The organism is Tessaracoccus palaemonis (assembly GCF_019316905.1).
Lineage (GTDB): Bacteria > Actinomycetota > Actinomycetes > Propionibacteriales > Propionibacteriaceae > Arachnia > Arachnia palaemonis.
Genome location: NZ_CP079216.1, coordinates 1430924 through 1488594, shown reverse-complemented (window position 1 = coordinate 1488594; position 57671 = coordinate 1430924). Strand labels below are relative to the sequence as shown.

The window sequence follows — 57671 nt, the reverse complement described above, 5'->3', positions numbered from 1 at the left end:
GTGTAGACGTTCTGGACATCGTCGGAGTCCTCGAGCGCGTCGATGATGCGGAAGATCTTCGACGCCACGTCCACGGAGTCGACACTCTGGTCGAAGGACGCGACGAACTGCACCTCCGAGGCGTCGTAGTCCAGACCCGCGGCCTCGATGGCCTTGCGCACCTCCACGACGTCGTTGGGGTCGCTGAGCGCCTCCCATTCGTCGCCCGAGTCGCTGACCTCCTCGAGGCCGACCTCCAGCGCCGCCTCGAGGACCTCGTCCTCGGAGATCTCCTTGCCGCCCGAGACCTTCGGCACGGTGACGACGCCCTTCCTCGAGAAGAGCCGCTGGACGGAGCCCACGTCGGCCATGGTGCCACCGTTGCGGGTGACGGCCACGCGGACGTCGGATGCCGAGCGGTTGCGGTTGTCGGTGAGGCACTCGATCAGGATCGCGACACCGGCCGGGCCGTATGCCTCGTACATGATCGTCTCGTAGTCGGCGCCTCCGGACTCCGCACCGGAGCCGCGCTTGACCGCGCGGTCGATGTTGTCGTTCGGGACCGAGGACTTCTTGGCCTTCTGAATCGCGTCGTACAGGGTGGGATTGCCGGAGATGTCACCGCCGCCGAGCCGCGCGGCGACCTCGACGTTCTTGATCAGCTTGGCGAAGAGCTTGCCGCGCTTCGCGTCGATCACGGCCTTCTTGTGCTTGGTCGTGGCCCACTTGGAATGCCCGCTCATACGGACCCCACCTTCTCGTCTTATGGGAACTTGGCTAACTGCTACCGGTCGATCCTACCGAAGCGTCAGGGAAGTGACCTGCTCAGGAGCTGCACGGCGTCGCGCGTCGTGTAGCCCAGGTCGGCAACGAGGCGGGACAGGGCCAGCCCGTCGGGCGTGTCGATGCCGATGCCCGCCTCACGGCAGCCGTCTGCGCGCATCGCACGCAGCGCTTCGCTGAGCAGCTTCAGCGCGACGCCACGTCCCCGGTCCCGGGGCCGCACTCCGAATCTCTCGGTCCAGCCGGCCGGGGCGCCGGTCTCCTCGTTGACGTCTGCAGAGCTCATCTCGTAGCCGATGAGTGCGTCGTGCTCGTCGAAGGCGAGAAAGCTCCACTCGGCACGAAAGTCGTCGTCGGCGATGCGCGCGGCCCAGTCGGCGGCGGCGACCTCCCCGCCACCGATGGAGGAGAAGGCCTCGTTGTGCAGCACGCGGACCTCCTCGCTGTGCTGGGGGGAGAACGGTTCGATACGCACCCCGGCCGGCGTCACGCGCTCCCGGGGCAGCGTGTCGAGGTCGCGCACGAGGTCGTAGTAGTAGCGCTCCGGGGCGAAGCCGAGTCGACCGGCGATCCTGTCCAGCCCGGGTCGGCCCAGCTCGAAGTAGCAGCCCAGCCACAGAGGCTCCCCCGGGTGGTTGGCGTCGCGCCACGTGGCCGCCTGGCTGACCTGCCACTGCAGGATCTTCCCGCCGATGCCGAGATGCCGGTACACCGGGTGCACCCCGCCGAGCAGGAACAGTCGCAGCCCCCGCCCTCCGGAGGGGTCGCGGTAGGCGGCGCCGTAGGCCGACAGGGAGCGGTACGCGTCCCACCCGCCGATGGTCAGCTCGGGGACCATCGTGTCCGTGGAGGTCGGGATCTCCTTGCCCATGGCCGAGAGCACCGAGTTGTCCAGAGCGTCGAGCTGGCCACCGAAGGCCTCCAACTCGCCGAGGTCGGAGGGTTCGAGGAGTCGCCACGTGAGATGCGGCTCGACATAGGGCTCCATGGCCACCACACTACCGGCCCCGGCCGAGGCTCGCCCCGGAGCGGTCACGACCAGATCCGCCGGGCGTCCTGCTCGGCGGGGGCCGCCTGATCCCAGAGCCTGCGCCAGCGCGGAATCGGCTCGGGCGTCGGGGCTCCGCTGGAGCCGACGCGCCGCTTCTCCACGTCCCACCAGCTGAGGTCACCCTCGTGCACGAGCTGCTCGACGGTGCCCTGAAGTTCCGCGGTCGCCTGCGAGATGCGCCGCCCCCGCACATAGATGGGAGCACCGATGCGGATGGAGACCTTCGGCCTCGTGGACACCGGCAGCTTGATCAGATCGTTGAGTTTGAACGTGCCGACCAGGCCGATCGGCACGATCGCGACGTTGTGCTGGTTCGCGAGTCCGGCCGCCACCGGCGAGAACTCCCCCACCAGGCGGCCCGCCTGCGGGTCGTCGGTGAAAACCACGACGTTGCGCCCCCGGGCGAGGGCCCGCGAGGGGGCGATCATCGTGGGGCGGAGACGCTTGGGCAGCGAGAGCCTGAACAGGTGGTAGTCCATCGCCCCCTGCTCGTTGGCGCCGAACACGAAGGGCTGACGCAGCCCGTCCAGGTTCCCCGACCCGACGAACTCGATGTCGAAACGCAGGCTCAGGACCCGCAGCAGGAGATGCCGCCCGATCAACTCGGCGCGCGGCGACATCTCCCGCGAGAGGCGGGTCCGCGCGGGAGCGCCCGCGGGCCGCTGCCGGAGGATCAACTGGCGGGCCGCGGCCAGCAGGTCGGCCGGGAGGGTGAGCCGGGGGCGCGGCCGGGTACTGCGCCGCTGGGCCCAGCTGGGCAGATCCCTGCTCACTTCACGTCCCCGACGACCAGCCCGACGCCGCGGAGCATGGCGATGGACGGGCTGAATCCCACGGACCCGGACGCGATCTCCAGCGCGTCGGCCGCGGTGCTCGCGGCCCGGTGCCCGAGCACGGCGGCGCTGCGCCGGTCGGCCCCGACCCAGATCACGTCGGCAAGAGGGGCGGTGGCGCGCGCGATGGCGTACCAGTCCTGGAACACCCGCAGCGGGTGCGGAGCGAAGCGCTTGCGGTACAGATCGAGATACCACTCGTCGTCGATGGCGGCGGGCTCGAAGCGCGCGGCGATCTCGTCCGGGTCGGTCGTCTGGGGCAGCACGGTCGCAAAGAAGTCGGCCGCGGCGCTGTGCCGCCGGTTCGAGAACCGGTGCCGCAGCGGATGCTGGGCGATGAGCACGCCGCCCTCGCGCACGAACGGGGTGCCGAGGTTCGATCCGGCCTGGGTGACAAGCGCATGTCGGGCGGCGGCCAGCGGGTTGCCGATGGGATCGGACTCGTCGATCGCGGCGCCCCACACGGGGGTGACCAGCACGTCGGCAGGGCCGGGGACCTCCACGCCGTTGGCGGCCCGCCACACCTGGCGGGCGTTCTCCATCACCGCGGTGTGCGCGCCGCCGATGACGTCGATGACGGCGTAGTCCGCGCGCGGGGTGCCGTGCAGGAGCTGGGCCCCCTGGCGGGGCAGCGCCGCGACCGTCTGGCGGGCGCCGGCGAAGGCGAGCCGGTCGGCGAGCCCCCACTCCCACTCGCGCCGCGACGCGAACCGCAGCGAGTGGCTGAGCAGCGGCTGGCCGAGGACGGCGACCAGGGAGAAGACCGGGATCTGGCCGGCGATGAGCTCGCAGACCTGGCGGCCGAACTCGGGCTCCCCCTCGGCGGAGCCGAGCCGCTTGACGGTCGCGAGATCCGTGATGCCCTCGGCGAGCGGGCAGCTGTGTGTGTGGTCGGCGCGCAGGCCGATGACGACCAGCAGGTCGGAGTCCGCGACGCGCGCGTTGACGCTGACCGGGTGCCCGTCGATGTCGCCGATGGTGACAAGCGTCTCCGCCGTCACGTCGTGGCTGCTGATCAGGTCGTCGGGGAGGAAGGAGGTGGCGACGCGGTCGCCGAGCACCCGGGTGACCTGGGCGCCGGACCAGCGCTGCCTCAGCCCGCTGGCGACCACGATCTCGACGTCATCAACCCCGGCGCGCGCGGCCTGTTCCAGCACCCGCTCGGCGAGGGTCCGCCTCGGGTCGAAGTACGGCCGCGGCAGCGGGGCGTCCGAGTCGAGCAGCACGAGTGTGAGCCTGGTCGCGGGACTCAGTTGCGCGGCCAGCGGATCGGCCCCCAGCGGGGCCTGGAGCGCGGCGTCGATCAGGCCGACCGGGTCGGTTGAGCGGTCGGCGTCGGGCCCGTAGACCACCCGCGTCCCGACGCCGAGCCGTTCGAGGCGCAGCTGCGCCCCCGACATCGTCATGAGCGGCGGGGTCTTGGCGTCGACCTCCAGCACGAATCCTGGGCGTGACATCAGTCGTCCTTTCCGTTCACGACATCTTCAGCCGCGGCAGCGGCGACATCTCTGGCCATTCGACGATCGACCAGCCCTTGCGTTTGGCCTCCCGCATGAGCGGGATGTCGGGACTGACCGCGACCGGGTTGCCCACCGCATGGAGCATCGGGTAGTCCACGTGGCTGTCGGCGTAGGCGTAGCTCTTCGCCAGGTCGATGCCGTGCAGCTGCGCGTAATGGGCCAGCCACGCCGAACGCGACTCCCCGACCATCGGGGGGCCGCTGAGGAACCCGGTGCACTTCCCGTCGGCGTCCGTCGCGAGTTCCGCGGCGACGATCGTGTCGAAGAGCCCCTCGAAGGGCCGCGTCAGGGGGCGGATCACGCCGGTGAGCAGGATGGTGGTGTGACCGGCGTCGCGGTGCTCGCGGATCCGTCGGATGGCCTCGGGCGACATCCGGTCGAGGATCAGCGGCGACAGCCTGTCGTCGACGAAGCCCTCCAACCGGGCCAGGTCGGCGCCCGCGTAGCGGCGGTACATGGAGCGGAGGAACACGCCGCGGTCGCGCCGCTCGGCGCCCAGGTAGAGCGGCAGCTGCGCCGCGACCCGGGCGAGCTCCGCGGCCCGGCGGAGCGGGGAGAGTTCGGGCAGCCGAGCCCACAGGTACGTCTCGACGACGTTGGTGGCCATCACGGTGCCGTCGAGGTCGAAGGCCGCGAGCACCGTGCCGGGCTCGGTGGGCTTCAGGTCCCGGTACGTCGTGGACCTGGCGTTGCGCCGCTTACGGGCCGCCTCGAGCCGCTTGACGGGGTCGGTGATCGCCGGGATGTGCACGTCCTGCAGGTAGTGGTCCCAGCTGAAGTCCGCGGAGTCGAAACCGAAGCGGTCGGCGTCGTCGGCGTGCAGCGAGCGGTGCAGGGCCAGCGTGCAGTCGTCGACGAAGTGCAGCTCGGACTGGAGGTACTCGCCGTAGAGGCTGAGGTACTTGCCGAGGAAGTCGAGCTGCTTGCGCGAGGAGTCCAGGGCGGTCGCCCACGTGCGGGTCCGCCGGCCGCGCGGGGCGAAGCTCAGCAGCCTGTTCCCGACCTTCACGCCCTTGTCGGCGACCCACATCAGCTTCTCGACGGGCTCGGCCCCCGGGAACGTCCAGGTCGCCAGCGGGGTCGACCCCTGGCCGCTGGTGTAGGGGTGCTCCGAGAAGTAGCGCCGCACCTGCTCGTAGACGCCGCGGAACGTGAGCGGGTTCCTGGCTCCGGAGGACAGGTGGTAGTACTCGGGCTCGCCGACCGCGGGCTGCGTGGCGCAGACTGCGACGATCGCGTTGACGACGTAGTCGCAGGGGATGATGTCGATGACGGCGTCGGGCGAGGCGGGGAACTCGGGCAGCTGGCCGCGGCCGTAGGCGAGGATGATCGGGTCGGCCATCTTGAAGCCCTCGATCCACCCGGCGTAGGGGAACCGCAGGGAGGACTCGACGATCGCGGGGCGCACCACGGAGACGCGGAACTCGGATCCGAGGTCGGCGACGACGCGCTCCCCCAGCGCCTTGGCGAACGTGTAGACGTCCGTCCAGCCCAGCGAGCGGGCGCGCTCGGTGCCGGCCTTGACCAGCTCGGCCTTGACCCACTCCTTGCGGCGGCGCTCGGTGTCCTCGCTGGTGGTGAGGTAGCCGGCCTGGCGGTGTTCGGCCTCGGCCTCCTTGCGCAGCACGGCGAGCTGTTCGGCGGAGCGCGACCTGGCCTCGACGTGCTCGGCCATCGCGAGCGCGGCCCGCGTCTCGGCCTCGTAGTCGATCGTGTGGATGTGCGCGGCCTCCGGGATGGCGCCGCGGCGCCGGCCGGCCGTGTAGGCGGTGGAGATGTGCACGTAGTGCGGGATGCGCGTGAGGTCGCCGTTCTCGTCGGAGCACGCCTCCCTCAGGCGCGTCAGCAGCGAGCGCGCCCCCAGGACGTTGGTCCGGAAAGCCTGGTCGATGGGCGGGTCGAAGGACACGTCGCCCGCGCAGTGGACGAGCACGTCGGTGTCTCGCGGCAGCTCCGGCACGTCGGGCAGGTCACCCGGGATGACCTGGACACGGTCGGCCATCAGCTGCTCGACCGAGCCTGCCTCGGCCACGAGGTCGGCGAAGATCTTCTTCTTCAGCAGCGAGGCGACGCGCTGCTGGGCCGTCACGGAACCCTTGGGCCGCACGATGACGCCGGTGGTCGTGTCGGGACATTCGCTCAGCACGGTCCAGAGCATCTGCTCGCCGATGAAACCGGTGACGCCGGTCATGACGATCTTGCTTCCGGCCAGCAGGTCGCGGATGCGGCCCTCGAGCAGCGGCGGCGTGTGGAGCGCTACGCCGTCGACGGTCCCGAAGGTGCTCGCCGGAGGGGTCGACATCACGCGTCGCCCTCCGCGACGGCCAGCGCGTCGGCGAGGGTGAACCGCCCGACGTAGAGCGCGGTCCCGATGATCGCCCCTTCGATGCCGTCGTCGACCAGCGCGCGCAGGTCGCGGAGGTTGTCGAGGGTGGCGATGCCGCCGGACGCGATGACCTTGCGGCCGCTGCGCCGCGCGACTGCGGTGAGCAGCTCGGTGTTGGGGCCGGTCAGCATGCCATCGGAGTTGACATCGGTCACGACGAAGCGCTCACAGCCGGCCGCAACCAGGCGGTCGAGGGTCTCCATCCAGGGGCCGCCCTCGGTGGTCCAGCCGCGCGCCGCGAGATTCTCGCCGCGCACGTCGAGGCCGATGGCGACGCGGTCGCCGTAGGTGCCGACCACCCGGTCGCACCACTGCGGGTTCTCCAGCGCGGCGGTGCCGATGTTGACGCGACGGGCGCCGGTCGACAGCGCCCGCTCGAGGGTCTCGTCGTCGCGGATGCCTCCGCTCAGTTCGACGTTGAGGTCGAGGTGGCCGACGATGTCGCGGAGCAGGTCGGCGTTGGAGCCGCGACCGAAGGCGGCGTCGAGGTCGACCAGGTGGAGCCAGGATGCGCCGCCCTCCTGCCAGCGAAGCGCCGCGGCCAGCGGGTCACCGAACTCCTTCTGCGTGCCTGCGACTCCCTGGACCAGCTGGACGGCCTGGCCGCCCTGCACGTCGACGGCGGGCAACAACTGCAACTTCTCCACGACACGTCACCCTAGCGGACGCCGCCCCTGATTCCGCCCGCTCGCGGGCGGGGCGGGATGCCTCAGAGCTGGCCGAGCCAGTTGGAGATCAGCCTCGCCCCGGCGGCCCCGGACTTCTCCGGGTGGAACTGCGTCGACGACACGGGTCCGCTCTCCAGAGCGGCCACGAAGACGGCGTCCTCGTGCCTGGCGGTCGTCACGAGCCCAGCGCCTGCGACGGGAGCTGCCGCATAGCTGTGCACGAAGTAGAAACGGCTGCGTTCGACGCCGGCGAACAGGCGCGAGCCGTCGGGGACCTCCACGGTGTTCCAGCCCATGTGCGGAAGCCGCCTGGCCGCCAGATGCGACACGGTGCCCGGGTGTATCCCGAGGCCGGCGACGCTCGTGCCGTGCTCGGTTCCCTGTTCGAACAACACCTGGTGTCCGACGCAGATGCCGAGCAGCGGCCGCCCGGACGCGACCCAGTCGCGGATCAGCTCGACTCCGGCTGCCTGGCTGAGCCCCGTCATGCAGGTCGCGAAGGCCCCGACGCCCGGTACGACGAGTCCGTCGCAGCCGGCCAGCTCGTCGAGGTCGCCGGTGAGGACGACGTCGGCCCCGGCGTTGGCGAACGCCCGACGGGCCGAGTGGAGGTTGCCGGAGCCGTAGTCGAAGAGCCCGACTCGGGGACTCACAGCGCTCCCTTGGTGCTGGGCACCCCGGACTGGCGGGGGTCGGGTTCGACGGCCTCGCGCAGCGCCCTGGCGAGGGCCTTGAACTCGGCCTCGACGATGTGGTGCGGGTCGCGGCCGGCGAGCAGCCGCAGGTGCAGGCAGAGGCCGGCGTTCAGGGCCAGCGCCTCGAACACGTGGTAGGTCATCGAGCCGGCGTAGGGCACGCCGCTGCCGCCGATGCGGGCGTAGACCTGGCCGTCGGGCTCCCCTGCGCAGGTCACGTAGGGGCGGCCGGCGACGTCGACCACGACGTCGGCGATGGCCTCGTCCAGCGGGATCACGGCGTGCCCGTAGCGACGGATGCCGGACTTGTCGCCGAGCGCCTCCTTCAGGGCCCGTCCGAGGCAGATGGCGACGTCCTCGACGGTGTGGTGGCCGTCGATGTGCAGGTCCCCGGTCGCGGCGACCTCGATGTCGATGAGCGAGTGCTTCGCCAGCGCCGTGAGCATGTGGTCGTAGAAGCCGACGCCGGTCGAGATGGTGGATGCTCCCGTACCGTCGAGGTCGATGGAGACGGTGATCTCGGACTCGCTCGTGGCTCGGGTGACGGTGGCGGTGCGGCTCATGGCCTGCTCCCTTCGCGGGTGGGGTCGAGGTCCTCGAGCGCGTGCTTGAGGAGGTTCATCTCCTGGGGGGTGCCTGCGGAGACCCTCAGGAACCCGTCTGGTCCGGTCTCGCGGATGAGGATGCCGCGATCGAGGAGGTCCTGCCACACGCGGTGGCGGTCCGGGAACCGGCCGATGAGCGTGAAGTTGGCCTCCGAGTCGACGACGTCGTAGCCGTGCTCGCGGGCCCACGCCTCGAAGGAGCGGGCCTCGGCGGCCAGCGATCGGACCTGCGCGAGCAGCTCGTCGGCGTGGGCCAGCGCGACGCGGGCGACGGCCTGCGTCTGGGCGCTGAGGTGGTAGGGCAGCCTGACGATGCGGCAGGCGTCGACGATCGCGGGGTGTGCAGCCAGGTAGCCGACGCGGCCGCCCGCCAGCGCGAATGCCTTGCTCATGGTGCGCGACACGACGAGGCGGGGGTGGTCGGCCAGCAGCTCGAGCGCGCTCGGGCGGGCAGAGAACTCCTGGTAGGCCTCGTCCGCCACGACGATGGCCTCGGTGCCCTCCAGCACGGCCTCGAACACCTCCAGGCCCACCGACGTGCCGGTCGGGTTGTTCGGCGTCGTGATCAGCACGATGGTCGGCTCGTGCCGGCGCACCGCGTCGAGGACGAGCTCCGCCGTGAGCGTGAAGTCCGGGTTGCGCGGCTCGGTCACGTAGCCCGTGAACGTGTTGCGCGCGTACTCCGGGTACATGGAGTACGTGGGGGTGAACGTCAGGACCGAGCGGCCGGGGCCGCCGAAGGCGGTGAGCAGGTGGCTCATGACCTCGTTGGACCCGTTGGCCGCCCAGATGTGGTCCGCGGTCAGGCCGTGGCCGAGGTACGCGGCCAGGTCCGTGCGCAGGCCGAGCGCCTCGCGGTCCGGGTACCGGTTCAGGCCCCCGGCGGCGCGCACGACCGCCGCCGCCATGTCCTGCCGGATCAGCGGCGACGGGGGGTACGGGTTCTCGTTGACGTTCAGGACGACGGGCACGTCGAGCTGCGGGGCGCCGTAGGGCTCCTCGCCCACCAGGTCCTCGCGCAGCGGCAGGTCGCTCAGCGAGAAGCTCACCGCGGCCTCCTGACGGACACGGCGGCCGCGTGGCCGGGGAGGTTCTCCGCCATCGCGAACCTCTCGATGCCGTCGGCCAGCTCCATCAGGCCAGCCTGCGAGTAGTCGATGACGTGGACCGTGCGCATGAACGAGCGCACGTTCAGGCCGGAGCTGTGGCAGGCGCAGCCCGCGGTGGGCAGCACGTGCGTGGAGCCGGCCGAGTAGTCGCCGAGCGACACCGGCGAGTAGCCGCCGACGAAGATCGCCCCCGCGTTGCGGATGCGCGCGGCGACCGCGGGGGCGTCGGCCGTCTGGATCTCGAGGTGCTCGGCGGCGTAGGCGTCGGCGACCGCGACGGCCTGGTCGAGGTCGCGGACGAGCACGACGGCGGACTGCCGGCCGGTCAGCGCGGTGCTGATGCGTTCCTCGTGCAGCTGGCCGGCGACCTGCCGCTCGACCTCGGCGACCACCTTCTCGGCCAGCGCGGTCGAGTCGGTGATCAGGACGGAGGCCGCCATGGGGTCGTGCTCCGCCTGCGAGATGAGGTCGGCGGCGACGAACGCCGGGTCCGCGGTGTCATCCGCGACGACGGCGATCTCGGTCGGACCGGCCTCGGAGTCGATGCCGACCAGGCCGCGCACGAGACGCTTGGCCGCCACGACGTAGATGTTGCCGGGGCCCGTGATGAGCGAGACGGGATCGCAGAGGCCCTGGACGCCATGCGCGAACATGGCGATGGCCTGGGCGCCGCCGACGGCATAGACCTCCTCGACGCCGAGCAGTGCGCAGACGGCGAGGATGCTGGGGTGCGGCAGCCCGCCGAACTCGCGCTGCGGGGGCGAGGCGACCGCGATGGAGGTGACGCCGGCGACCTGGGCGGGCACGACGTTCATGATCACGCTGGAGGCCAGCGGGGCGAGGCCACCCGGCACGTAGAGGCCGACGCGCTCGACGGGGATGTTGCGGAGCCCGACGCTGGCGCCATCGGCGAGCACTGCGGGCTCGGGGTCAGGGTCGAGCTCGAGCGCTCCGGCCACCGCGCGGCGGCGGCGGATCGACTCGAGGAACGCCTCCTTCAGCTGCGGGTCGAGGTCGTCGGCGGCCTTCCGGAGGTCGGCGGCTCCGACCCTCAGCGACGGCGGGACGACGTGGTCGAACTTCTCTGAGTACTCCAGCAGGGCCTCGGCTCCCCGAGCCGCGACGTCCGCGACGATGGGATGCACGACGGCGACCGCGGCCTCCACGTCGAAACTACCGCGCGGCAGGAGGGTCCGGTAGGCACCGTCGACGCCTGTCAGGTCAAGAGTTCTCAGCACGCGGTCAGTCTAGTGCGACCGTCGCCTCGTCCTGATCGCCGGCGGCCTCAGGCCAGAACGCGGACAGGAGCATGATGGGGATGATCGCAGCGAACGGGGCGATCAGCAGCGCGGACATCGACCGGAGGGTCAGGTCCACCTCCACCACATCCCCGGCTCCCGCCGAGGCGAGCCGCTCCACGAAATCGTGCGGACCGACGCTGACCCCGAAGCGCCACGCCATCACCGACGCGGCGATGGCCGCAACGAGGGTGGCGACGATGACCCACCAACCGCGACGGTGCAGCATCAGCCAGCCGAGGACACCGACGAGCAGGCCCAGCAGGGCCGTGATGAACGTGAACGTGGCATCCGCCGCGACGATCTCCGCCTGGCCGCGCTCCGAGATGGACGCGGACAGATCCTCCAGCACGGTGTAACTGGCCCGGGGCGTCACGGCGGACCACAGGAGTCCCGCCGCGGCGCCGAGCACCACGGAGCCGGCGATGTAGACGATGAGCCGCCACAGCGTCCGGTCCCACAGGAGCGCCAGCTGCCCGGGGTTGCGGGGGGCGGTGACGATCTCCTCTGTGCCTGTCACGAGCTCTCCCTCCCGACGCCGACACACGATGGGCCGAGCACGGCCTTGAGGTCGGCGAACAGCGCAGAGGTGAGCTCGACGCGGAAGCCGTCGCCGAGCCGGAACGTCTTGATCTGTTCCCCCGTCCGGAGATTGAGGTGGACCTCGGCCGCGCCGGGGTACTGCGCGAGGATCGACTTGAGCCTGCCGACCACGCCCGGCGTGCAGCGCACGGCGGGCAGGGTCAACGCGAGCGGCCCGACGTTGCCCTCAGCGCTGACATGCGGGGCGATGACGTTCTGCGCTCGCATGCGTCCCCTGTCCTCGCCGGACTCGACGACGCCGTCGACGGCCACGATGGTGTCCGGCGCGAGGTGCATCGCGACCTGGTCGTAGACCCGTGGGAACACCGTGACCTCGATCGAGTTGCCGAGATCCTCGAGAACCACCTGCGCCCAGATGTTGCCGGCCTTGTTCACGCGACGGTTGACCGAGGTGATCAGTCCGCACAGCTTGGTGTTGCCGCGGTAGCCGTCCTCGGCGACGGCGGAGGCGATGGATCGGTCGCTGTTGGCCTGCAGCACGTGTTCGAGCCCGTTGAGCGGATGGTCGGAGACGTACAGGCCGAGCATCTCCCGCTCGAACGCCAGCTTGGTGCGGCGGTCCCACTCGTCGACGTCCGGGACGGCCTCGTGCAGCGGGCTGGCCTCGTCGGCGCCCGCCCCGTCGTCGAAGCCGAAGTCGAAGCCGTCCTGGCCGTTCTCGGCGTTCTTCTTGAGGTCGATGATCGAGTCCACCGCTGCCTCGAAGATCCCCATCAGGGACCGGCGCGTGTGGCCGAGCTCGTCGAAGGCGCCCGCCTTGACCAGCGACTCCACGACGCGCTTGTTGCACATCAGCAGCGGAGCCTTGTCCAGGAAGTCGTAGAAGTCCTTCGCGGGGCCGAGCTTCGTGCGCTCCTCGACCCAGGCCGTCACCACCTTGTCGCCCACGTTGCGCACCGCACCCATGCCGAAGCGGATGTGTTCACCCACCGGGGTGAAGGCCACCTCCGAGGAGTTCACGTCCGGAGGAAGCACCTCGATGCCCATGTGACGGCACTCGGCCAGGTAGAGGGCCGACTTGTCCTTGTCGTCGCGGACCGACTGCAGCAGCGCCGCCATGTACTCGACGGGGTAGTTGGCCTTGAGCCAGGCCGTCCAGTAGGACACGAGCCCGTAGGCGGCCGAGTGGGCCTTGTTGAAGGCGTAGTCGGAGAACGGCAGCAGGATGTCCCACAGCGTCTTGATGGCGTCCTTGGAGTAGCCGCGCTCGATCATGCCGGCCGAGAAGGTCTCGTACTGCTTGTCCAGCTCGGACTTCTTCTTCTTGCCCATCGCGCGGCGGAGCATGTCCGCGCCGCCGAGCGTGTAGCCGGCGAGCTTCTGTGCGATGGCCATGACCTGCTCCTGGTACACGATCAGGCCGTAGGTCTCGCCCAGGATCGACTCCAGCGGCTCGGCAAGCTCCGGGTGGATCGGCTCCACGGGCTCGCGCCCCGTCTTGCGCCGGGCGTACTTGTTGTGCGAGTCGGCGCCCATCGGGCCCGGCCGGTAGAGCGCGCCGACGGCGGAGATGTCGTCGAAGCAGTCGGGCTGCATCGAGCGCAGCAGCGCCCGCATGGGGCCGCCGTCGAGCTGGAACACGCCGAGAGTGTCGCCCCGCTGGAGCAGGGTGAACGTCTTCTCGTCGTCGAGCGCGAGGCTCTCGAGCTCCACCTCGGTGCCACGGTTCAGCTCGATGTTGTGCAGCGCGTCGGCCAGCACCGTGAGGTTGCGCAGGCCCAGGAAGTCCATCTTGATCAGGCCGAGGGACTCGCAGCCCGGGTAGTCGAACTGCGTGATGATCGCGCCGTCGGCCTCGCGCTTCATGAGCGGCACGACGTCGGCGATGGGGGCCCGGCTCATGATGACGCCGGCGGCGTGCACGCCCCACTGGCGCTTCAGGCCCTCGATGCCGCGGGCTGTGTCGACCACCGTGCGCACGTCGGCGTTGGACTGGTAGAGCTCGCGGAACTCGGCGCCCTCGGCGTAGCGCTTGTGTTCCTCGTTGAAGAGGTCGCCGAGCGGGACACCCTTGCCCATCACGTCCGGGGGCATGGCCTTGGTGATCTGCTCACCGATGGCGAAGGGCATGTCGAGCACGCGGGCGGCGTCCTTGACGGCGGCCTTCGCCTTGATGGAGCCGTATGTGATGATCTGCGCGACGTACTCGCTGCCGTACTTCTCGGTGACGTAGGTGATGACCTCGCCGCGGCGGCGGTCGTCGAAGTCGATGTCGAAGTCGGGCATCGAGACGCGCTCGGGGTTGAGGAAGCGCTCGAAGAGCAGGCCGTGCTCGAGCGGGTCGAGGTCGGTGATGCGCATGGCGTACGCGCACATCGAGCCAGCTCCGGAGCCTCGGCCGGGGCCGACGCGGACCCCGTTGTGCTTGGCCCAGTTGATGAAGTCCGCGACGACGAGGAAGTAGCCGGAGAAGCCCATCTGGACGATGATCCCGGTCTCGAACTCGGCACGGTCGAGGACCTCCCGGGGGATGCCGTTCGGGTAGCGGAAGTGCAGTCCCCGGTCGACCTCCTTCCGGAACCAGGACTCCTCGGTCTCCCCCTCGGGGACATCGAAGCGCGGCATGTACGTGCCGATGCCCTCGTCGAAGCTCGTCTCGACGCGCTCGGCGATCGCCAGGGTATTGTCGCAGGCCTCGGGGAACTCGCGGAAGAGGTGCCGCATCTCCTCGGGGCTCTTGAGGTAGTAGCCGTTGCCGTCGAAGCGGAACCGGTCCGCCTGCGCCTTGCGGGAGCCGGCGGAGACGCACAGCAGGGTGTCGTGCGAGTCGGCGTCGTCGGCGTGCACGTAGTGGAGGTCGTTGGTGGCGACCAGCGGCAGGCTCAGGTCCCTGGCGACCTGCAGCAGGCCCTGACGCACCCGGGTCTCGATCTCGAGGCCGTGGTCCATCAGCTCGACGTAGAAGTTGCCCTCGCCGAAGATGTCGCGGAACTCGGCGGCGGCGGCCACGGCGTTGTCGTACTGGCCGAGCCGGAGGAACGTCTGGACCTCGCCGGACGGGCAGCCGGTGGTGGCGATCAGCCCCTTGCCATAGGTGTTGAGGAGCTCCCGGTCGGCGCGAGGCTTGTAGAAGAAGCCCTCCAGGGACGAGTACGTCGACAGCTTGAAAAGGTTGTGCATGCCGACCTTGTCGGCCGCCCACATCGTCATGTGGGTGTAGGCGCCCTTGGAGGCGACGTCGTCGCCCGTGCCGTCGCCGAACTGGACCCGCTTTCGCTCGGAGCGGTGCGTGCGGGGCGTCAGGTACGCCTCGAGCCCGATGATGGGCTTCACATCGAAGGCCTTGGACGCCTTGTAGAACTCGTAGGCCCCGTACAGGTTGCCGTGGTCGGTGATCGCCAGCGCCGGCATCTTCATCTGCTCGGCTCCGCTGAAGAGGTCCTTGACCCTGGCCGCACCGTCCAGCATGGAGAACTCGGTGTGGCAGTGCAGGTGGACGAACGAATCCGACAACGAGTCCTCCTAGAGATGCGCGCTCCGGCCCCACCTTACCCGTCCCGCCGCGACGGCCGGACACCCGGCCGGGCACCCTTCACGATCGAGCCAACCACCTGGTGCCGAGTCGGCCTGCCGCTAAGCGGGCCGGACTTTGAACGGTTTTCGGGGGTGGGAACCCTCGTCCTTGGATTCGTACGGGTGTATGATTAGACATGGATTCGTTGAGGGACGCCGGAGCGGACGCATGGGAGGTCGCCTCCCGCCGCGCGGGCGTCATCGCGGGCCAGGCCGCCCAACTCAACGCCGATCTGGTGGATCTGATGGTCGAGGTGCTGGAAACCAACTGCTGGTCCGGCGGCGGGATCAAGTCCCCTGAGCACTGGCTGCAACTGATGACAGCCGTCTCCCCCTCCCGCGCCGCCGACATCGTGGCCGTCGCTCGCCGGAAGGGCGACTTCCCCGAGTTGGAGGCCCGCCTCGCGCGGGGGACCGTGAGTCTGGATCAGATGGTCGTCGTCGCCCGCCATGTGCCGGCCGCCTATGCCGAATCGGTCACCGAGTTCGTGGAGGCCGCGACGGTGTCGCAGTTGCGCCGCGTGTTGCCGAAGTACCTGTTCGAGCCCGGCACCCCGGGACCGGTCGAGGATCCTCCCGAGCCCGTGGCGCCGGTCGACGACGCACCCAGACTGCAGATGAGCCTCCAGGAGGGGCGGTTCGTGTTGCGGTTCGACGCGAACCCGCTGGACGGGGCGCTGGTGGAGCAGGCCATCCGTGAAGCCAAGGACGCGCTGTTCACCGCTGGGGACCCGGACGCGACGCTGGCGGACGGGCTGGTGGAGTGCGCGTCGCGCAGCCTGCATCAGGCCCGGCCGGCGTCCCGCCGGGAGCATTACCGGGTGCTGGTGCATCTGGATGCCGACGGGAACGGGTGGATCAACAAACGTGGCTCGTTGCCGTCACGGCTGATGAAGAAGCTGACCTGCGACGGCACGCTGAAGCCTGTCTGGACCCGGGATGCGAAGCCGGTCTCGGTGGGCCGGAGTATGCGGATCGTGCCGGAGCGGACCAGGCGGTTGATCGAGGATCGTGACGGTGGCTGCCGGTTCCCGGGCTGCACCGTCGCCGGGTTCCTGGAGAACCACCACCTGCATCACTGGTCCGAGGGTGGTCCCACGGACATGGACACGTTGATCTCGTTGTGTTCCAGGCATCACCGGGAACACCACCAGGGAGAGTTCACCATCGCCGGTGATCCCGGTGCCCCGGCCGGGCTGCGGTTCACGAACCGCCACGGGCTGCCCATCGAACGCGACATCCCCGACCAGATACCCCCGCCGACTCATCCGCCGCCCGAGAAGCAGCCGATCCGCGGCTGGATCATGGACACCACCTCCATCAACTTCCGCCCCACCGGCTGAACCACCGACCGGAGACTCCCCCATCCGTCGGATCCGAACCCGGCCACACCCTCGACTGTCATGAGCCTGCCGGGTTCTACGAGAATCTGGGGTGTATATGGGTCCGACGCCCCGGGGCGATGGGGACCTCACCCCACACGCCTGGGTCCCCGGCCCGCGCCCGGGCCTCAGTCGGTGGTGCGTCCCCGCCGGGGGTCGTTGAGGAAGGCGTAGTAGAAGCCGATCAGGACCCCGCCGCCGACGAAGTTGCCGAGCAGCGCCACTGCGACGTTCAGCGCCGCCGCGCCCCACGCGACCTCGCCCTGGAGCCCGACCACCAGGAACAGCACCGTGTTGGCGACGGAGTGCTCGAGCCCGAGGAAGACGAAGAGGAAGACCGCGGACAGCATGGAGATGATGATCGCGAGGTAGTCCTTGAGATAGCCGTTGTAGACCACCAGCATCGCGATGTTGATCAGCAGGTTGCAGAGCACGGCGCGGAAGAAGAGGTCGCTCAGGCCGAGCATGGAGGTGGTGTAGCCCAGCTTGACGTCGACCGCGTGCTGCATGGCCTCGAGCAGGCCACCCGTGATGATCGTGCTGCCCTTCAGCATGAGAGCAAGGGCCAGGCCGCCCAGCGCGTTGCCGAGCAGGCACAGCGACAGGATGCCGAACTGGCGGGCCGGCGTGATGCGCCGATGGTAGACGGCCACCGAGGTCAGCATCATGTTGGAGGTCAGCAGCTCCGACTTCGTCAGGTAGATGAACACCAGGGCCCAGCCGAAGACCGCGGCACCGAGGATCTTGCCGACGCCGGAGAGGTCGACTCCACCGAGGTCGGTGAACGTCGCGACGATCTGGTAGTGCGCAACGTACAGGATCCCGATCAGCAGGCCCGCCATGGCCGCGCGCATCAGGTAGGGGCCCTTGATCCGCCTGGACATGGTGTCCTTGGTCTCGGCGGCGTCGAGCACGGTCTGGATGAAGACCTGCCCGGGGAAGAGTCTGGTGTCGCTCATGCGGTGGGGATCCCTGGTCGGTGGCGTCATTCGGGGGTCCGAAGCAGCATCGATCATAACGAGAGACCCCGCCGGGCCCGGGGCCGGGGTCGGCGGTCGCCGGTGGGTCAGCGCCAGTCCACCCCTGGCGCCCTGTGGAACCCGATGCCCTGGGCCTCCCACAGCGGGGCGATGCCCGCGAGACGGGCGGAGAAGGACTCCCAGGTGCGCCAGTCGTGACCCCCGGGTGCGGGCGACCAGCCGATCTCGGCCGCAGAGGCGATGCGCGGGAACATCATGTGGTCGAGCTCGGCCAGGCTGGTGAGCTTCTCGGTCCAGGTCGGCGCCTCGACGCCGAGCACGGCGTCCTCGCCGATCCCGTCGATCAGCGTCGCCGGGTCCCAGTCGTAGGACTGCTCGACGCTGACGTAGCCGGCCCACGTCAGGCCGAGAGGCTCGTCCTCGTCGTACTTCATGTCGAGGTAGATCGCGTCTGCCGGTGACAGGATGACACCGCCACCCCGCTCGGGGAACGAGCGCGCCTTCGCGGCGACCTGCTCGTCGTTGGACCGGAGCCCCCAGAACTGCCCGACCGTCCCGCGGGCCAGCCCTTCGGCCGCGCCCGCCTCGTGCCAGACCACCGGCGTCTTGCCGAGGCCCGCCACCAGCGTGGTGACGCGCTCCATGAAGTACGCGAAGTCCGCCGGGTCGGTGCCGAGGCACTCGTCTCCGCCGACGTGCACCAGCGGGCCCGGGGTCAGCGCGGCCACCTCCCCGAGCACGTCAGCGAGGAAGTCGTAGGTCGGCTCATGGTGGATGCGCAGCTGCGAGAAGCCGACGGGGATGGAGGTGCAGGGTTCGCCCTTGACGGGCACGTCGCCGCCGAAGGCCTCGACCGTGTCGCGCATCTCCTGCGTGAGGACGGGCTCCTCGACCAGGTCCGGGTAGGCGACGCCGACGGCGTGCGTGTGCCCGGGCAGGTCGATCTCCGGCACGACGATCATGTCGTAGGAGGCCGCGTGGGCGATGATGCGGGCGTAGTCGGCCTGCGTGAAGTGGCCGCCGGGATCCCCGAAGGCCGAGGTGCCGGACGCCTTCGCGGTCAGCTCGGGCCGCGAGGCGATCTCGAGCCGCCAGCCCTGGTCGTCGCTGAGGTGCAGGTGCAGCGCGTTGAGCTTCAGCCGGGCGGCGCGGTCGATGAGGGTCTCGACCGTGGCGACGTCAAAGAAGTGCCGCACCACGTCGATCATGAAGCCGCGGTAGGCGAACCGGGGCGCGTCGTGGATGTCGAGGGCCGGGATCTCCCAGCCGTCTCCGGACCGGCGGACGGCCTGGACGAGCGTCCAGATGCCGTACCGCAGGCCGGCGCGGTCGGCGCCGGTCAGGGTGACCCGGTGCTCGGTGACCGTCAGATGATAGGACCCCGGCCTCCCCTCCCCCGCAATCCGGAGCCGGATCTCGCCGTGACCGCCGACGTGCGGGCGCGCTCCGGTGACGGTGTGCAGCTCGTCGGCGAGCAGGTCGGCCAGCTCCCCGCTGACCGGAGTGGTCGCGGCGAGCCGGAACGCGCCGTCGGCGAGCTCGATGTGGGTCGGTGCGGGGATGAGGGGAAGGTGCTGCATCTCGGTCCTTGGTTGTTGCTCAGCCCTTGACGGCGCCGGAGGTCATGGACGACGTCATCCGGCCCTGGACGATCAGGAAGAAGATCACCACGGGCAGGGCCATCAGCGTCGAGCCTGCCATGACGACCGACCAGTCGGTCGCCTTGGTGGCCTGGAGGAAGGACCGCAGCCAGATCGGGAGGGTCTGGCTCTCCTCCCGGGTCATGATGACCAGCGCGAAGACGAACTCGTTCCAGGCCTGGATGAAGGCGAAGATGCCCGTGGACACCAGGCCGGGGGCGAGCAGCGGGAACGTGATCCGCCAGAAGGCGCCGGCCTTGGAACAGCCGTCGATCTGGGCTGCCTCCTCGAGGTCTGCGGGGACTCCCTGGACGAAACCGCGCAGGGTCCAGATCGTGAACGGCAGGACCATGGCGATGTAGACGGCCGACAGGCCGAGCACCGTGTTGACCAGGTGCCAGCCGTCGAGCAGCCGGAACATGGAGATGATGAGGGCCTCGGCCGGCACCATCTGGATGACGAGCACGGCGACGATCAGCGACTTGCGTGAGCGGAAGGTGAACCTCGACAGCGCCAGCGCCGCCATGAAGGCGAACACCAGCGCGGTGACGAGCGTCAGGCCGGTCACTGCCAGCGACATCCACATGGCCGGGATGAAGCCGTCGCCGAGGGCGGTGGCGTAGTTGGCGAAGTTCAGCGACTCGGGCAGGAACGACGGCGTGGTCGACTTGATCTTGGCGCCGGGCAGCATCGAGGTGTTGACCATCCAGTAGACGGGGAACACCGAGCACACGAACACGATGACGGCTGCGACGTTCAGCAGGGACCTGGAAAGCAGTGAGCCTTTCATGTCAGTCCTCGTTCCTCAGGGTCAGGCGGATGTAGTAGGCCGAGATCGCCAGCAGGATCGCGACAAGGATGACGGAGATGGCGCCGCCGGTGCCGAGTCGGCCGGAGGCCATCGACTCGGTGTAGATGTAGACGCCGATGGTGTTGGTCTGCTCCCGGATGCCGCCGATGGTCTGCAGCGCGTAGATCTGCGCGAACACGCGCAGGTCCCAGATGATCTGCAGGATCAGGACGACGATCACGATGGAGCGGATGTAGGGGAAGGTGACGTTGACGAAGCGCCGCCAGCCATTCGCCCCGTCGAGCGATGCGGCCTCGAGCACCTCGGACGGCACCTGCGTCAGGCCGGCGTAGAGGCTGAGTGCCACGAACGGGATGGCGCCCCAGATGATGATGATGGCCGCGACGCCGAAGAAGCTGAGCGGGTCGATCAGCCACGAGTGACCGAACCAGTTGTCTCCCGTGAGCTTGGTCATCAGCCAGTTGACGAGTCCATACGACGTGTCGAAGATCCACCCCCACACGATGGTGGCGGTCAGCGCGGGCATCGCCCACGCGAGAAGCAGCCCGACGGACACGACGGTGCGCATGACCTTGCCGAGCTTGGTCATCATGACGGCGATGGCCATGCCCAGCACCATCGTGGCCACGACACAGACCGCGGCGAGCGCCACGCTGCGCCCGAGCACGGCCCAGAAGGTCGGATCGGTCAGGACCTTGGTGTAGTTGCCCAGCGCGATGAACTCGGGGTCGGCGCCGAAGATCTGGGCGCGTCCGTACTCCTGGAAGCTCATCACGATCATCTGGACGACGGGCCAGCCGATGAAGATGGCCAGCATGATGAACGCCGGGGCCAGGAGCAGCATCGGGGTCAGCTGCGGACGTCGGCTTCGTGGCGTGTCCACCTCGGTGGTGGCGAGGGCATCACTGGTCGCGAGCATTCCGGTGAGCCTTTCTGCAGTGGGTGGGTCGTGGGGATGACGCGGGGCCCGGAGGGACGAGCCTCTCCGGGCCCCGCGTCGGGTTCTGATGGGATCAGGCGTTGAGGATCGACTCGATCTTGGTGTCCAGCTCCGCGGCCAGCGTGGCGGCGTCGCCGCCGTTTGCGACCTGGACGAAGAAGTCCTGCAGGAGGCCCTGTGCCTCGACCTCGGCCCAGTTCGGGCTGGCGGGGGTCAGCTTCGCGGAGGCAGCGGCCTCGGCGATGATGGAGGCGAGCTCAGGCGTCGCACCGGCGACCTTGGAGCCGAGGCTGGTCTTCGCAGGAACCAGACCGTTCTCAGCGAGGATGGTCTGGTACTCGTCGCTCAGCATGATCTCCAGCGCGGCCTTGGACAGGTCGACGTTGGCGGACTTGGCCGAGATGCCGATGTTGGAGCCACCGGCGAAGACGGAGGCGGCGCCGCCGTCCTTGCCCGGGAGGGCGAAGTAGCCGAGCGAGTCGGTCACGTCGGTGTCGTTGCCGTCCTCGTCAGCGACGATGGACCAGTAGGCCCAGCTCGGCGCGGACAGGGTGGCGGACTTCGAGGTGCGCAGCGGGACCCACGCGTCGGTCTCGTCGCCGTCCTTGGGGGCGGTGGTGCCCTCGGTCATCAGGGTCTGGACCTGGGCGATGCCGGCCAGGGACTCGGCGCTGGAGAACTGGGCGTCCCACGAGCCGTCGTCGTTCTGCACGGCGATCTGGCCGCCGTTCTCCCAGATGAACGGGAGCGCGTTGTACCAGTCCTTACCCGGGAACCAGACACCCGCGACGTCGTCGAGCTTCTCGTTGATGGTCACGGCGTTGGAGACGTACTCGTCGAGCGTGGTCGGGACCTCGACGCCGGCTTCCTTGTACTGCTCGGTGTTGTAGAACACCACGCGCGCACCGGAGTAGTACGGCGCCGCGAAGAGCTTGCCGTCGTACGAGCCGGCCTCGACGAAGCCGGGCAGCAGGTCGTCACCGCCGAGGGCGTCCTTGATGTCGCTCAGGTCGAGCAGCGCACCGGCCGAGGTGAAGGCGGCGGCCTGGGTGTTGCCCATCTCCACGATGTCGGGGCTGTCGTTGCTGGACAGCGAGGTGGTGAGCTTGTCGACGAGGCCGGTCCACTGCTGGACCTCGATGGTCAGGGTCGATCCCGGGTTCTGCTCCTCGAAGGTCTTCTTGAGGTAGTCCCGCGCGTCCTGCGGCGTGTCGGTGTCACCGACGAGCCAGACGCGGATGTCGCCGGTGGCGGCGCCAGAGGATGCGGTGGCGTCCGAGGTGGACTCCGCGGTGGTGTTGGCTCCGCATGCGCTGAGCGCGAGAGCGGAAGCCCCGACGAGGGCAACGGCCGAAAGCTTGAGCTTCATTGCCTGACTCCATTTTCCTAGGTGGTGTGTAACTTCGTTGGTTGTTTCCCTGGAGGGTGCTGCCGTGGCAGCTGAGGTCAGAAGACCCCGAGCTGCGAAGAGAGGACCTGGACGGCGGCACCGCGCAGCACGATGTCGTCGCCTTCCCCCGCCATCCGCACCGTGACCCCGTGGAAGCGGGTCAGGATGCGAGACTCCAGGGTCTCGGTCGCGGCCTCGCGGAGTTCGCCGTCAAGCAGCTCCGAGGGGCCGGAGAGGAGGACCTCCGAGATGTCCAGTACGCCGACGACCGGAGCAAGGGCGATACCGAGCCGTTCCCCTGCAACACGCAGCGCGTCCTGGTGACCGGTCGACAGGCGGGCAGTGAGTGCGGGCTCGGAGAGCCACGCCTCGAGGCAGCCGAGCTTGCCGCAGCCGCACAGGGGACCGCCGTCGGTGCCGACGGTGACGTGACCGAGTTCGCCGCCGGCGAGATGCGCGCCGTCCAGCACGCGGCCGGAGACCAGCAGTCCGGAACCGACGCCGCGGCCGACGCGGATGAGGAGAACGTCCTCGGCTGCGTCCGCGAACGTGAACTCGCCGAGCACGGCAGCGTTCGCGTCGTTGGTGACGATGACGGGGGCACCGGTCGCATGGCGCAACTCCCCGGCCAGGTCGACCGACTCCCAGCCGAGGTTGGAGGCCTTGAGGACGACGCCGTCGTGGTTGACGATGCCGGGCGCGCCGACGCCGACGCCGAGCACCCGGGCGGGCGCCCGCGCGACCATGTCGGCGGCCAGGTCGACGATGACGCCGAGGGCATCGCCCAGATCCTGGGGGATCGGCACCGCACAGTGCTCGACGACGACGCCGTGCAGGTTGAGCCGCGCGGCCCGGAAGTGCTCGTTGCCCGACAGGTCGATCGCCACGAGACACAGGTGATCGTCGTCGATGTCGATGAGGGTGGCAGGCTTGCCGGGTCGGACGTCACCGCTGACGCCCATTTCCCTGACCAGCTGCTCGACGAGCAGGTCGGCGACCAGCGCCGAGATCGTGACACGGGTCAGGCCGGTGGCCCTCGCCAGGTCCGCGCGGCTCATCGGTGCCTCGTGGAAGAGGGTCGAGAGGACAAGGGAGCGGTTGTAGCGCCTCGCATCCTCGGGGAGCACCTTGTGTTGCCCGAGACGGATGGCGAAGGGGCGCTCTCCCCTGCTCGTCGCTGCCTGGCTCATGTTTGTTAGTTAACCATATGTACTAACGCGAGCCAACCTGAACCACCCGTCGTTACGCAACTGTTATGACAGCGGCGCGGGCGTCAGTCCGTCACGCCAGAGGGTCCACCTGGTCGGCGATCTCGACGCCCTCGTCGAGCGCGTTCAGCTGGTTCACGCGCCGCTGGTGGCGGCCCCCCTCGAACTCGGTGACGAGCCACTCGCGGGTGATCATCTTTGCCATCTCGTCGCCGACGACCCGGGCCCCGAAGGCCAGCACGTTCGAGTCGTTGTGCTGACGCGACAGCGCCGCGGAGTAGGGCTCGGAGCACACGACGCAGCGCACGCCGGGCACCTTGTTGGCGGCGATGGAGATCCCGATGCCCGTGCCGCAGATCGCGATGCCGCGGTCGACCTTCCCGGACGCGACCGCATCGCCCACGGCCCGGCCGTAGACCGGGTAGTCGGCCCGGCTCGGGTCGTTCGTGCCGAGGTCGACGACCTCGTGGCCCATGCCCCGTACGAACTCCGCGATGTTCTCCCGCAGTTCCATGGCCGTGTGGTCGCTGGCGATCGCCACCCTCATGCTTCGTCTCCTTCGTCGATGGATCCCGCCCAGTCTAGGGCGCGCGGCCGGAACGCGGACGGCCACTCCCCCTGCGGGGAGTGGCCGTCACCGTTGCTCGGCGTTCAGGCGAGGAGCTGGCGCACCTCGGGCCCGATGGGCCGCGGCAGCTTGGAGGTGCCGGACAGGAACGTGTCGACGCCGGCCGCGCAGCTGCGCCCCTCGGCGATGGCCCACACGATGAGCGACTGGCCGCGCCCCGCGTCGCCGCACGCGAACACGCCGTCCACGTTGGTCGCGTAGGCGTCGTCGCGCACGATGTTGCCGCGGCCGTCGAGCTCGAGCCCGAGCTCCTCGACCAGGCCGGCCTTCTCCGGTCCGACGAAGCCCATCGCGAGCAGCACGAGCTGCGCCGGGATGTGCTTCTCGGTGCCCTTCACCTCGACGAAGCGGCCGGCCTCGAAGCGCACTTCGACGATGTCGAGTCCCGCGACGTTGCCGTCCTCGTCGCCCACGAAGCGCTGGGTGTTGACCGCGTAGACCCGGTCGCCGCCCTCCTCGTGGGCGGAGGTGACCTTGAAGGTCATCGGGTAGGTGGGCCAGGGCTGGTGGCCGGGGCGCGCCTCGGGCGGCATCGGCATGATCTCCAGCTGCGTGATGGACGCGGCGCCCTGGCGGATCGACGTGCCCAGGCAGTCGGCGCCGGTGTCGCCACCGCCGATGATGACGACGTCCTTGCCGGCGGCGGTGATCTGGTCGGGGACCTCCTGGCCGACCGCGACGCGGTTGGCCTGGGGCAGGAACTCCATCGCCTGGTGGATGCCGTTCAGCTCGCGGCCGGGGGCGGGCAGGTCGCGGGCGACGGTGGAGCCGACGGCCAGCACGACCGCCTCGTACTGCTCGCGCAGTTCCGCGCCCGTGATGTCGACGCCGACGTTGACGCCGGTCTTGAACTGGGTGCCCTCGAGGATCATCTGCTTGAGGCGCCGGTCCAGGACGGACTTCTCCATCTTGAACTCGGGGATGCCGTAGCGCAGGAGGCCGCCGATGGCGTCCGCCCGCTCGTAGACGACGACCGTGTGGCCGCGCCGCGTCAGCTGCTGCGCGGCGGCGAGCCCGGCGGGGCCGGATCCAATGACCGCGACGGTCTTGGCCGTGTGCCACGGCGGCTGCTGCGGGGTGACGCGCAGGTCGTCCCACGCCTTGTCGATGATGGCGACCTCGACGTTCTTGATCGTGACGGGGTCGCGGTTGATGCCGACGACGCAGCTCGTCTCGCAGGGCGCGGGGCACAGCCGCCCGGTGAACTCCGGGAAGTTGTTGGTGGCGTGCAGCCGCTCGAGCGCGGACTGCCACTCGTCGCGCCACACCAGGTCGTTCCACTCGGGGATCAGGTTCCCGAGCGGGCAGCCGTTGTGACAGAACGGGATGCCGCAGTCCATGCACCGGCCGGCCTGCTCGGTGATGATCGGCAGGAGGGCACGCCCGGGTGTCCCGGGGTAGACCTCCTTCCAGTCGTGGATGCGCTCCCCCACCGGCCGACGCGCGGCCAGCTGCCGCGGCGTCGTCATGAAACCCTTGGGATCAGCCATGAGCGGCCTCCATCATCAGCTTGGTGGTCTCGGTCTCGGCGAGCCCGTCGGCCATCGCCATCTCGCGCACGGCCATCAGCCGTGCGAAGTCGCGGGGCAGCACCTTGGTGAAGCGCAGCCCCAGTTCGGCGTCGCTCAGCTGGAGCAGCGCGTCGGCGACCAGCGAGCCGGTCTCCGCGCGGTGCTCCGTCATGAGCTCGCGGACGCGGGCGAGGTCACCCTCGTTCAGGTCGACGGGGTCGACCAGTTCGGAGTTCAGCCGCAGCGGGTTCAGGTCGAGGACCCAGGCGACGCCGCCGGACATGCCGGCCGCGAAGTTCCGCCCGGTCGGGCCGAGCACGAGAACCTCGCCGCCCGTCATGTACTCACAGCCGTGGTCGCCGACGCCCTCGACGACCGCAGTCGCGCCGGAGTTGCGGACGCAGAAGCGCTCGCCCACGAGGCCGCGCAGGAAGAGCTGACCCGACGTCGCGCCGTAGCCGATGACGTTGCCCGCGACGATCTGCGTCGCGGGGTCGAAGTGCACGTCATCCTGCGGGGTGACGACGAGCCGGCCGCCGGAGAGGCCCTTGCCGAAGTAGTCGTTCGAGTCGCCGACCAGCCGCAGCGTCACGCCGCGGGGCAGGAACGCGCCGAAGCTCTGGCCGCCGGTGCCCTTCAGGGTGAACTCGATGGTGCCGTCGGGCAGTCCCTTGCCGTCGGTGGCCTTGGTCACCTCATGCCCGAGCATGGTGCCGACCGTGCGGTCGACGTTGCGGACCCCGAGGCTCTGGCGAACCCGCTCACCGCGGGCCAGCGCGGGCTCGGCCAGCCGGATCAGTTCGACGTCGAGCTTGGTGTCGAGACCGTGGTCCTGGCCCTGGATGCAGTGCAGCGCATTGCCGTGCACGTCGTCGACCTTCGTCAGGATCGGCGTGAGGTCGAGGCCCTGCGTCTTCCAGTGCCCGACGGCCTCGGCGATGTCGAGGACGTCGACGCGGCCGACGGCCTCCTCCAGCGTGCGGAAGCCGAGCTGGGCGAGCAGCTCGCGCACCTCCTCGGCGATGAACATGAAGAAGTTGACGACGTGGTCGGGGTCGCCGTGGAACTTGCCGCGGAGCTCGGGGTTCTGCGTCGCGACGCCGACCGGGCAGGTGTCCTTGTGGCAGACGCGCATCATGACGCAGCCGGACACCACCAGCGGGGCGGTGGCGAAGCCGAACTCCTCCGCGCCCAGCAGGGCGGCGACGATGACGTCGCGGCCGGTCTTGAGCTGTCCGTCGCACTGGACGACGATGCGGTCGCGCAGGCCGTTGAGCAGCAGGGTCTGCTGCGTCTCGGCCAGGCCGAGCTCCCAGGGTGCGCCCGCGTGCTTGACGGAGGTCAGCGGGGCCGCGCCGGTGCCACCGTCGTGCCCGGAGATGAGCACGACGTCGGCCTTGGCCTTGCTGACGCCCGTCGCGACGGTGCCGACGCCGACCTCGGACACCAGCTTGACATGCACGCGTGCGACGGGGTTGGCGCACTTCAGGTCGTGGATCAGCTGCTTGAGATCCTCGATCGAGTAGATGTCGTGGTGCGGCGGCGGCGAGATGAGGCCGACGCCCGGCGTCGAGTGCCGCGTCTTCGCCACCCAGGGGTAGACCTTCGGGCCGGGCAGCTGGCCGCCCTCGCCGGGCTTGGCACCCTGCGCCATCTTGATCTGGATGTCGTCGGCATACGTCAGGTACTCCGACGTCACGCCGAAGCGGCCGGAGGCGACCTGCTTGATCGCCGAGCGGCGCGCCGGGTCGTGCAGGCGCTCGGGATCCTCGCCGCCCTCGCCCGTGTTCGACTTGCCGCCGATGCGGTTCATCGCGACGGCCAGGGTCTGGTGGGCCTCCATCGAGATGGAGCCGTAGCTCATCGCGCCGGTGGAGAACCGCTTGACGATCTCGCTGGCAGGCTCGACCTCGTCGATGCTGATGGGCTCCCGCTCGGAGAACTTCAGCATGGAGCGGAGCGTCATGATCCGCGAGCTGTTGTCGTTGACGAGCGCCGAGTAGCGCTTGAAGGCCTGGTAGTCGCCGGTCTGCGTCGAGTGCTGCAGCCGAAACACCGTCTCGGGGTCGAACAAGTGCGGCTCGCCCTCGCGGCGCCACTGGTATTCGCCGCCCACGGGCAGCGTGCGGTGCGCCAGCGGGATGCCGTCGCCCGGGTAGGCCAGCTTGTGGCGCGCCTTGATCTCCTTGGCCAGCTCGGCGATGCCCAGTCCGCCGAGGCGCGACGTGGTGCCGGTGAAGTACTGGTCGACGACCTCCTGGCTCAGCCCGATGCACTCGAAGATCTGCGAGCCGGTGTAGGAGGCGACGGTGCTGATGCCCATCTTGCTCATCACCTTCAGCACGCCCTTGCTGAGCGCCTTGGCGACGTTGGCGATCGCCTTCTCCGGGGTCACGTTGACGTACATCTCGCGGCGGGCGAGGTCCTCGGCGGACTCGAACACCAGGTACGGGTTGACCGCGGCGGCCCCGTAGCCGAGCAGCAGCGCGACGTGGTGCACCTCGCGCACGTCGCCGGCCTCGACGACCAGGCCCACCTGCGTGCGCGTCTTCTGCCGCACGAGGTGATGGTGGATCGCGGCGGTGAGCAGCAGCGAAGGGATGGGAGCCAGGTCGGCGTTGGAGTGCCGGTCGGACAGCACGATCGCGCGGGCGCCGCCGCGGATGGCCGACGAGACCTCCTCGCACAGCTCGTCGATGCGGGCCTGCAGGGCCCGGCCTCCGCCGGCGACCTTGTAGACGCCCTTGATGACGTGCGCATTGAAGCCGGGCAGCTCGCCCTCGCGGTTCATCCGCACGATCTTGGCCAGCTGCTCGGAGTCGAGGATCGGGCTGGTCATGGTGATCTGGCGGGCCGCGTCGGGGGTCGGCTCGAGCAGGTTCCGCTCGGGGCCGATCTTGGTGGTCAGGCTCGTGACGAGCTGCTCACGGATCGCGTCGAGCGGCGGGTTGGTCACCTGCGCGAACAGCTGCTTGAAGTAGTCGAAGATCAGCCGCGGGCGGGAGCTCAGCACCGCGATGGGGGTGTCGGTGCCCATCGACCCGATGGCCTCCGCCCCCTGACTCGCCATGGGAGCGACGAGCTGGCGCAGCTCCTCGTGCGTGTACCCGAACACCTGCTGGCGCCGGATGACGGAGCTGTGCGAGTGGACGATGTGCGCGCGGGTCGGCAGCTTGTCGAGCTCGATCTTCTGCTCGGCGACCCACCTGCGGTAGGGGTGCTGCGAGGCGAGCGCGCCCTTGACGTCCTCGTCGGAGAGGACGCGGTGACGCTCCAGGTCGAGCAGGAGCATGCGGCCGGGCTGCAGGCGGCCCTTGCGGACGATGTCCTTCGACTCGATCGGCAGCACGCCCGCCTCGGAGGCGAACACGACGAGACCGTCGACGGTCTCCCAGTAGCGGCCGGGACGCAGACCGTTGCGGTCCAGCGTGGCGCCGATGATGGACCCGTCGGTGAACGTCATGCAGGCCGGGCCGTCCCAGGGCTCCATGATCATCGAGTGGTACTCGTAGAACGCGCGGCGCTCCGGGTCCATCTCCGCGTGGCCCTCCCACGCCTCGGGGATCATCATCAGCACGGCGTGCGGCAGCGAGCGGCCGCCGAGGTGCAGGAGCTCGAGCACCTCGTCGAAGGACGCGGAGTCGGAGCCCTCGGGGGTGCAGATCGGGAACAGGGCGTCGACGCCGCCGGGGAACTTCTCGGAGGTGAGGAGGGCCTCGCGGGCACGCATCCAGTTGCGGTTGCCGCGCACGGTGTTGATCTCGCCGTTGTGGGCGATCATGCGGTACGGGTGCGCCAGCTCCCAGGCCGGGAAGGTGTTGGTCGAGAAGCGCGAGTGGACCAGCGCAAGGGCCGACGCCATGCGCTCGTCGTGGAGTTCGGGGAAGACCTCCTCCAGCTGGGCGGTGGTCAGCATGCCCTTGTAGACGAGCGTGCGGGCGGACAGCGAGGAGAAGTAGACGCCCGCCTCGTGCTGGGCGCGGCGCCGGAGCACGAACGCGAAGCGGTCCAACTCGATGCCGGACTGGCCGTCGCGGCCGGCGACGATCAGGTGCTCGAAGTGCGGCATGGCGCCGACCGAGATGGGCGACAGCGTGCCGGTCTCGACGGGGACGTCCCGCCAGCCGAGCACGTCGAGCTCGACCTCCTCGGCGATGGCCTCGATCCGGCGGCGCGCCTCGGCGCGCTCGGCCTCGTCGACGGGCATGAACGCCATGCCGACGGCGTACTCGCCGAGGTCGGGGAGCTTGACTCCCGCGACGTCGCGGAGGAACTTGTGGGGGACTTGGATCAGGATGCCCGCGCCGTCGCCGGCCGCCTCGTCCGCGCCGGTGGCGCCGCGGTGGTCAAGGTTACGAAGGGCCTCGAGGCCCTTCGACACGATGTCGTGGGTCGGCACCCCATCGAGGCGTGCCACGAAGGCGACGCCGCAGGCGTCATGCTCGTACGCCGGGTCATAGAGACCCACCTTGGCCCGCTGGGGAAAAACACTGTGGGACATGGGCGGGTCCTCCTCGAGGGTCGGTGGGCACGCGTCCGCTCACGCGGCAGCGTGCAAACATTACGGCCAGCAGTTCTGCACGACAATCCAGTCTCACCGAGCGGGCGGCCGGTTTGCCAGGTTGTAACGAACCCGCAACAACTGATCCCCCGGGCCGGCCGGGACACGGGATCAGTCGCCGGGATCAAGGGCGGGCGCTCGCCACGCCCGCGGCCAGTTCGCCCGACAGCGCCCGCAGGCGCCGCAGGTCCCCCGGCATGTCTGCTCCGTCGGAGTCCAGGCACTTGAGCAGCGCCGATCCGACGATCACGAGGTCAGCGTAGCCGCCGATCTCGGCCGCCTGTGCCCCGTTGCTCACGCCGAGACCGATGCCGACCGGGATGGTCGGGTCGATGGCGCGGGCCCGCCCCACGATCACGGGCGCGGCGTCGGAGGTGGCGGAGCGCGCACCGGTGACGCCCATCACGCTGGTGGCGTACACCCAGCCGCGGCACGATCCCATCGTGAGCGCGATGCGCTCGTCGGTGGAGCTGGGGGCGATCAGGAACACCCTGTCGAGGCTGTGGGCATCGCTGGCCTCGAACCACTCCGGGCAGTCGTCCGGGGGCAGGTCCGGGGTGATGACGCCGCGGCCGCCGGCCGATGCGAGGTCGCGGGCGAACCGGTCGGGGCCGTAGGCCTCGATCAGGTTCCAGTAGGTCATCACCATCGGGGCGGCGCCGGTCGCGGCGACGGTCTCGGCGGCGGTGAACGCGTCGCGAGTGTGGACCCCGCGCGCCCTTGCCTTCACGGTGGCGTGCTGGATGACCAGCCCGTCCATCAGCGGGTCGGAGTATGGGATGCCGATCTCGACGATGTCGGCGCCGCGGCCGTCTTCGCCCTCGACCACGGCCCGGAAGGCCTCCATCGACTGCGCAACGCTCGGGTAGCCGACGGGGAGGTAGCCGACGAGCGCGGGTCGCCCCGCGTCGAGGCAGGAGGCGACGACGGCACCGGTGTTGCCCAGCCGCGCGGCGTCGGTGAAGCTGCTCATTCCAGGCCTCCAACGGTCTTGTCCGGCACGCCGGGCAGCCCGAACCAGTCGAACGCCGTCGCCACGTCCTTGTCCCCGCGGCCCGACAGGCACACGAGGATCTTCGGGTGCAGGTCCGGGTTCTCCTGCGCCAGCCGCAGCCCGAGCCGCTTCGCGCCGGCGACGGCGTGGGCCGACTCGATGGCCGGGATGATGCCCTCGGTGCGGGTCAGCTGCTTGAAGGCGTCCATGGCGTCGGCGTCGGTGACCGGCTCGTAGACCGCGCGGCCGGTGGTGGCGAGCCAGGCGTGCTCGGGGCCGACACCCGGGTAGTCGAGGCCGGCCGAGATGGAGTGCGACTCGATGGTCTGGCCCTCCTCGTCCTGCAGGACGTAGGTGCGGGCGCCGTGCAGCACGCCGGGGCTGCCCGCGGTGATCGTCGCCGCGTGGCGCCCGGTGGAGATCCCCTCGCCCTCGGCCTCGAATCCGTAGAGGCCGACGGACGGGTCCTCGATGAAGTCGTAGAACATGCCGATGGCGTTGCTGCCGCCCCCGACGCAGGCCGCGACGTAGTCGGGCAGCCCGCCGTGCTCGGCGATCATCTGGCGGCGGGCCTCGGTGGAGATGACCCGCTGCAGCTCGCGCACGAGGTACGGGAACGGGTGGGGTCCACCGACGGTGCCGATGAGGTAGTGCGTGTCCTCGACGGTGGTGACCCAGTCGCGCATCGCCTCGTTCATGGCGTCCTTGAGCGTGCGGGAGCCGGCGGCGACCGCGTAGACCTCGGCGCCGAGCAGCTGCATGCGGGCGACGTTCAGCGCCTGGCGCTGCGTGTCGACCTCGCCCATGTAGACGCGGCACTCGAGGCCGAGCAGCGCGGCTGCGGTCGCGGTGGCGACGCCGTGCTGGCCTGCGCCGGTCTCCGCGATGACTCTCGTCTTGCCCATCCGCTTCGTGAGCAGGGCCTGGCCGAGCACGTTGTTGATCTTGTGCGCGCCGGTGTGGTTCAGGTCCTCGCGCTTGAGCAGGATCGTGGCGTTGCCGCACTGCCGCGAGAAGTTCTCCGCGACGGTGATGGGGGTCGGGCGGCCCGAGTAGTCGCGCTGCAGCTTCTCCAGCTCCGCGTGGTAGGAGGGGTCGGCCCAGGCTGCGTCGAAGGCCTCCGTGAGTTCCGCCAGCGCGGCCTGGAGTGCCTCGGGGACGAAACGCCCCCCGAACTGCCCGAAGTGTCCCGTGTCGGTCGGCAGGCTCATCGGATGCCCCTCTCTGCGGCCGCCATGAACTCGGAGATCGCCGCGGCGGGGTCGCCGTGGCGGACGAGCGCCTCCCCCACCAGGATCGCGTCGGCGCCCTGCGACGCGACGAGTTCAACGTCGGCGGCGGTGAGGATGCCGGACTCGGCCACCTTGACGGCATCGGAGCCGATACGTCCGGCCAGCGCCCCGAAGGTCGCCAGGCCGACGTCGAGCGTCTTGAGGTTGCGGTTGTTGACGCCGATCACCTCGGCACCGGCCTCGAGCGCGCGGTCGACCTCCTCGGCGGTGTGCGTCTCGACGAGGGCCGTCATGCCGAGATCGGACGTCAGCGTGAGGAAGCTCCTCAGCTGGGCGTCGTCGAGGGCCGCGACGATGAGCAGCACGAGGTCCGCCCCGTGCACGCGGGCCTCGAAGAACTGGTACTCGTCGACCATGAAGTCCTTGCGCAGCACCGGCACGTCCACGCGGGCGCGCACGGCGTCCAGGTCGTCGAGGCTGCCGTTGAAGCGGCGCTGCTCGGTGAGGACGGAGATCGCCGCCGCGCCGCCCGCCGCGTAGGAGGCGGCGAGTTCCGCCGGATCGGAGATGTCGGCCAGGTGTCCCTTTGAGGGCGAGCTGCGCTTGACCTCGGATATCACCGCCAGGCGCGGGTCGCGCAGCCGGGCGACCACGTCCAGGGGCTCGGGCGCGCTCTCCGCGGCGCGCCGGACGTCGGCGAGCGGGACTCGTGCGGTACGGGCGTGGAGGTCTTCGCGGACTCCGGCGATGATGTCGTCGAGGACGGTCACGGTTGGCCGAAGCCCATGGTCTTCATGACCATGGTGACGATGCAGGCGACCAGGATCACGGCGGCGCCGGTGATGACGAGCGGCCAGCTGGGGCCGAGCATGGCCGCGATGGCGACCAGCACGAAGCCGATCGCGACGCCGACGGAACCGACCCAGGCCGCAGGGCTCCGCCCGTGGTGGTAGTACTTCGCGGTACGCGCCATCGCTCAGCCTCTCTGGTTGGTCGGATCGCTGACTCGGGTGAGCCTACCGCCATCAGGCGGCGCGGTCAGGCCGTTGTTCATCCCCGGTGGTGGTCGGGTCGAGCCCGGCGTCCATGGCCGACCAGTCGTCGAGGCGCCGCTCGGCGGCGGGTGAGCGACGGACCCAGCGCGGCCCCCAGACGACGACGCCGAGCAGCCCGGCCGCGGCGACGGCGAAACCCGCCGCGACGAGCCACGCGCCCATGGACACGGCCCACCCGAGGCCGGCCACTGACAGCGCGGTGATCGCGACGCCGAGCACCCGCAGTGCGGTGCGGTACAGCATGAGGCTGAGCGCGATGCCGGCCAGGACAGCCAGGGCGGGGCCGATGAGCGGCGACGAGGCCGCCTGCGAGCCCAGGGTGGCGAGCAGCGCCCCGGCCATGGCCACGAGTGTCGCGGGCGCACGACCCCTCATGCGGGGCCCCCCATCGCCTCTGCCCTCCCGATGGCCGTGATCACGGCCCTTGCCTTGTGCGAGCACTCCGCGTCCTCGAGTTCCGGCACCGAGTCGGCGACGATCCCGGCTCCTGCCTGGACGTGCGCCACGCCGTCGGCGATCAGGGCGGTGCGGATGGCGATGGCGACGTCGGCGTTGCCGGCGAAGTCGAAGTACCCGACCACGCCCCCGTAGAGCGCGCGGCGGCTCACCTCGAGGCGGTCGATGATCTCCATCGCCCGCACCTTCGGGGCGCCGGACAGAGTGCCGGCCGGGAAGCAGCTCAGCACGGCATCCAGCCCGGTGGCCCCGTCCCGGAGGCGCCCGGAGACCGCGGCCTCGAGGTGCATGATGTGCGAGTAGCGGCGGACCTTCATGAACTCGTGCACGGTGACGCTGCCGGGGGCGCAGATCCGGCCGAGGTCGTTGCGGCCGAGGTCGACGAGCATGAGGTGCTCGGCCTTCTCCTTCGGATCGGCGAGCAGCTCCTCGGCGAGGCGGCGGTCGGCCTCCGGGGTGGCCCCGCGTGGCCGGGACCCGGCGATGGGCCGGGTGGTCGCGACGCGGTCCTGCACCGTCACCAGGGCCTCGGGGCTGGACCCGACGACGTCGAAGCCCGGCAGCCTCAGCAGGTAGAGGTACGGGCTGGGGTTGGTGAGCCGCAGGGCCCGGTAGACCTCGAAGGCGTCGGCGCTCGTCGGCACGTCGAAGCGCTGCGACACGACGATCTGGAAGGCCTCGCCCGCGCGGATCTCCTCCTTGGCCTCCTCGACGATCGCGCGGTACTCCTCGGAGGAGCGCTGCCGGATCACCGTGGGGGTGCGGGGCTCGCCCTCCTGGACAACGAGGCTCGCGCGGGGGCGCCGCAGCGCCGCCGCCATGCCCTCGATGGCGTCGACGGCGGTCCGGTAGGCGCGCTCGACGCCCTCGTCCGTGCCGTCGTAGTTGATGGCGTTAGCCACCAGCCACAGCTCACCGCGATGGTGGTCGAGGATGGCGAGTTCGCTCGCGAGCATCATGATGAGCTCGGGGCGGCCGAGGTCGTCGGTCGTGGTGTCGGGCAGCCTCTCGAGCCGCCGCACGACGTCATAGCCGAGATAGCCGACCATGCCTGCGTGGAACGGCGGGAGCCCGGTCTCTGGCGGGGTGGCGAGCTCGGCGAGCGTGGCGCGGAGCACCTCGAGAGGGTCGCCGTCGTCGGGGATGCCCACGAGCTCACGGCCGATCCAGGCGGCGTGGCCGTCCCGCTCGGTGAGCGTCGCGGCGGCGCGGACGCCGACGAACGACCAGCGCGACCAGATCCCACCGTCGGCCGACTCGAACAGGAATGTGCCCTCCCGGTCGCCGCAGAGCTGCTGATAGAGGGCGACGGGCGTCTGGTCGTCGGCAAGCAGCCGCGCGTGGACGGAGATGACCCGACGGGTCCTCGCCTGCTCGGTGAACTCCCCGAGGGTGGGCGAGATGATCATGCGACGTCGCCGTCGGTCAGCTCCGTGAAGAAGCAGGTGCGGTTGCCGGTGTGGCAGGCGGCCCCGGTCTGGTTGACCGTCAGGAGGATGGTGTCGCCGTCGCAGTCCAGCTCGACCTTCACGACGCTCTGGTGGTGGCCGGAGGTCTCCCCCTTGACCCAGTACTCCCGGCGGGAGCGGGACCAGTAGGTGGCCTTGCCGGTGGCGAGGGTGCGCCGCAGGGCCTCGGCGTCCATCCAGGCCAGCATCAGCACCTCGCGGGTGTCGGCGTCCTGGGCGATCGCGGGCACGAGGCCGTCCGCGTTGAAGGTGAGCTCTGGCATGCGCCCTATTGTGCCCCGCGCATTCCCGGATGTCGCGTCCGCCGGGTTGGCTCAGAGTGTCTAGTCTTGTGCCCATGACCCTCGCCCGACGCCAACGAGCTGCCCTGGCCGACCTCCTCGAGGAGCTCGGCCCCTTCGCCCCGACCGAGTGTGCGGGGTGGCAGACCCAGGACCTCGCCGCGCACCTCTACGTGCGCGAGCACAAGCTCGGCGCGCTGCCCGGCATCGGCTCGGAGAAGTTCGCGCCGAAGACCGAGCGCATCCAGCGTGAGACGCTCCACGAGCTGGGCTACCCGGCCCTGGTGGAGGCCATCCGCACGCCCGGCTGGATCATGTTCCCGGTCGACAACCTCGTCAACTCGGGCGAGTACTTCATGCACCACGAGGACGTGCTGCGCGCCAACGGCCGGGTCCAGGTGCTGAAGCCCGGCGAGCAGCGCGACCTGTGGCCGATGACCAAGGTGCTGGCCCGCAAGACAAACATGCAGTTCAAGGGCCACGTCCGGCTGCAGCGCACCGACACGGGCGAGGTGGCGCAACTCGGGCGCGGCCCGAAGCCCCTGACGATCGCCGGGCTGCCGTCCGAGATCCTGCTGCACCTGAGCGGCCGAAAGGCCGACGTCGCCATCACCGGCGAGCCCGCCGTCGTGGAGGCCTGGCAGAAGGCGATCAAGGGACTCTGAGTCCGACCCGAAGCACGACGGCCCGTCCCCTGCCGGGGGACGGGCCGTCGCATGTCCGGGGCGTCAGAGCAGCTCTGGGGTCTTCATCGCCCTGCCCTCGCGGTGGGCGGCGAGGAACTCGATGACGGTGTCGTACCAGACCTTCGCGTGCTGCGGCGTGAGGATCCAGTGGTTCTCGTCGGGGAAGTACAGGAAGCGGTGCGGCAGGTCGGCCGGCTCCCCGTCGTGCTTCTCGTTGAGCGCCCACCACAGCGCCAGCCCCTCGCCGATCGGCACCCGGTAGTCGCGGTCGCCGTGGATGACGAGCATCGGCGTGACGATGTCGGCGGCGAACAGGTGCGGCGAGTGGGCGGCCATCATCTCCTCGCTGAGCTCGCGCTTCCAGTACCAGGAGGCGTCGGTGGTCGGGCCGAAGGACTGGAGGTTCCAGAGCGAGGCGTGGCTGACGATCGCGGCGAAGCGGTCGGTGTGCGTCGCGATCCAGTTGGCCATGTAGCCGCCGAAGGAGCCGCCCATCATGACCGAGGCATCGTCGCGGACGTCGTCCCGAGCCTCGGCCGCGTCGGTGAGCGCCATGATGTCGGTGAACGGCTCGGCCCCCCACCGTCCCCAGCCGCGCTGGATGTGGTCGAGGCCGTAGCCGGTGGAGAGTGCGGGGTCGGGGAGCAGGACGGCCTGGCCGCGCGAGACGAGCAGCCAGGGGCACCAGCGCCAGCTCCAGGCGTTCCAGGAGCCGAGCGGGCCGCCGTGGACCCACAGCGTCAAGGGTGCCGGGTTTTGGTGAGATGCACCGTCGGGGAGGACGAGCCAGCCGGGGATCCTGGTGCCGTCGGCGGCGGTGGTCTCGACGCGCTCGATGCGGCCGGGCAGCGCCGGGTACTCGACGGGGCCGGGCAGCACCCGGGTCGTGGCGCCCGCGATGTCGATCGCGACGACCTCGCCGGGGATGTCGTAGGCCGTGCGCACCGCGTAGGCGGTGGCGCCGTCGGGGCTGAGCTGGACGGAGCTGTACGCGCCGTGCTGCGTCAGGCGGCGCACCTCCCCGGTCGCGACATCGACGGCGAAGACGGGGCACTCGCCGTCGTCGTCCGCGGTCACGATGAGCGTGGCGTTGTCCGGGGTGAACGCGACGGGGTGCGCCCAGCGGTCCCAGTCGGCCGCCAGAGGGCGACCCTCACCGTCGCCGTCGATGAGCCACAGGGTGGCGTCGGGGCTTACGGTGGGGGTCGAGCGTCGGTTCCGGACGGCGACGATCAGGCTGCCGTCATCGCTGACGACCGGGAAGCCGAACTCGTCGTCGGCGTGCGATGCGATGACGGTCTGCTCGCCCGTGGCCGGGTCGATGCGGACGAGCTCGGCGCGGGTGACGCCGTGCGCCTCGGGCACCGACCACTCGGCCACGATGACCGATCCGTCGCGGGAGACCGCGACGTCGCCGAGCGCGCGGCCGACGTCGCCGGTGAGGTCTTCCACGTCGGCCAGCTCACGGTCGCCCTCTCCCGTGACCCGGGCGGCGCGCAGGCGGGTCGTCTCCTGGCCGAGGTCGTGGTCCCAGTAGCGCACCGGGTATCCGCTGTGCAGGAGGGCTGCGACCTTCGTATCGCGCCGAGCCGTCCGCCTCGCGGCATCGGCCTCGTCGTCCGCGGCGCCCTGGTGGACGGGCACGCCGAGGATGACGCGGTCGCTGTCGGTGGTGAGCACCTGGCCCCAGCCGCCGTCGCGGCGGGCCAGTTCGTAGGCCTCTCCCCCACCGGCCGGCAGGCACCACAGCGCGGCGGTCGTCTCAGACGGCTTGTCTCCCGCCCTGCCGAGGAGGTCGCGCTTCGAGGTGAACAGCAGCGACCCGTCGGGCAGGAACGCGCTGAGGCTCTCACCCTTGACCGAGCGCGTGAGTCGCGTCGAGGGGGTCTCACCCGTCGGGTCGACGCGGTACAGGGCGGTGGTGTAGGTGGTCGCCTCCGCATCGGTGCCCTGGACGGCCACCACGAGCGACGAGCCGTCGCGGCTCAGCGTCAGGCCGCCGAGCCGAGGCGTCGAGATGTAGCTGTCCAGATCGAACCAGGGGTCTGGGGTGGGATCAGTCATGGTCCCAACCTATCCCCGCCGTCAGACGCCGAGCTCGCCGAGGACCTGGGCGAAGGTGTGCCGGGCCTGCTCGGCCAGGGGCGGGAGCGTCAGGCGGTAGAAGGACAGCTGGAACGCGGCCTGCGCGAACGCCCGGGCCCGCGCCCGGCGCCACGTGGCGTCGGGCACGTCGATGGCCACGCCGGAAGGCCTCGCGGGCGTTCGGCGTGAACAGATTCCAGGCGACCTGCAGGTCGTTGGCGGGTTCCCCCACCCCGACGCCGCCCCAGTCGATGAGCCCGACGAGGCGCCCGTCGCGGACGATCAGGTTTCCCGGTGCCACGTCTCCGTGTAGCCAGAGCGTGCCTCGACCGTCCCACGGCGGGGTCGCCTCGAGCAGCGTGGTCCAGGCCGCGGCCAGGTCCTCGTGCACCTCGGGAGAGTCCGCGCCGCTCGCCTCGGGAGCGTCCGGGCGGCCATCCTGAGGATCGTCCTCGCGGCCATCCTGGGGACCGTCCTCGTCACCGGCCTCGGGGGCCCGCGCGCCGGTCCCGAGGCCGCCGACGCTGCCTGACAGCGCGGCAAGGCGTTCTCGGACGTCGGCGTCCATGGCGTGGGGGCTGAGCCCTGCCGTCGGTGCCCCTTCGGGGATCGGGAGGGCCCGCAGTTCGCGCAGGAAGTCGGCGATCTCGACGGCAAGACCGGCGTCGTCGCTGCCGGGCTGGAGCCGACGCCCTGGCACCCATCGCTGGACGCACCACGGCGCCGGGTAGTCGCAGCCCGGCGCGCCGTAGAACTCGGGCACGGCGGGCGGCAGGCTGAGCCGGTCGCGCAGCCAGGGCAGCCAGGGGCGGACGCGTTCCTGCTGGCCGAAGGCCCAGTCCACGATCGGAAGCCGCATGCAGTGCCGGTCCCCGACGCGGTACACGTCCGTGTCTGTGCCGTGCATGGGGGCGTCCGCGATGGGCTCACCGGCGAGCACGGGATACTGCTCCTCCAGCAGCCGACGCACGAGCCCGGCGCTGGTCGCCACCTGGTTCTCGTGCATCCTGCCTGCCATGGCCGCAAGCTATCACCCTGTTCCCTGAGCCCATTCCCGGTCCCCCTTTCCAGCACAAAGATGCCTATACGGGGGCCGCTGCAGCATGGGAACAGCGGCACCGATATAGGCATCGTTGTGCACGAGATCGAGCTGGCCACGGGGAAGTGACAGCCGACGACCCTGCCGCTCCGTTCAGGATGACGTGCCCTGTGGATAATTCAGACGGGCGTGCGAAAAGTGTCGGTGGCGGGTCGTAGCGTGGGTGTCATGGAAACCAGGCGACGTGACGATTCCCGGCAGGCGACCATCCGCCTCCGTGCGGGTGTCGTGCTGCGTCGCCGCGGGGAGGCCGAGGAGTTGGAGGCCATCTGCGACCTTGCCCTGGCCTACCGCCTGGATGAGGCGGACCTGCTGGATTACGGGACCGAGATCTACCGTGACCGAGATACGAAGCTGCCGGAGAAGCTGGTCCACCCGGGTGGGGAGGGAACCCCGGGTGTGTCGGAGTTCCTGGCGATGGAGGTCGCCGCGTTGCTGCGGTGTTCGCAGACCGCGGCGATCGAGAGGACCGCCTCCGCGCTGAATCTGAAGTACCGACACCCGATGTTGTTCGAGGCCGTGATCAACGGGGAGGTCGAACGCTGGCTCGCCGAGAGGGCCGCGTGGTTGTGTCGGGATCTGGATCCGATGCAGGCCGAGACCGTCACGGCCCGTTGGTTGCCGAGGCAGTACGGGCTGGTGCCCGGTGCGGCGCTGGGGGAACTGAAGAAGCTCATCATCCGGGCCGACGCGGCCGCCGCGCGGGAGCGGGAGGCCGAGGCCCGTGCCCGGCGTGGGGTGTGGCTGCGCGACGAGGAGCCGGGTGTCACGTCGATCGGCGGCCGGCTCGATGTGTTGGATGGCAGGATCGTCGACGAACGCCTCCATCAGATCTCGGAGCGGTTGAAGGCCCGCTATCCCGGCCTGGACCACTCCGCCCGCCGCGCGAAGGCCCTCTCCCTGGCCATGAACCCCGACCTCCTGCTCACCATCCTCGAAGCCGACCAGCCCGCCCTCGGCATCGACCTCGACAGCATGGACGGCTGCCTTGATCATCGGGGCATCGACTGCACCAGCCCGGGCGACGGTCTGGCCCTCTTGGACAGCGACTGCGACGGCCCGGTCATCGCGCCGGTGCCGCCGGAGCCGCCGGACGAGGACGATGAGCCTCCGTTCCCTGATGATGAGCCTCCCGACTGGCAGCCACCCGACGATCCGCGGCTGGATCGCTCGGGTGGGGTGGGACCTTTCGCTTCGCTCAAGGCACCTCGACAGGCATGTGCTGAGCCTGGTCGAAGTGCTCGGCGACCCGACCGGTTCCCTGAGCCGCCGCCCCGGTTCTCTGAGCCGACCCGGTTGCCTGAGCCGACCCGGTTGCCTGAGCCGCCTTTCCGGTTCCCTGAGCTCGTCGAAGGGCGCCGAGCGGAGCGAGGCGAGGACCCGCCACCCCACACGGCCCGCCTGGACGGGGGCGGGACAGAGCCCGGTCTGCGTGGCCGGCGACCCGACACCCCACCGCCGCCTGCGCGGTTGCCGAGGGTGGAGATCGTCGTGCACATCACCGCGGACGCGGACGGAACCCTGGACCCGGTCGCATCGGTCGAGCGCGCCGGCACGCTGACCACCGCGCTGCTCGGCGAGCTCCTCGGCGACGGCTACCGCAACGGCGAAATCAGCCTCAAGGTTCAGCCCGTCATCGACCTGAACAACACCCCCGCCGCCGACGGGTACCGGCCGACTCGGCGGATGCGCAAAGCCCTGCGGCTGCTGCGACCCACGGAGGCGTTCCCGTTCTCCACCCGCACCCGAGGCCTGGACGTCGACCACAACACCACCTACCAGCCCGGCCGACCCGGCCAGACCCGGCTGGACAACCTGGCCCAGCTCTGCCGCCGCGTCCACCGCGGCAAGACCAAGGGCGCCTGGGTGTTGAACCAGATCGCACCCGGCCACTTCCGCTGGACCAGCCCCCTGGGCTACGTCTATGAGGTCACCAGCGGCGGCGCGTGGCTGGAATGCACCCCCGACCTCGGCCCACAGCTCAGCCCCGTCGAGAGGACCATCCAGGACTGGTGCGACACCATCGCCGACGCCACCCACCTCGCCCGCTGCGGCTGATTCCCTTCACCGCGCTCAGCAACTCGACGGGGCCTGTGCTGAGCCTGTCGAAGTGCTCAACGACCCAAGTTGGGACCCTTCGCTCCGCTCAGGGCGTTTCGACAGGCTCAACGACCCGAGACAGCCACGTCGACAGGTATGTGCCGAGCCGGTTCCCTGAGCTCGTCGAAGGGCGCCGAGCGAAGCGAGGCGAGAACCCACCACCGCACATCGGGTGCTCCGACATGGCCGAAGCTGACGAAACGTCGGACCTGAACCAGGACCCTTCACTCCGCTCAGGGCGCTTCGACAGTGCCCGTGCTGAACCTGCCGAAGTGCTCAGCGACCCGAGATGGCCGGGACTACGCGAGCTTCTCCAGGATCAGCTCGCGGACCCTGGCCGCGTCGGCCTGACCGCGCATGGCCTTCATGACCTGACCGATCAGGGCGCCGGCCGCGGCGACCTTGCCGTCACGGATCTTGGCCGCGACGTCAGGGTTCTTCGCGATCACGTCGTCCACCGCGGCGCTCAGCGCTCCCGTGTCGGAGACGACGGCAAGCCCCCGCTTCTCCACGACCTCGGCGGGTTCGCCCTCGCCGGCGAGCACGCCGTCGATGACCTGGCGGGCCAGCTTGTCGTTGACCCTGCCCTCGTCGACGAGCGCCTGGACGCCCGCGACCTGCGCCGGGGTGATGTCGAGCGCGTCGATCTCGACGCCGGCCTCGTTGGCGCGGCGGGCCAGTTCCGTGACCCACCATTTCCGGGCCGCGGCGGGCGTGGCGCCCGCCGCCACGGTCTCCTCGACCAGCGTGAGGGCGCCGGAGTTCACGATCGCGCCGAAGTCGATGTCGCTGAACCCCCAGGCGGCCTGCAGTCTGCGGCGGCGCTCGGCGGGCGGCTCCGGCAGGGTGGCGCGCAGCTCCTCGACCCACTCGGCGCTCGGGGCGATGGGCATCAGGTCGGGCTCCGCGAAGTAGCGGTAGTCCTCGGCCTCCTCCTTCGAGCGTCCGGGCGACGTGGTGCCGTCCGCCTCGTGGAAGTGCCGGGTCTCCTGCTTGATGCGGCCGCCGTCGTCGAGGATGGCGGCCTGGCGGGTCATCTCGTAGGAGATGGCCGTCTCGACAGAGCGCAGCGAGTTGACGTTCTTGGTCTCTGTGCGGGTCCCGAGCCTGTCGGCCCCGATGGGCGCCAGCGAGATGTTCGCGTCACAGCGCAGCGACCCCTGCTCCATGCGGGCGTCGGACACGCCCAGTGCCTTCACGAGCTCGCGCAGGTGCGCGACGTAGGCACGGGCCACCTGCGGCGCCTTGTCGCCGGTGCCGAGGATCGGCTTGGTGACGATCTCGATCAGCGGCACGCCGGCACGGTTGTAGTCGATGAGCGAGTAGTCGGCGCCCGTGATGCGACCCGAGCCGCCGACGTGCGTCGCCTTGCCCGCGTCCTCCTCCATGTGGGCGCGCTCGACCTCGACGCGGTAGGTCTCGCCGTCCACATCGAGGTCAACGTAGCCGTCGAACGCGATCGGCTCGTCGTACTGCGAGGTCTGGAAGTTCTTCGTCATGTCCGGATAGAAGTAGTTCTTCCGGGCCATGCGACACCAGGACGCGATGGAGCAGTTCAGCGCCAGCCCGATCCGGATGGCGGACTCGACCGCCTTGCCGTTGATGACGGGCAGCGAGCCGGGGAGCCCTAGGCAGACCGGGCAGGTGTGGGTGTTCGGCTCGCCGCCGAACTCGTTGGCGCAGCCGCAGAACATCTTGGTGGCGGTGTTCAGCTCGACGTGCACCTCGAGCCCGAGCGCGGGCTCGTAGCGGGTCAGCAGGTCGTCGTAGTCGGCCAGCTCGCTCATGCGGTCACCGCCTGGGTGTCGATGGTGGGAAGCTCGTTGAGCAGGGGGTGGCCCCAGGCCGACTCGAGCGCCCGCTCCAGCACGCCGCCGACGCGGTAGAGCCGCTCGTCGGCCATCGGGGGCGCCATCACCTGCAGCCCGACGGGGAGCCCGTCGCTCAGCCCGCAGGGGAACGACGCGGACGCGTTGCCGGCCATGTTCGACGGGATCGTGCAGAGATCCGCGAGGTACATGCTCATCGGGTCGCTCATGCGCTCCCCGATCCGGAACGCCACGGTCGGAGTGGTGGGCGAGATCAGCACGTCGACCGTCTCGAAGGCCTTCGTGAAGTCGGCCTGGATGAGCGTGCGGACCTTCTGCGCCGAGCCGTAGTAGGCGTCGTAGTAGCCGGCCGACAGCGCGTATGTGCCGATGATGATGCGGCGCTTGGCCTCGCGGCCGAAGCCCTCCTCGCGGGACAGGTTCATGACCTGCTCGGCCGAGTGGGTGCCGTCGTCGCCTGCCCGCAGCCCGTAGCGCATGCCGTCGAAGCGAGCGAGGTTGGAGCTCAGTTCGGCGGGCTGGATCAGGTAGTACGCGGGCAGCGCGTAGGTGAACGCGGGGCAGCTGACCTCGAAGATCTCGGCGCCGGCCGCGCGCAGCAGCTCGACGGCCTCGGCGAAGCGCTCCAGGACGCCCGGCTCGTAGCCCTCGCCCTGGAACTCCGTGACGACGCCGATCCGCACGCCCGACAGGTCGTCGGCCTGCGCGGCGGCGACCAGGTCGGGCACGGGCACGTCCAGCGACGCGGAGTCGTGGAAGTCGTAGCCGCCGATGACGGCCTGCAGCAGCGCGGCATCCTCGGTGCTGCGCGTGCAGGGGCCGGGCTGGTCGAGGCTCGAGGCCATCGCCACCAGTCCATAGCGGGAGACGCCGCCGTAGGTGGGCTTCACGCCGACGGTGCCCGTGACCGCACCTGGCTGACGGATGGAGCCGCCCGTGTCGGAGCCGACGGCCAGGGGCACCATGAAGGACGCGACCGCAGCCGCGGACCCGCCACCGGAGCCGCCGGGGATCCGGTCGGTGTCCCACGGGTTGCGGGTCGGGCCGTAGAACGACGTCTCGGTCGACGACCCCATGGCGAACTCGTCCATGTTCGTCTTGCCGACGATGACCAGCCCCGCCTCGCGCAGCCGCTTCACGACGGTGGCGTCATACGGCGGAACCCAGCCCTGCAGCATCCGCGAGCCGCACGTCGTCGGCATGTCGGTGGTGCAGTAGTTGTCCTTGACGCCGATCGGCACGCCGGCCAGCGGGCCGAGCTCCTCGCCGGCGGCACGCCGGGCGTCGACGGCGCGGGCGGCGGCGAGCGCCCCCTCCGCATCGACGTGCAGGAAAACGTTCAGCGTCGGGTTCAGCGCCTCGATGCGGGCCAGGCAGGCGCGGGTCAGCTCCTCGGAGGTGAGCTCGCCGGCTGCCATGCGGCGGCCGAGCTCTGCCACGCTCAGGCGGATCAGGTCGTCCATGCTCACTCCTCGCCCAGGATCTGAGGGACGCGGAAGCGCCCGTCCTCGTCGTCGGGGGCGCCGGAGAGCGCCTGCTCGGCCGTCATCGAGTCCCGCACCACGTCGTCGCGGAAGACGTTGGTCATCGTGATCGCGTGCGTCGCCATCGGCACGTCAGGCGTCGCGACCTCCGAGACCCGTCGGATCGATTCCAAGATGACGTCCAGCTCGGGGGCGAGTTCGGCGCATTCCTGCTCGGAGAGCTGGATGCGTGCCAAGGCGCCCAGTCGAGCCACGTCGGCGGCGGTGAGACCCACAGCGCTGCTCCTAGGTTGTCCAGTCGGCCGCTGTCGCGGCCGGGACCATCTTAGGGCGAACCGACCTGGGCCCTTACGCGCCGGTCAGAATGAGGTAGAACATGCGGCCGAGGAAGAACAGGCCGATGGCGATCGCGACGGTGACGATCGGGATGAGGATCCGCTGGACCTTCTTCCACCTGGTGGTGGGCACGCCCGTCGGCCCCCAGGTGCCACGGTTCGCGTGGGCACGCACGGGGTTGTCGCCGTCGAGATTCAGATCGGAGAAGACGCGCACGGCGCCAGTCTAGGCGCAGCCGGCGGGTCAGCCGCGCGCCAGCGACTCCTCGACCAGCGCGGCCGCGCGGGTCAGGGCGTCCAGCTGCGGCACGACGTCGCCGAGACGCCAGCCTGCGAGCCCGCAGGCCGTGCCGAGCAGCAGGTCGTCGTACACCTCGGTGCCGACCTGCCTCAGGATGCGCAGCGCGGTCCGCACGAGTTCGTCGACGCCCTGCCGGGTACGGGATGCGGTGTCGACCACCCCGAGAACGAGCCGGCGACGCTCGTCGCACCACTGGGCCAGCTCGTCGAGGTCGACGAGGGCGGCGTCGACGGCAACCCCGTGGAAGCGCGCCCGGCTGGCCACGCCGAGCCAGCGTCCGGGCGCGCAGCAGTGCAGCAGGGAGGTCTCCCCGCCGAGGGGCCGCAGCGCCTCGACGAGCTCGGCCTCGTCGACGCTGCGGTGCCGCGAGAAGCCGCTGGCGGTCGGCACCGCCCCCGACCCGACCGCGATCAGCCCGGGCTCATCGACCTGCACCCACACCGTCGCCCGAGGAAGGCGGCGGGCCAGGTCGGCGCGCAGCACGGCCGCGGCCTCGGCCAGCGCCTGGGCGAGTTCGCGGCGTGCGCCGTGGTCGGCCAGCAGCCGGTCCCCGGCTGGCCGCTCGACGCCCGAGGCCAGCGTCCATGGGCCCGTCAGCGCCACCTTGAGCACGCCGTCAAAGTCCTGCAGCAGCTCCTCGGCGTCGTCCAGGTCACGGCGCCACCCGCCGCGGGCCCGGCGGTACGCGGCGTCGCCGTGCGCGGCCAGCCGCCAGCCGGCGGGCTGCAGGTCGAACTCGAGGCCGTCGACCATGGCGAGCGTGCGCCCGATCATGTCGGATCCGACGCCGCGCGCCGGCAGCTCGGGCAGCGGCAGCACGTCGGGCAGCGCCTCGGACATGGCCGCCAGCGCGCCGCGGAAGTCGTCGCCGGGCAGGGACCCGGCCGCGGTGACGCGCATCAGCGGGCCTCGGCGATCACGGCGCTGCCGACGACCCGGTCGCCGTCGTAGAGCACGACGCTCTGGCCGGGCGCGACACCTGAGGCCGGCGCGTCGAGGGCCACGACGAGCCCGTCGCCGGTCGCCTCGATGGTGGCGTCCTGAGGCACGCCGTGCGCTCGGTACTGCGCCTGACCGCGCCACGGCCCGAGGACCGGGTCCCCCGTCCACGTGACACGGATGCCGGTCAGCGTGTCCACGGCCAGCTCCCCCCGCGACCCCACCACGACGGTGCGGCTGGCGGGCTCGATGCTCAGCACGTAGCGCGGTTCCCCCGACGGGGCCGGCACCCGCAGGTCGAGCCCCTTGCGCTGGCCGACGGTGTAGTTGTGCGTCCCGGCGTGGACGCCCAGCACGGTCCCCGCGCTGTCGACGATCTCGCCGGGGGCGTCGTCGAGGTGACGGGACAGGAACCCCTGCGTGTCCCCGTCCGCGATGAAGCAGATGTCGTGGCTGTCCGGCTTCTTCGCCACCCCGAACCCGAGGGCGCGGGCCTCCTCCCGGACAACCGGCTTCTCGACGTCGAACAGCGGGAACAGGCACCGCGACAGCTGTGCCTGCGTCAGCATGCCGAGCACGTAGGACTGGTCCTTGGCGGCGTCGGCGGCGCGGTGCAGCGTGACGACGCCGTCGGCGGACCGGCGGAGGTCGGCGTAGTGGCCCGTGGCCACGGCGTCGAACCCGAGCGCGATGCCCCGGTCGAGGACCGCGGCGAACTTGATCTTCTCGTTGCACCTCAGGCAGGGGTTGGGGGTCCGGCCGGCGCGGTACTCGTCGATGAAGTTCTCGACGACGGCCTCGTGGAACTCCTCGGCGAAATCCCACACGTAGAACGGGATGTCGAGCTTGTCGGCGACGCGGCGGGCGTCGTGGGAGTCCTCGAGGGAGCAGCAGCCGCGCGCGCCCGAGCGGTAGGAGGCGGGATTCTTCGAGAGCGCCAGGTGCACGCCCGTGACGTCGTGGCCCTCGGCCACGAGCCTGGCCGCCGCGACGGCGGAGTCGACCCCGCCCGACATCGCCACCAGCACCCTCATCCGCGCCTCCTGACCCTGGATCCGGCGCACCAGTCTACGCGCCGCGCCCGAAGGCCCCGCGCGCCCGATCCAGCGCCTGCGGCAGCGCGACCTCCAGGGCTTCGACGTCGGCGACGGTCGAGGTGTGGCCGAGCGAGAAGCGCAGCGAGCTCGTCGCGTCCTCGAGGCTGCGACCCATCGCGAGCAGCACCTCGCTCGGCTGGTGCACCCCCGCGCGGCACGCGGACCCGACGGAGGCGTCCACCCCGAGCTGGTCGAGCAGGAACAGCACGTCGTCGGCGCGGACGCCGTCGAACGTGGCGTTCACGATGTGCGGCGCGCCGTCGGCGCGGCTGTTGAGCCGCGCCCCGAGCCCGACCACGAGCGCGGCGATGCGGCTACTCAACTCCGCGAGCCGGGGACCCTCGGTGCTGAGTTCGTCGGCGGCGAGGCTCGCCGCGCGTGCGAAGGCCACGGCCAGGGCGACGGCGCTCGTGCCGGACCGCACTCCGCGCTCCTGTCCCCCGCCGAGACCGACCGCCGCGGGCGTCGTCTCCCTGCGGGCGAGCAGCGCGCCGATCCCGACGGGCCCGCCGACCTTGTGGGCGCTGAGGCTCATCAGGTCGAGCCCGCTCGCGGTGAAGTCGACCGGCACGTGGCCCAGCGCCTGCACGGCGTCGCTGTGCAGCCAGGCGTCCGGCGCCAGCGAGCGGACGGCGGCGAGCGGCTGCACGACGCCGGTCTCGTTGTTGACCCACTGCACGCTGACCAGCCCGACCGACGCGTCGACCAGCGTCGCCGCGCGACCGAGGTCGACGAGCCCGCCACCGTCGACGGGCAGCACCTCGGCCCCGCGCGCCACGGCGTCCGCGACGGCAGGGTGTTCAACGGCCGAGACCAGGCAGCGGCGGAATCCGGCGTCGCGGCGGGCCGCCCAGCCTCCCAGGACCGCGATGGTGTCCGCCTCGGACCCTCCCGAGGTGAAGATGACCTCGCTCGGGTGCGCGCCGACCGCGGCCGCCAGCTCCTCGCGGGCCTCCTCCAGTGTGGCCCGGGCCCGCTGGCCCGACCGGTGCAGTGACGAGGCATTGCCGACGATCCCCGACGCCAGGACGAAGGCCTCCAGTGCCTCGGGACGCAGGGGCGACGTCGCGGCATGATCGAGGAACACGGACATGTGCGCAACCTATCCGACGCGACCGTCGTGGCCGGGTTAACGTTCACATCGTCGGAAATGACAGTATTGGTTGCCGACACCATCGGACAGAAAGCCGCCTGATGACTCCTGCCCCGCTCCCCGCGACCGACGCGCTGGGCGCCACGATCACCGGGACCGGAACGCGCTTCGGTCTCTGGGCGCCGCGCGCCGCCCGGGTGGAGCTGGCCCTCGTCGACTCCCGCAACCAGGAGCGCAGGGTCCCGATGGAGGTCGACGAGCACGGCGTCTGGACCGTCGAGGTGCCAGGCGTCGGCGCGGAGCAGCTCTACGGGTACCGGGTGTTCGGCACCTGGAATCCGGGCGGAGGTAACCGCTTCAACCCGCACCAGCTGCTGCTCGACCCCTATGCCCGCGCCATCAGCGGCGGCGTCGACTTCCGCGGCCCCATCCGCGACCACGTTCCGGGGCACCCACGGACCATGTCGACGCTGGACTCGCTGGGCTCGGTGCCCCTGTCGGTCGTCGTCGCCGACACACCGGCACCGACACCCGTGGCCCAGCGCAGGGCTCTGTCCCAGACGATCATCTACGAGACCCACCTGCGGGGCTTCACGAAGCTGCACCCCGAGGTTCCCCACGAGCTGCGTGGCACCTACCTCGGCATGGGGCACCCGAGCGTGATCGACTACCTCGTCGACCTCGGCATCACAGCCGTCGAGTTCCTGCCGCTTCACCACTTCGTCTCGGAACCCTTCATCGCGGAGAAGGGCCTGCGCAACTACTGGGGTTACAACACGCTCGGCTTCTTCGCTCCGCATGCGCTCTACGCGACGCGCGGCACCGTCGGACGCCAGGTCGCCGAGTTCAAGCAGATGGTCTCGGCCCTGCATGAGGCCGGCATCGAGGTCATCCTCGACGTGGTCTACAACCACACCGCAGAGGGCGGCTCGGACGGACCGACGCTGTCCATGCGCGGAATCGACGACGCCGCCTATTACCGCCTCACGGACAACGGGCGCGACGACTATGACGTCACCGGCTGCGGGAACTCCGTCAACACCTCCACGCCGATGGTGCGCGCGATGGTGCTCGACTCCATGCGGTACTGGGTCACCGAGATGGGCGTCGACGGTTTCCGGTTCGACCTGGCCACGACGCTGGTGCGCAACAGGAAACACCACGTCGACCACCACCATGCCCTCAAGCGACTCATCGCCGCCGACCCGACGTTCGACGACATCAAGATCATCGCCGAGCCATGGGACATCGGGCCGTTCGGGTACCAGGTCGGCGCGTGGGGAGCCGGCTGGCACGAGTGGAACGACCGCTTCCGTGACCTGGTGCGCGACTACTGGCGCGGCGCCATCCACGGCGTGCAGGAGCTGGCCACCCGGCTCGCCGGTTCCCCCGACCTGTTCGACGCCCCCGGCCGCTGCCCGCAGTCGAGCATCAACTTCATCACGGCCCACGACGGGTTCACGATGCGCGACCTTGTCAGCTACGACGTGAAACACAACCTCGCCAACGCCGAGTCGAACCGCGACGGGACCGACAACAACCGCTCCTGGAACCACGGCTGGGAGGGGGAGACCTCCGACGAGGAGATCAACGCGATCCGCCGCCGCCAGGTGCTGAATCTCATGGCCACGCAGTTGCTCGCCATCGGCACGCCCATGCTGACCGCCGGCGACGAGTTCGGGCGCACCCAGCAGGGCAACAACAACGCGTACTGCCAGGACTCGCCCATCAGCTGGGTCGACTGGAACATCAGCCCCCAGTGGCGCGGCGTTCACGACAAGGTCCGTTCCCTGATCGCCATCCGCCAGGCCTACAGCGTCTTCCAGCCGACCGACTTCGCCTACCACAACGAGATCCTCAGCCCCCAGGGCGAGAACCTTCACCGGGTCGACATGACGTGGATGAACGGCAAGGGCGGCCAGATGACCGAGATCGACTGGCACGACGGATCCCGCCGACTGCTCGGCATGTACGTGTCGAACGAGCACGAGGCGTTCCTCACCTGGTTCAACTCCGGCGCCGGCGACGCCCGGATCCGGCTGCCGGAACTGCCCTGGGGCCGCAGCTACCGCGTGGTGTGGCACAGCGGGGGCGACGGCGAACTGCCCGAGGGCCTGCTGCCCGCCGGTGCGAGGCTCACGCTGCCCGGCCGCACCGTCGCGGTGATGCGCGCCGAGGTGCCGACCAGCTCGCTGCAGCTCCTGACCTGGGAGGGGGAGGCGAGAACCGAGAGGGGCTGAACACGTCACATAGACACGCGTCTGGACCCGGAGCGTAACGAGCGGGTCCATTGGCTAGGCTGTGCAGCGTGACAGACGAGTTTCCGGCCCGCGCCGCACGCCAGCGAATCATCCGTACCGAGGGCGGCCTCGGGCGCATTCCCGTCACCGGTGTCAGCCCTGTGCTGCAGGGCGGCGCGTACCCGGTCAAGGCGGTCGTGCACGAGCGTCTTCTCATCCAGGCCCATGTCTTCCGCGAGGGGCACGACGCTGTCAACGCGTCGGTCATCCTGACGGCCCCCGGCGGCACTCAGCGCCGCATCGACATGGTCCAGGTGGAGCCCCTCGGCCTCGACGTCTGGCAGGCCCATGTCCGGATGGCCGCCGAGGGCGACTGGACCTACCGCGTCGAGGGCTGGAGCGACCCCTGGGGCACCTGGACGTACAACGCGACAAAGAAGCTCCCCGCCGCCGTGGACGTCGACCTCGTCTGCATGGAGGGGCGCGACCTGCTCGAGCGCGCCGCGGCGCAGGCCGAGACGCTGCGGGCCCCCGGCGCCGCCCACCTGCTGCGCGGCACGGCCGAGTCCGTCACGCCCGAGGCCGACGTGAGCGAGCTGCTCGAGCTGATCACCTCAGCGCCCATCCGACGCGCGATGGCGCGCTTCGGACCTCGCGAGCTGGTCTCCCCGACCCCCGACTACCCCATCCGCGTCGAGCGCCGGCGTGCCCTCTACTCGTCCTGGTACGAGTTCTTCCCCCGCTCGCAGGGCGCCACGCAGGGCGACGACGGCCAGTGGCACTCCGGCACCTTCGCCTCGTCGCATGAGCGCCTCGAGGCGGCAGCCGCCATGGGCTTCCACATCGTCTACCTGCCCCCGATCCACCCGATCGGCTCCGCCTTCCGCAAGGGGAAGAACAACTCGCTGACCCCCTCGCCGCAGGACCCGGGCTCCCCGTGGGCCATCGGCTCGCCCGAGGGCGGCCACGACGCGATCCACCCTGATCTCGGCGACTTCGACGACTTCGACGAGTTCGTCTCGAAGGCACGCTCGCTGGGGCTGGAGGTGGCGCTCGACCTCGCGCTGCAGGCCTCACCCGACCACCCCTGGGTCGGTGAGCACCCCGAGTGGTTCACCACGCGCCTCGACGGCACGATCGCCTACGCGGAGAACCCGCCCAAGAAGTACCAGGACATCTACCCCATCAACTTCGACAACGACCCCGTCGGGATCTACCACGAAGTGCTGCGGATCGTCCGGTTCTGGATCGACCGTGGCGTGACCATCTTCCGCGTCGACAACCCGCACACCAAGCCGGTCGAGTTCTGGGACTGGCTTCTCCAGCGCGTCCACGAGACCAACCCGGAGATCATCTTCCTGGCGGAGGCCTTCACGAAGCCGCAGATGATGTCGGCGCTCGGCACCGTCGGCTTCCAGCAGAGCTACACCTACTTCACCTGGCGCAACCTCAAGTGGGAGCTGACGGAGTATCTGACGGAACTCAGCGGCGAGATGGCCTCGCATTACAGGCCGAACTTCTTCGTCAACACGCCCGACATCAACCCCTTCTTCCTGCAGTCCGGCAATCCCGCCGCCTTCGCGATCCGCGCGATCCTCGCCGCGACCATGTCGCCGACGTGGGGCGTCTACTCCGGCTTCGAGCTGTTCGAGCACGAAGCGCTGGCACCCGGCAAGGAGGAGTACCTCAACTCCGAGAAATACGAGTACCGGCCGCGCGACTACGACGCCGAGCCGAACCTCAACGTGCTGATGGGGACGCTGAACCGCCTCCGGGAGGCCCACCCGGCGCTGCAGCAGCTCCGCGACGTGCACTTCCATCACGCCCCGCATGACAAGGTCATCGCGTTCTCCAAGTCGGACGGCGACGACGTCGTGCTCGTGGTGTGCTCGCTGGACCCGGACAACACCGTCGAGTCGAGCCTGAACCTGGACTTCGCCGCACTGGGGCTTCCCGGTGCACGTCAGGTGGCCGTCTTCGACGAGCTGAACCAGGAGCGCTACACCTGGGGTGAGGAGGCATTCGTCCGCCTCTACCCCGGTCGTCCCGCACACGTCCTGCATGTGACCGCGGAGTGAACCACGACGACCTGACCACCGCCCTGTTCGAGCTTGCCTCGACGCAGCGCTGGTTCTCAGGCCGCGCCGGCACTCCCGCGGGGGTCGAACTCGGAGACTGGGTCGTGCGTCCCGGTCCCGGCCCGGGTCTGCGCCCGGCGGTCCTCCTCGTCTCCTATCCCGACGGCCGCGTGGACCGGTTCCTCATTCCGCTGCGCATCGACCCTGACGGCAGCTTCGTCGACGCGTGCGACGAGGCGGGGTTACTGCTGGACGCGCTCCGCGCCGGCGCTCCCGGCTTCGAGGCATTCCGGCAGATCCCGGAGGGGCTTGGCGCCCGCCGGTTCTCCGGCGAGCAGTCGAACACGACCGTGTTCTTCGGCACGACCCTGCTCGCCAAGGTCTTCCGGCGCCTCGAGCCGGGACGCAATGTCGACGTCGAGTTGCACCGCGCGCTCGCCGGGACCGGTACCGTCGCAGAGCTCTACGGCACGTGGAGCGTCGGCGACACCGACCTCGCCGTGTTCCTCGAGTGCCTGCAGGACCCGACAGACGGCTTCGAGCTGGCGCGTCGCCACGCCGCCGCCCGGGCGGACTTCTCCGACCACGCCCGCGCCGCGGGCGCCGCCCTTGCCCGGCTGCACGAGGCCCTTGCCGAACGCCTCGGTACGGGCACGCTGTCGGGTGCGGAGCTCGCGGCGGCCTTCCGCGCACGCTTCGCCGACGTCGTCGGACAGCAGCCGGCTGTGGGTCCCTTCGCGGACGCGGCGGCAGCTGTTTTCGACGCCGTCCCCCCGGGCGACCTGCCGGCGCAGCGGATCCACGGCGACTGTCACCTCGGGCAGGTGCTGCTCACTCAGGGGCGCTGGGTCTACGTCGACTTCGAGGGAGAGCCCCTCAGACCGATGGCCGATCGACGGCTCCCCGACTCCCCGCTGCGCGACGTGGCAGGCATGCTCCGTTCCCTGCGCTACGCCTCGGTCATGGAGGAGGCACCCGACGGGTGGCTCACCGCCGCCCGCGACGCGTTCCTCACCGGCTACGGCCTCGACCCGGCCCGCCCCGATCCGGTGCTCGCCGCGTACGAGACGGACAAGGCCGGATACGAAGTGTCCTACGAGTCACGATTCCGCCCACACCTGGTGCGGGTGCCGATAGATTTTCTGGCAGCACTTCCACAAAGGAGCTCATGATGGCGCACGACCAGTTCGGCGGACTGACCGGATGGGACCTCGAAGGTTTCCACGGCGGCGGGGACACGGAGGTCTGGCGAAGGCTCGGCAGCCACGTCGTCGCCGTCCCCGACGATGAGCGCGGCGAGGTGACGGGCGTCCGGTTCGCCGTGTGGGCCCCCAACGCGAAGTCGGTCCAGGTGATCGGCGACTTCAACTGGTGGACAGGCGACCCCATGCGGCTGGTCCCGGGCAGCGGAGTGTGGGCCACGTTCATCGAGGGCCTCGGCGAGGAGACTCTCTACAAGTTCCGGATCGAGACCGCCGACGGCACGTGGATCGAGAAGGTCGACCCGATGGCCCGCTTCAGTGAGCAGGCCCCGACCAATGCCTCCATCGTCTACGAGTCCCGCTACGCGTGGAGCGACGACGAGTGGATGGCGCGACGCCGCGAGGCGCAGGCGCACCGCGAGGCGATGAGCATCTACGAGCTGCACCTCGGCGGCTGGCGACGCAACAAGAGCTACCTCGACCTCGCGGAGGAGCTCGTCAGCTACATCAAGTGGCAGGGCTACACGCACGTCGAACTGATGCCCGTGGCCGAGCACCCGTTCGAGCCCAGCTGGGGCTACCAGGTCACGGGCTACTTCTCGCCCACGTCGCGCTTCGGCAAGCCGGACGACCTGCGCCACCTGATCGACAAGCTCCACCAGGCCGGCATCGGCGTCATCATGGACTGGGTGCCGGGACACTTCCCGAAGGACGAGTGGGCGCTGGGCCGCTTCGACGGCACCGCCCTGTACGAGCACGCCGACCCCCGTCAGGGCGAGCACGTGGACTGGGGCACCTACATCTTCAACTACGGGCGCAACGAGGTGAAGTCCTTCCTGGTCAGCAATGCGCTGTACTGGATCAAGGAGTTCCACATCGACGGCCTGCGCGTCGACGCGGTCGCCTCGATGCTGTACCTCGACTACTCGCGCAACGAGGGAGAGTGGGTGCCGAACGAGTTCGGTGGCCGCGAGAACCTCGAGGCGATCGACTTCCTGCGCTACGTCAACCGCCATCTCTACGAGCGCGAGCCCGGCGTCCTGATGATCGCCGAGGAGTCCACCAGCTTCCCGGGCGTCACCAGGCCGGTGCATGAGGGCGGCCTCGGCTTCGGTTTCAAGTGGAACATGGGCTGGATGAACGACACGCTGCGCTATCTGCAGCTCGACCCGATCTACCGCCAGTACGATCACAACCTGCTGACGTTCGCCATGGTCTATGCCTACTCGGAGAACTTCGTGCTGCCGATCAGCCACGACGAGGTTGTGCACGGCAAGGGCTCCATGATCAACAAGGTCCCTCAGGACGACTGGCGTAAGTTCGCCACGCTGCGCGCCTACTACTCCTTCATGTGGAGCTTCCCCGGCAAGCAGCTCGTCTTCATGGGCTGCGAGTTCGGCCAGCGTCCGGAGTTCAATGAGTCCGTCTCGCTGGAGTGGTGGGTCTCGGAGCTGTGGGGCCACGGCGGTCTGCAGCGCCTGTTCCGCGACCTGAACATGATCTACCGTTCATCGCCCGCGCTGTACCGCCTTGACAGCGACCCGGCGGGCTTCAGCTGGATCAACGCAGACGACAACTCTCACAACACCTTGTCGTGGGTCCGTCACGACGGCGAGGGCAACCACGTCGCCTGCGTGACGAACTTCTCCCCCGAGCCGTTGCGCGACTACGAGATCGGGCTGCCGCTGGCCGGCGCCTGGGAGGAGATCCTCAACACGGACGCGCCGATCTACGACGGCGCCGGCGAGTACGGCAACCTCGGCGAGGTCACCGCCGTCGAGCAGCCGTGGGGCCACTTCCCGGCCCGCGCGAACGTCACTGTCCCCCCGCTCGGCTCCATCTGGCTCAGGCGAAGCGACGCGCAGTGAGCGACTTCAAGGTCGAGGTGGACATCGCCGACGGTGTCGGTCGGCTCCGCTGGGAGCAGCAGAGCGTCGACGCCGAGACCCTACAGCGAGCGGTGTCGCTCGCCGCGGACGACGCGATCATTGCCCACGACCTGAGGCGCCTGCAGGTGGAGTTGCCCGACTGGGACGCTACCGCGCGCACGGCGTTGCACCGCTGCGGGTTCCGGCTCGAGGGGCGGCTGAGGTCAGCCATCGAGCCGGAACCGGGCGTCTTCCGGGATGTGCTCGTCTACTCCCGGCTGGCGGTCGACACCGTCTACGGCGAGCACGGGTTCTCCGGCATGCTCGACTCGATCCTGCCCACCAAGCGCCTCATCGCGCACGTGCTGTTCCGCGACGAGGAGGGCCGAGTGCTGCTCCTGGAGACCACGTACAAACAGGACTGGGAGCTGCCTGGCGGCGTCGTGGAGCGGGGCGAGTCGCCCAGGGCCGGCGCCGAGCGGGAGGTCGAGGAGGAGCTCGGCCTCGAGGTCGCGCTCGGCCAGCCGCTCATCGCGGACTGGATGCCGCCGTACCTCGGCTGGTCCGACGCGGTGGAGTTCATCTTCGACGGCGGGGTCCTCGACGCCGTGACGGTCGCGACCATCGCCGCCTCCGACCACGAGATCCGAGACGTGCACTGGGTGGCGCCCCATGAGATCGGCGAGTTCGTCACGGAGCTGTCCTTCCGACGCATCACCTGGCTGCTGGAAGGCGGCCGGGGCTATTCGGAGGCCGGCTACCCGGTGGGAACCTAGCCGAGCGGCTGCGGCGTCCGACCACTCGGGAGGCTGGCCGGTGAGAATGAGCAGCCTCACTCTCGCGAGTCAGGACGGCCACATCGGCGTTGGGTGCACGGTGCCAGCGGGCTCAACTGACGGGCCGGAGGAATCAGCGATTCACTCCATGAGAAACTTGTCGCATGCATCTGAGCACCCTCCCCAGGCACAGGCTAGGAGCGTCTCCCCCCCATTTCTATGCCGCGGCAGTTTCATTGATCGGATTCATCTTCCTCCTCGTGCCGAGGCTGACGGGCCAGGTTGCATTGCATCTCCACAAAGAGGACGGCACCATTTTCCTGAGCGACTTCCTCGCTCGAGGGTGGATGGCGATGCTCGAGCCCTATTCCGGATACCTGCACGTGATGGCCCGGCTTGTCGTTGGAATCGTGGTGATGGCCCTTCCACTGCAGCTGGCCAGCTGGGGAATCGCGGTCAGCATGGCTCTCATCCGGATGGGATTCATGTGGCTCGCATGGCCGTTCTTCACCAAGCTGACACAGTCATGGCGCTGGGGTCTGGCCTGCGCATCTGTGTTCATTTTCATCCCTGCCGGTCAACATGAGGTGTTGGGAAATGTCACGAACCTGCGCTGGTTCTGCGACGCCATCCTCGTCATCATCCTACTGACGAGCTATCGCAGGAAGGCTGTGACAATCACGGCTGCGGTCGTGGCCGCGCTGTGTGTGATGACCGATCCCCTCGGCCTGATCGTCGCTCCCCTCGCCATCTGGCAATTGGTGCGGGCCTGCGGCTGGTGGGAACGGGTGCCGAGCCTCACGTATGGCGTTGGCGCTGCCATTCAGTTCTTTTCCATGAACGCCTCCGAGCGAGCCATCGACTCAGACGGCGCGCTG

46 protein-coding genes (2 of these 46 running past the window's edge) are annotated in these 57671 nt (G+C 70.0%); 9 read left to right on the top strand and 37 right to left on the bottom strand.

Annotation, left to right across the window (positions count from 1 at the left end; translation table 11 throughout):
* From KDB89_RS06675 to dnaE, 12 genes are all read right to left on the bottom strand, one after another.
* Window positions 1–722, bottom strand: partial view of a YebC/PmpR family DNA-binding transcriptional regulator gene (locus KDB89_RS06675; protein ID WP_219084053.1) — the 5' portion only. 52 nt of this gene lie to the left of the window's left edge; 722 of the gene's 774 nt are visible here — the first part of the coding sequence; it begins with the start codon at window positions 720–722; its stop codon lies off the left edge, out of view.
* Window positions 723–787: 65 nt separating this feature from the next.
* The gene (locus KDB89_RS06670) at window positions 788–1750 is read right to left on the bottom strand and encodes a GNAT family N-acetyltransferase (protein WP_219084052.1); all 963 of its coding nucleotides are present in this window, start codon (window positions 1748–1750) and stop codon (window positions 788–790) included.
* A 44-nt stretch (window positions 1751–1794) separates the two neighbouring features.
* Entirely contained in the window at window positions 1795–2586 is a 792-nt protein-coding gene (locus KDB89_RS06665; protein WP_219084051.1) for a lysophospholipid acyltransferase family protein, read from the bottom strand.
* Window positions 2583–4103 (bottom strand): lactate racemase domain-containing protein, encoded by a 1521-nt coding sequence (locus tag KDB89_RS06660; protein ID WP_219084050.1) that lies wholly within the window; start codon window positions 4101–4103, stop codon window positions 2583–2585. Before KDB89_RS06660 ends, KDB89_RS06665 begins: the two co-directional genes overlap by 4 nt.
* Before the next feature lie 16 nt (window positions 4104–4119).
* The gene (locus KDB89_RS06655) at window positions 4120–6468 is read right to left on the bottom strand and encodes an HAD-IB family hydrolase (protein WP_219084049.1); all 2349 of its coding nucleotides are present in this window, start codon (window positions 6466–6468) and stop codon (window positions 4120–4122) included.
* On the bottom strand, window positions 6468–7199 hold the full coding sequence (gene priA / locus KDB89_RS06650) for a bifunctional 1-(5-phosphoribosyl)-5-((5-phosphoribosylamino)methylideneamino)imidazole-4-carboxamide isomerase/phosphoribosylanthranilate isomerase PriA (protein WP_219084048.1): 732 nt from the start codon (window positions 7197–7199) through the stop codon (window positions 6468–6470). Before priA ends, KDB89_RS06655 begins: the two co-directional genes overlap by 1 nt.
* A gap of 62 nt (window positions 7200–7261) precedes the next feature.
* On the bottom strand, window positions 7262–7873 hold the full coding sequence (gene hisH, locus KDB89_RS06645) for an imidazole glycerol phosphate synthase subunit HisH (RefSeq protein WP_219084047.1): 612 nt from the start codon (window positions 7871–7873) through the stop codon (window positions 7262–7264).
* Window positions 7870–8478: an imidazoleglycerol-phosphate dehydratase HisB gene (hisB, locus tag KDB89_RS06640; RefSeq protein ID WP_219084046.1), complete on the bottom strand. Its 609-nt coding sequence runs from the start codon at window positions 8476–8478 to the stop codon at window positions 7870–7872. Before hisB ends, hisH begins: the two co-directional genes overlap by 4 nt.
* The gene (locus KDB89_RS06635; protein ID WP_219084045.1) at window positions 8475–9569 is read right to left on the bottom strand and encodes a histidinol-phosphate transaminase; all 1095 of its coding nucleotides are present in this window, start codon (window positions 9567–9569) and stop codon (window positions 8475–8477) included. The genes hisB and KDB89_RS06635 overlap by 4 nt, the downstream gene beginning before the upstream one ends.
* A complete protein-coding gene (hisD, locus tag KDB89_RS06630; RefSeq protein WP_219084044.1) occupies window positions 9566–10867 on the bottom strand; it encodes a histidinol dehydrogenase in 1302 nt (433 codons plus the stop codon). Before hisD ends, KDB89_RS06635 begins: the two co-directional genes overlap by 4 nt.
* A 4-nt stretch (window positions 10868–10871) precedes the next feature.
* Window positions 10872–11447 carry a hypothetical protein gene (locus KDB89_RS06625; protein WP_219084043.1) on the bottom strand — a complete coding sequence of 192 codons (576 nt, stop codon included), beginning with the start codon at window positions 11445–11447 and terminating at the stop codon, window positions 10872–10874.
* A complete protein-coding gene (gene dnaE, locus KDB89_RS06620; RefSeq protein ID WP_439654883.1) occupies window positions 11444–14938 on the bottom strand; it encodes a DNA polymerase III subunit alpha in 3495 nt (1164 codons plus the stop codon). Before dnaE ends, KDB89_RS06625 begins: the two co-directional genes overlap by 4 nt.
* 242 nt (window positions 14939–15180) lie before the next feature.
* Here dnaE and KDB89_RS06615 point away from each other — a divergent pair, with 242 nt between their 5' ends.
* Complete coding sequence (locus KDB89_RS06615; protein WP_219084041.1) at window positions 15181–16386, top strand: HNH endonuclease signature motif containing protein; 1206 nt, start codon at window positions 15181–15183, stop codon at window positions 16384–16386.
* Between the two features lie 167 nt (window positions 16387–16553).
* On the opposite strand, the gene KDB89_RS06610 is transcribed toward KDB89_RS06615, so the two are convergent.
* The 16 genes from KDB89_RS06610 to hisI form a co-directional block, all read right to left on the bottom strand.
* Window positions 16554–17384, bottom strand: a complete 831-nt coding sequence (locus KDB89_RS06610) for a formate/nitrite transporter family protein (RefSeq protein ID WP_219084040.1) — start codon at window positions 17382–17384, stop codon at window positions 16554–16556.
* Between the two features lie 107 nt (window positions 17385–17491).
* Window positions 17492–18985 carry a beta-N-acetylhexosaminidase gene (locus KDB89_RS06605; RefSeq protein ID WP_219084039.1) on the bottom strand — a complete coding sequence of 498 codons (1494 nt, stop codon included), beginning with the start codon at window positions 18983–18985 and terminating at the stop codon, window positions 17492–17494.
* A gap of 19 nt (window positions 18986–19004) precedes the next feature.
* Complete coding sequence (locus tag KDB89_RS06600) at window positions 19005–19835, bottom strand: carbohydrate ABC transporter permease (protein ID WP_219084038.1); 831 nt, start codon at window positions 19833–19835, stop codon at window positions 19005–19007.
* A gap of 1 nt (window position 19836) precedes the next feature.
* Window positions 19837–20775 carry a carbohydrate ABC transporter permease gene (locus KDB89_RS06595; protein WP_219084037.1) on the bottom strand — a complete coding sequence of 313 codons (939 nt, stop codon included), beginning with the start codon at window positions 20773–20775 and terminating at the stop codon, window positions 19837–19839.
* A gap of 94 nt (window positions 20776–20869) precedes the next feature.
* Window positions 20870–22165, bottom strand: a complete 1296-nt coding sequence (locus KDB89_RS06590; protein ID WP_219084036.1) for an extracellular solute-binding protein — start codon at window positions 22163–22165, stop codon at window positions 20870–20872.
* A gap of 77 nt (window positions 22166–22242) precedes the next feature.
* Window positions 22243–23376 (bottom strand): ROK family transcriptional regulator, encoded by a 1134-nt coding sequence (locus KDB89_RS06585; protein WP_219084035.1) that lies wholly within the window; start codon window positions 23374–23376, stop codon window positions 22243–22245.
* Between the two features lie 91 nt (window positions 23377–23467).
* Window positions 23468–23941 carry a ribose 5-phosphate isomerase B gene (gene rpiB / locus KDB89_RS06580; protein ID WP_219084034.1) on the bottom strand — a complete coding sequence of 158 codons (474 nt, stop codon included), beginning with the start codon at window positions 23939–23941 and terminating at the stop codon, window positions 23468–23470.
* 104 nt (window positions 23942–24045) lie between these two features.
* Window positions 24046–25512, bottom strand: coding sequence for a glutamate synthase subunit beta (locus tag KDB89_RS06575; protein ID WP_219084033.1), 1467 nt, complete (start codon window positions 25510–25512; stop codon window positions 24046–24048).
* Window positions 25505–30034: a glutamate synthase large subunit gene (gltB, locus tag KDB89_RS06570; RefSeq protein WP_219084032.1), complete on the bottom strand. Its 4530-nt coding sequence runs from the start codon at window positions 30032–30034 to the stop codon at window positions 25505–25507. The genes KDB89_RS06575 and gltB overlap by 8 nt, the downstream gene beginning before the upstream one ends.
* A 184-nt stretch (window positions 30035–30218) precedes the next feature.
* A complete protein-coding gene (gene trpA, locus KDB89_RS06565; RefSeq protein ID WP_219084031.1) occupies window positions 30219–31067 on the bottom strand; it encodes a tryptophan synthase subunit alpha in 849 nt (282 codons plus the stop codon).
* The gene (trpB, locus tag KDB89_RS06560) at window positions 31064–32299 is read right to left on the bottom strand and encodes a tryptophan synthase subunit beta (protein ID WP_219084030.1); all 1236 of its coding nucleotides are present in this window, start codon (window positions 32297–32299) and stop codon (window positions 31064–31066) included. The genes trpA and trpB overlap by 4 nt, the downstream gene beginning before the upstream one ends.
* A complete protein-coding gene (trpC, locus tag KDB89_RS06555; RefSeq protein WP_219084029.1) occupies window positions 32296–33090 on the bottom strand; it encodes an indole-3-glycerol phosphate synthase TrpC in 795 nt (264 codons plus the stop codon). The genes trpB and trpC overlap by 4 nt, the downstream gene beginning before the upstream one ends.
* Window positions 33087–33293 carry an HGxxPAAW family protein gene (locus KDB89_RS06550; RefSeq protein ID WP_219084028.1) on the bottom strand — a complete coding sequence of 69 codons (207 nt, stop codon included), beginning with the start codon at window positions 33291–33293 and terminating at the stop codon, window positions 33087–33089. The genes trpC and KDB89_RS06550 overlap by 4 nt, the downstream gene beginning before the upstream one ends.
* 52 nt (window positions 33294–33345) lie before the next feature.
* Window positions 33346–33750 (bottom strand): hypothetical protein, encoded by a 405-nt coding sequence (locus KDB89_RS06545; protein ID WP_219084027.1) that lies wholly within the window; start codon window positions 33748–33750, stop codon window positions 33346–33348.
* A complete protein-coding gene (locus KDB89_RS06540; protein ID WP_219084026.1) occupies window positions 33747–35240 on the bottom strand; it encodes an anthranilate synthase component I in 1494 nt (497 codons plus the stop codon). Before KDB89_RS06540 ends, KDB89_RS06545 begins: the two co-directional genes overlap by 4 nt.
* Entirely contained in the window at window positions 35237–35563 is a 327-nt protein-coding gene (gene hisI, locus KDB89_RS06535) for a phosphoribosyl-AMP cyclohydrolase (RefSeq protein WP_219084025.1), read from the bottom strand. Before hisI ends, KDB89_RS06540 begins: the two co-directional genes overlap by 4 nt.
* A gap of 74 nt (window positions 35564–35637) precedes the next feature.
* On the opposite strand from hisI, the gene KDB89_RS06530 reads away from it, so the two are divergent.
* Complete coding sequence (locus tag KDB89_RS06530) at window positions 35638–36246, top strand: TIGR03085 family metal-binding protein (RefSeq protein WP_219084024.1); 609 nt, start codon at window positions 35638–35640, stop codon at window positions 36244–36246.
* Window positions 36247–36309: 63 nt separating this feature from the next.
* On the opposite strand, the gene KDB89_RS06525 is transcribed toward KDB89_RS06530, so the two are convergent.
* Window positions 36310–38331, bottom strand: coding sequence for a prolyl oligopeptidase family serine peptidase (locus KDB89_RS06525; protein WP_219084023.1), 2022 nt, complete (start codon window positions 38329–38331; stop codon window positions 36310–36312).
* Window positions 38324–39370, bottom strand: a complete 1047-nt coding sequence (locus tag KDB89_RS06520) for a phosphotransferase (protein WP_219084022.1) — start codon at window positions 39368–39370, stop codon at window positions 38324–38326. The genes KDB89_RS06525 and KDB89_RS06520 overlap by 8 nt, the downstream gene beginning before the upstream one ends.
* A 249-nt stretch (window positions 39371–39619) precedes the next feature.
* Between KDB89_RS06520 and KDB89_RS06515 the strand changes: the two genes are divergently transcribed.
* Window positions 39620–41509 (top strand): DUF222 domain-containing protein, encoded by a 1890-nt coding sequence (locus tag KDB89_RS06515; protein WP_219084021.1) that lies wholly within the window; start codon window positions 39620–39622, stop codon window positions 41507–41509.
* A gap of 341 nt (window positions 41510–41850) precedes the next feature.
* Here KDB89_RS06515 and gatB read toward each other — a convergent pair whose 3' ends face one another.
* The 7 genes from gatB to KDB89_RS06480 all read right to left on the bottom strand — a co-directional run bounded on the left by gatB (window position 41851) and on the right by KDB89_RS06480 (window position 48629).
* On the bottom strand, window positions 41851–43338 hold the full coding sequence (gatB, locus tag KDB89_RS06510) for an Asp-tRNA(Asn)/Glu-tRNA(Gln) amidotransferase subunit GatB (protein WP_219084020.1): 1488 nt from the start codon (window positions 43336–43338) through the stop codon (window positions 41851–41853).
* The gene (gene gatA, locus KDB89_RS06505; RefSeq protein ID WP_219084019.1) at window positions 43335–44843 is read right to left on the bottom strand and encodes an Asp-tRNA(Asn)/Glu-tRNA(Gln) amidotransferase subunit GatA; all 1509 of its coding nucleotides are present in this window, start codon (window positions 44841–44843) and stop codon (window positions 43335–43337) included. Before gatA ends, gatB begins: the two co-directional genes overlap by 4 nt.
* A 2-nt stretch (window positions 44844–44845) precedes the next feature.
* Window positions 44846–45139: an Asp-tRNA(Asn)/Glu-tRNA(Gln) amidotransferase subunit GatC gene (gene gatC, locus KDB89_RS06500; RefSeq protein ID WP_219084018.1), complete on the bottom strand. Its 294-nt coding sequence runs from the start codon at window positions 45137–45139 to the stop codon at window positions 44846–44848.
* A 73-nt stretch (window positions 45140–45212) separates the two neighbouring features.
* Complete coding sequence (locus KDB89_RS06495) at window positions 45213–45416, bottom strand: hypothetical protein (protein ID WP_219084017.1); 204 nt, start codon at window positions 45414–45416, stop codon at window positions 45213–45215.
* A gap of 27 nt (window positions 45417–45443) precedes the next feature.
* Entirely contained in the window at window positions 45444–46400 is a 957-nt protein-coding gene (locus KDB89_RS06490; protein ID WP_219084016.1) for a uroporphyrinogen decarboxylase/cobalamine-independent methonine synthase family protein, read from the bottom strand.
* Window positions 46400–47473 carry a tRNA 2-thiouridine(34) synthase MnmA gene (gene mnmA / locus KDB89_RS06485; RefSeq protein WP_219084015.1) on the bottom strand — a complete coding sequence of 358 codons (1074 nt, stop codon included), beginning with the start codon at window positions 47471–47473 and terminating at the stop codon, window positions 46400–46402. The genes KDB89_RS06490 and mnmA overlap by 1 nt, the downstream gene beginning before the upstream one ends.
* A gap of 34 nt (window positions 47474–47507) precedes the next feature.
* On the bottom strand, window positions 47508–48629 hold the full coding sequence (locus tag KDB89_RS06480; protein ID WP_219084014.1) for a cysteine desulfurase family protein: 1122 nt from the start codon (window positions 48627–48629) through the stop codon (window positions 47508–47510).
* 101 nt (window positions 48630–48730) lie between these two features.
* Here KDB89_RS06480 and glgX point away from each other — a divergent pair, with 101 nt between their 5' ends.
* The 6 genes from glgX to KDB89_RS06450 form a co-directional block, all read left to right on the top strand.
* On the top strand, window positions 48731–50869 hold the full coding sequence (gene glgX / locus KDB89_RS06475) for a glycogen debranching protein GlgX (RefSeq protein WP_219084013.1): 2139 nt from the start codon (window positions 48731–48733) through the stop codon (window positions 50867–50869).
* A gap of 68 nt (window positions 50870–50937) precedes the next feature.
* On the top strand, window positions 50938–52947 hold the full coding sequence (locus tag KDB89_RS06470) for an alpha-1,4-glucan--maltose-1-phosphate maltosyltransferase (protein WP_304650877.1): 2010 nt from the start codon (window positions 50938–50940) through the stop codon (window positions 52945–52947).
* A complete protein-coding gene (locus tag KDB89_RS06465; RefSeq protein WP_219084012.1) occupies window positions 52944–54119 on the top strand; it encodes a phosphotransferase in 1176 nt (391 codons plus the stop codon). The genes KDB89_RS06470 and KDB89_RS06465 overlap by 4 nt, the downstream gene beginning before the upstream one ends.
* On the top strand, window positions 54119–56017 hold the full coding sequence (gene glgB / locus KDB89_RS06460) for a 1,4-alpha-glucan branching protein GlgB (protein ID WP_219084011.1): 1899 nt from the start codon (window positions 54119–54121) through the stop codon (window positions 56015–56017). Before KDB89_RS06465 ends, glgB begins: the two co-directional genes overlap by 1 nt.
* Window positions 56014–56793, top strand: a complete 780-nt coding sequence (locus KDB89_RS14715; protein WP_304650876.1) for an NUDIX hydrolase — start codon at window positions 56014–56016, stop codon at window positions 56791–56793. The genes glgB and KDB89_RS14715 overlap by 4 nt, the downstream gene beginning before the upstream one ends.
* A 164-nt stretch (window positions 56794–56957) precedes the next feature.
* Window positions 56958–57671, top strand: the 5' portion of a protein-coding gene (locus tag KDB89_RS06450) for a hypothetical protein (protein ID WP_219084010.1). 600 nt of this gene lie beyond the right edge of the window; the window shows 714 of its 1314 coding nt (coding positions 1–714); its start codon is at window positions 56958–56960; its stop codon lies beyond the right edge, outside the window.

Excerpts from the sequence above, each read along its gene's own strand:
- KDB89_RS06670 (WP_219084052.1), bottom strand. The coding sequence starts at position 1,750 with ATGGAGCCCTATGTCGAGCCGCATCTCACGTGGCGACTCCTCGAACCC.
- KDB89_RS06660 (WP_219084050.1), bottom strand. The coding sequence starts at position 4,103 with ATGTCACGCCCAGGATTCGTGCTGGAGGTCGACGCCAAGACCCCGCCG.
- KDB89_RS06655 (WP_219084049.1), bottom strand. The coding sequence starts at position 6,468 with ATGTCGACCCCTCCGGCGAGCACCTTCGGGACCGTCGACGGCGTAGCG.
- hisB (WP_219084046.1), bottom strand. The coding sequence starts at position 8,478 with ATGAGCCGCACCGCCACCGTCACCCGAGCCACGAGCGAGTCCGAGATC.
- dnaE (WP_439654883.1), bottom strand. The coding sequence starts at position 14,938 with ATGCTGGACGGTGCGGCCAGGGTCAAGGACCTCTTCAGCGGAGCCGAG.
- KDB89_RS06615 (WP_219084041.1), top strand. The coding sequence starts at position 15,181 with ATGGATTCGTTGAGGGACGCCGGAGCGGACGCATGGGAGGTCGCCTCC.
- KDB89_RS06610 (WP_219084040.1), bottom strand. The coding sequence starts at position 17,384 with ATGAGCGACACCAGACTCTTCCCCGGGCAGGTCTTCATCCAGACCGTG.
- KDB89_RS06605 (WP_219084039.1), bottom strand. The coding sequence starts at position 18,985 with ATGCAGCACCTTCCCCTCATCCCCGCACCGACCCACATCGAGCTCGCC.
- KDB89_RS06600 (WP_219084038.1), bottom strand. The coding sequence starts at position 19,835 with ATGAAAGGCTCACTGCTTTCCAGGTCCCTGCTGAACGTCGCAGCCGTC.
- KDB89_RS06595 (WP_219084037.1), bottom strand. The coding sequence starts at position 20,775 with ATGCTCGCGACCAGTGATGCCCTCGCCACCACCGAGGTGGACACGCCA.
- KDB89_RS06590 (WP_219084036.1), bottom strand. The coding sequence starts at position 22,165 with ATGAAGCTCAAGCTTTCGGCCGTTGCCCTCGTCGGGGCTTCCGCTCTC.
- KDB89_RS06585 (WP_219084035.1), bottom strand. The coding sequence starts at position 23,376 with ATGAGCCAGGCAGCGACGAGCAGGGGAGAGCGCCCCTTCGCCATCCGT.
- rpiB (WP_219084034.1), bottom strand. The coding sequence starts at position 23,941 with ATGAGGGTGGCGATCGCCAGCGACCACACGGCCATGGAACTGCGGGAG.
- KDB89_RS06575 (WP_219084033.1), bottom strand. The coding sequence starts at position 25,512 with ATGGCTGATCCCAAGGGTTTCATGACGACGCCGCGGCAGCTGGCCGCG.
- gltB (WP_219084032.1), bottom strand. The coding sequence starts at position 30,034 with ATGTCCCACAGTGTTTTTCCCCAGCGGGCCAAGGTGGGTCTCTATGAC.
- trpA (WP_219084031.1), bottom strand. The coding sequence starts at position 31,067 with ATGAGCAGCTTCACCGACGCCGCGCGGCTGGGCAACACCGGTGCCGTC.
- trpB (WP_219084030.1), bottom strand. The coding sequence starts at position 32,299 with ATGAGCCTGCCGACCGACACGGGACACTTCGGGCAGTTCGGGGGGCGT.
- KDB89_RS06550 (WP_219084028.1), bottom strand. The coding sequence starts at position 33,293 with ATGGCGCGTACCGCGAAGTACTACCACCACGGGCGGAGCCCTGCGGCC.
- KDB89_RS06545 (WP_219084027.1), bottom strand. The coding sequence starts at position 33,750 with ATGAGGGGTCGTGCGCCCGCGACACTCGTGGCCATGGCCGGGGCGCTG.
- KDB89_RS06540 (WP_219084026.1), bottom strand. The coding sequence starts at position 35,240 with ATGATCATCTCGCCCACCCTCGGGGAGTTCACCGAGCAGGCGAGGACC.
- hisI (WP_219084025.1), bottom strand. The coding sequence starts at position 35,563 with ATGCCAGAGCTCACCTTCAACGCGGACGGCCTCGTGCCCGCGATCGCC.
- KDB89_RS06530 (WP_219084024.1), top strand. The coding sequence starts at position 35,638 with ATGACCCTCGCCCGACGCCAACGAGCTGCCCTGGCCGACCTCCTCGAG.
- KDB89_RS06525 (WP_219084023.1), bottom strand. The coding sequence starts at position 38,331 with ATGACTGATCCCACCCCAGACCCCTGGTTCGATCTGGACAGCTACATC.
- KDB89_RS06520 (WP_219084022.1), bottom strand. The coding sequence starts at position 39,370 with ATGGCAGGCAGGATGCACGAGAACCAGGTGGCGACCAGCGCCGGGCTC.
- KDB89_RS06515 (WP_219084021.1), top strand. The coding sequence starts at position 39,620 with ATGGAAACCAGGCGACGTGACGATTCCCGGCAGGCGACCATCCGCCTC.
- gatB (WP_219084020.1), bottom strand. The coding sequence starts at position 43,338 with ATGAGCGAGCTGGCCGACTACGACGACCTGCTGACCCGCTACGAGCCC.
- gatA (WP_219084019.1), bottom strand. The coding sequence starts at position 44,843 with ATGGACGACCTGATCCGCCTGAGCGTGGCAGAGCTCGGCCGCCGCATG.
- KDB89_RS06490 (WP_219084016.1), bottom strand. The coding sequence starts at position 46,400 with ATGCGCGTCACCGCGGCCGGGTCCCTGCCCGGCGACGACTTCCGCGGC.
- mnmA (WP_219084015.1), bottom strand. The coding sequence starts at position 47,473 with ATGAGGGTGCTGGTGGCGATGTCGGGCGGGGTCGACTCCGCCGTCGCG.
- KDB89_RS06480 (WP_219084014.1), bottom strand. The coding sequence starts at position 48,629 with ATGTCCGTGTTCCTCGATCATGCCGCGACGTCGCCCCTGCGTCCCGAG.
- glgX (WP_219084013.1), top strand. The coding sequence starts at position 48,731 with ATGACTCCTGCCCCGCTCCCCGCGACCGACGCGCTGGGCGCCACGATC.
- glgB (WP_219084011.1), top strand. The coding sequence starts at position 54,119 with ATGGCGCACGACCAGTTCGGCGGACTGACCGGATGGGACCTCGAAGGT.